Annotated in this window: 52 protein-coding genes, 1 pseudogene and 1 riboswitch (1 of these 54 running past the window's edge); of the genes and pseudogenes, 21 read left to right on the top strand and 32 right to left on the bottom strand. The window is 71.2% G+C overall.

The features are described 5' to 3' along the window. Window positions 1-323: 323 nt before the first annotated feature. Window positions 324-800, bottom strand: coding sequence for an SRPBCC domain-containing protein (locus ABN273_RS18890; RefSeq protein ID WP_349450216.1), 477 nt, complete (start codon window positions 798-800; stop codon window positions 324-326). Further along, complete coding sequence (locus ABN273_RS18885) at window positions 797-1,135, bottom strand: ArsR/SmtB family transcription factor (RefSeq protein WP_349450215.1); 339 nt, start codon at window positions 1,133-1,135, stop codon at window positions 797-799. Before ABN273_RS18885 ends, ABN273_RS18890 begins: the two co-directional genes overlap by 4 nt. Before the next feature lie 263 nt (window positions 1,136-1,398). On the opposite strand from ABN273_RS18885, the gene ABN273_RS18880 reads away from it, so the two are divergent. After that, entirely contained in the window at window positions 1,399-1,953 is a 555-nt protein-coding gene (locus tag ABN273_RS18880) for an AAA family ATPase (protein WP_349450214.1), read from the top strand. A 56-nt stretch (window positions 1,954-2,009) separates the two neighbouring features. Here the strand turns inward: ABN273_RS18880 and ABN273_RS18875 are convergent, their stop codons facing one another. The 3 genes from ABN273_RS18875 to ABN273_RS18865 all read right to left on the bottom strand — a co-directional run bounded on the left by ABN273_RS18875 (window position 2,010) and on the right by ABN273_RS18865 (window position 4,622). Continuing rightward, on the bottom strand, window positions 2,010-3,257 hold the full coding sequence (locus ABN273_RS18875) for an RNA polymerase sigma factor (protein WP_349450386.1): 1,248 nt from the start codon (window positions 3,255-3,257) through the stop codon (window positions 2,010-2,012). Window positions 3,258-3,355: 98 nt separating this feature from the next. Continuing rightward, the gene (locus ABN273_RS18870; RefSeq protein WP_349450213.1) at window positions 3,356-3,796 is read right to left on the bottom strand and encodes a YciI family protein; all 441 of its coding nucleotides are present in this window, start codon (window positions 3,794-3,796) and stop codon (window positions 3,356-3,358) included. A gap of 82 nt (window positions 3,797-3,878) precedes the next feature. Continuing rightward, window positions 3,879-4,622 carry a TetR/AcrR family transcriptional regulator gene (locus ABN273_RS18865; RefSeq protein WP_349450212.1) on the bottom strand — a complete coding sequence of 248 codons (744 nt, stop codon included), beginning with the start codon at window positions 4,620-4,622 and terminating at the stop codon, window positions 3,879-3,881. Window positions 4,623-4,744: 122 nt separating this feature from the next. On the opposite strand from ABN273_RS18865, the gene ABN273_RS18860 reads away from it, so the two are divergent. Both ABN273_RS18860 and ABN273_RS18855 read left to right on the top strand, forming a co-directional pair. Continuing rightward, complete coding sequence (locus ABN273_RS18860) at window positions 4,745-5,335, top strand: NADPH-dependent FMN reductase (RefSeq protein WP_349450211.1); 591 nt, start codon at window positions 4,745-4,747, stop codon at window positions 5,333-5,335. A gap of 5 nt (window positions 5,336-5,340) precedes the next feature. After that, a complete protein-coding gene (locus ABN273_RS18855) occupies window positions 5,341-6,813 on the top strand; it encodes an MDR family MFS transporter (protein WP_349450210.1) in 1,473 nt (490 codons plus the stop codon). On the opposite strand, the gene ABN273_RS18850 is transcribed toward ABN273_RS18855, so the two are convergent. Then, window positions 6,803-7,666, bottom strand: coding sequence for a LysR family transcriptional regulator (locus ABN273_RS18850; protein ID WP_349450209.1), 864 nt, complete (start codon window positions 7,664-7,666; stop codon window positions 6,803-6,805). The genes ABN273_RS18855 and ABN273_RS18850 overlap by 11 nt on opposite strands. Before the next feature lie 58 nt (window positions 7,667-7,724). On the opposite strand from ABN273_RS18850, the gene ABN273_RS18845 reads away from it, so the two are divergent. Further along, window positions 7,725-8,537 carry an alpha/beta fold hydrolase gene (locus ABN273_RS18845; RefSeq protein ID WP_349450208.1) on the top strand — a complete coding sequence of 271 codons (813 nt, stop codon included), beginning with the start codon at window positions 7,725-7,727 and terminating at the stop codon, window positions 8,535-8,537. An 11-nt stretch (window positions 8,538-8,548) separates the two neighbouring features. On the opposite strand, the gene ABN273_RS18840 is transcribed toward ABN273_RS18845, so the two are convergent. From ABN273_RS18840 to ABN273_RS18825, 4 genes are all read right to left on the bottom strand, one after another. Continuing rightward, window positions 8,549-9,244 (bottom strand): YoaK family protein, encoded by a 696-nt coding sequence (locus ABN273_RS18840; RefSeq protein ID WP_349450207.1) that lies wholly within the window; start codon window positions 9,242-9,244, stop codon window positions 8,549-8,551. A gap of 161 nt (window positions 9,245-9,405) precedes the next feature. After that, complete coding sequence (locus ABN273_RS18835) at window positions 9,406-10,077, bottom strand: CHAP domain-containing protein (protein WP_349450206.1); 672 nt, start codon at window positions 10,075-10,077, stop codon at window positions 9,406-9,408. A 12-nt stretch (window positions 10,078-10,089) separates the two neighbouring features. Continuing rightward, a riboswitch (cyclic di-AMP (ydaO/yuaA leader) is annotated at window positions 10,090-10,227 on the bottom strand. 114 nt (window positions 10,228-10,341) lie between these two features. Beyond that, window positions 10,342-11,295, bottom strand: a complete 954-nt coding sequence (locus ABN273_RS18830; RefSeq protein ID WP_349450205.1) for a Gfo/Idh/MocA family protein — start codon at window positions 11,293-11,295, stop codon at window positions 10,342-10,344. Between the two features lie 19 nt (window positions 11,296-11,314). Continuing rightward, window positions 11,315-12,136, bottom strand: coding sequence for an aldo/keto reductase (locus ABN273_RS18825; RefSeq protein WP_349450204.1), 822 nt, complete (start codon window positions 12,134-12,136; stop codon window positions 11,315-11,317). 98 nt (window positions 12,137-12,234) lie between these two features. On the opposite strand from ABN273_RS18825, the gene ABN273_RS18820 reads away from it, so the two are divergent. Next, window positions 12,235-13,179 carry a hypothetical protein gene (locus ABN273_RS18820; protein ID WP_349450203.1) on the top strand — a complete coding sequence of 315 codons (945 nt, stop codon included), beginning with the start codon at window positions 12,235-12,237 and terminating at the stop codon, window positions 13,177-13,179. A gap of 2 nt (window positions 13,180-13,181) precedes the next feature. Beyond that, a complete protein-coding gene (locus ABN273_RS18815; protein WP_349450385.1) occupies window positions 13,182-14,345 on the top strand; it encodes a DUF6716 putative glycosyltransferase in 1,164 nt (387 codons plus the stop codon). Window positions 14,346-14,470: 125 nt separating this feature from the next. Here the strand turns inward: ABN273_RS18815 and ABN273_RS18810 are convergent, their stop codons facing one another. The 5 genes from ABN273_RS18810 to ABN273_RS18790 all read right to left on the bottom strand — a co-directional run bounded on the left by ABN273_RS18810 (window position 14,471) and on the right by ABN273_RS18790 (window position 21,053). Next, the gene (locus ABN273_RS18810) at window positions 14,471-15,706 is read right to left on the bottom strand and encodes a polysialyltransferase family glycosyltransferase (RefSeq protein ID WP_349450202.1); all 1,236 of its coding nucleotides are present in this window, start codon (window positions 15,704-15,706) and stop codon (window positions 14,471-14,473) included. Then, window positions 15,703-16,689 (bottom strand): glycosyltransferase family 2 protein, encoded by a 987-nt coding sequence (locus ABN273_RS18805; protein WP_349450201.1) that lies wholly within the window; start codon window positions 16,687-16,689, stop codon window positions 15,703-15,705. The genes ABN273_RS18810 and ABN273_RS18805 overlap by 4 nt, the downstream gene beginning before the upstream one ends. 28 nt (window positions 16,690-16,717) lie before the next feature. Then, entirely contained in the window at window positions 16,718-18,826 is a 2,109-nt protein-coding gene (locus ABN273_RS18800) for an N-acetylneuraminate synthase family protein (protein WP_349450200.1), read from the bottom strand. 71 nt (window positions 18,827-18,897) lie between these two features. Then, window positions 18,898-19,563: a response regulator gene (locus ABN273_RS18795; RefSeq protein ID WP_349450199.1), complete on the bottom strand. Its 666-nt coding sequence runs from the start codon at window positions 19,561-19,563 to the stop codon at window positions 18,898-18,900. Then, window positions 19,560-21,053: an ATP-binding protein gene (locus tag ABN273_RS18790; protein ID WP_349450198.1), complete on the bottom strand. Its 1,494-nt coding sequence runs from the start codon at window positions 21,051-21,053 to the stop codon at window positions 19,560-19,562. Before ABN273_RS18790 ends, ABN273_RS18795 begins: the two co-directional genes overlap by 4 nt. Window positions 21,054-21,162: 109 nt before the next feature. Between ABN273_RS18790 and ABN273_RS18785 the strand changes: the two genes are divergently transcribed. After that, window positions 21,163-22,497 carry a cation:dicarboxylate symporter family transporter gene (locus ABN273_RS18785; RefSeq protein WP_349450197.1) on the top strand — a complete coding sequence of 445 codons (1,335 nt, stop codon included), beginning with the start codon at window positions 21,163-21,165 and terminating at the stop codon, window positions 22,495-22,497. On the opposite strand, the gene ABN273_RS18780 is transcribed toward ABN273_RS18785, so the two are convergent. The 3 genes from ABN273_RS18780 to ABN273_RS18770 form a co-directional block, all read right to left on the bottom strand. Beyond that, window positions 22,494-23,315 carry an SAM-dependent methyltransferase gene (locus ABN273_RS18780; protein ID WP_349450196.1) on the bottom strand — a complete coding sequence of 274 codons (822 nt, stop codon included), beginning with the start codon at window positions 23,313-23,315 and terminating at the stop codon, window positions 22,494-22,496. The genes ABN273_RS18785 and ABN273_RS18780 overlap by 4 nt on opposite strands. Window positions 23,316-23,361: 46 nt before the next feature. Next, on the bottom strand, window positions 23,362-24,705 hold the full coding sequence (locus ABN273_RS18775; RefSeq protein ID WP_349450195.1) for a sensor histidine kinase: 1,344 nt from the start codon (window positions 24,703-24,705) through the stop codon (window positions 23,362-23,364). Between the two features lie 67 nt (window positions 24,706-24,772). Further along, window positions 24,773-26,266 carry a glycoside hydrolase family 13 protein gene (locus ABN273_RS18770; RefSeq protein WP_349450194.1) on the bottom strand — a complete coding sequence of 498 codons (1,494 nt, stop codon included), beginning with the start codon at window positions 26,264-26,266 and terminating at the stop codon, window positions 24,773-24,775. Window positions 26,267-26,561: 295 nt separating this feature from the next. Between ABN273_RS18770 and ABN273_RS18765 the strand changes: the two genes are divergently transcribed. From ABN273_RS18765 to ABN273_RS18740, 6 genes are all read left to right on the top strand, one after another. Continuing rightward, on the top strand, window positions 26,562-27,842 hold the full coding sequence (locus ABN273_RS18765; RefSeq protein ID WP_349450193.1) for a sugar ABC transporter substrate-binding protein: 1,281 nt from the start codon (window positions 26,562-26,564) through the stop codon (window positions 27,840-27,842). Window position 27,843: 1 nt separating this feature from the next. Then, window positions 27,844-29,424, top strand: a complete 1,581-nt coding sequence (locus ABN273_RS18760; protein ID WP_349450192.1) for an ABC transporter permease subunit — start codon at window positions 27,844-27,846, stop codon at window positions 29,422-29,424. After that, window positions 29,421-30,260 (top strand): sugar ABC transporter permease, encoded by an 840-nt coding sequence (locus ABN273_RS18755; protein ID WP_349450191.1) that lies wholly within the window; start codon window positions 29,421-29,423, stop codon window positions 30,258-30,260. Before ABN273_RS18760 ends, ABN273_RS18755 begins: the two co-directional genes overlap by 4 nt. A 5-nt stretch (window positions 30,261-30,265) precedes the next feature. Beyond that, window positions 30,266-32,044 carry a glycoside hydrolase family 13 protein gene (locus tag ABN273_RS18750; protein ID WP_349450190.1) on the top strand — a complete coding sequence of 593 codons (1,779 nt, stop codon included), beginning with the start codon at window positions 30,266-30,268 and terminating at the stop codon, window positions 32,042-32,044. A gap of 90 nt (window positions 32,045-32,134) precedes the next feature. Beyond that, complete coding sequence (locus ABN273_RS18745; protein WP_349450189.1) at window positions 32,135-32,749, top strand: TetR/AcrR family transcriptional regulator; 615 nt, start codon at window positions 32,135-32,137, stop codon at window positions 32,747-32,749. 9 nt (window positions 32,750-32,758) lie between these two features. Beyond that, window positions 32,759-33,064, top strand: a complete 306-nt coding sequence (locus ABN273_RS18740; protein WP_349450188.1) for a hypothetical protein — start codon at window positions 32,759-32,761, stop codon at window positions 33,062-33,064. Between the two features lie 26 nt (window positions 33,065-33,090). On the opposite strand, the gene ABN273_RS18735 is transcribed toward ABN273_RS18740, so the two are convergent. Next, entirely contained in the window at window positions 33,091-34,248 is a 1,158-nt protein-coding gene (locus ABN273_RS18735) for a thiolase family protein (protein WP_349450187.1), read from the bottom strand. 74 nt (window positions 34,249-34,322) lie between these two features. Further along, window positions 34,323-34,886: a TetR/AcrR family transcriptional regulator gene (locus ABN273_RS18730; RefSeq protein ID WP_349450186.1), complete on the bottom strand. Its 564-nt coding sequence runs from the start codon at window positions 34,884-34,886 to the stop codon at window positions 34,323-34,325. 55 nt (window positions 34,887-34,941) lie between these two features. Here ABN273_RS18730 and ABN273_RS18725 point away from each other — a divergent pair, with 55 nt between their 5' ends. Next, window positions 34,942-38,040, top strand: coding sequence for a bifunctional cytochrome P450/NADPH--P450 reductase (locus ABN273_RS18725; protein ID WP_349450185.1), 3,099 nt, complete (start codon window positions 34,942-34,944; stop codon window positions 38,038-38,040). Between the two features lie 255 nt (window positions 38,041-38,295). Then, on the top strand, window positions 38,296-38,907 hold the full coding sequence (locus tag ABN273_RS18720; RefSeq protein WP_349450184.1) for an ACT domain-containing protein: 612 nt from the start codon (window positions 38,296-38,298) through the stop codon (window positions 38,905-38,907). A 3-nt stretch (window positions 38,908-38,910) separates the two neighbouring features. Here the strand turns inward: ABN273_RS18720 and ABN273_RS18715 are convergent, their stop codons facing one another. After that, window positions 38,911-39,267, bottom strand: coding sequence for an ArsR/SmtB family transcription factor (locus ABN273_RS18715; protein ID WP_349450183.1), 357 nt, complete (start codon window positions 39,265-39,267; stop codon window positions 38,911-38,913). Window positions 39,268-39,404: 137 nt separating this feature from the next. Here ABN273_RS18715 and ABN273_RS18710 point away from each other — a divergent pair, with 137 nt between their 5' ends. Beyond that, a complete protein-coding gene (locus ABN273_RS18710) occupies window positions 39,405-40,388 on the top strand; it encodes a cation diffusion facilitator family transporter (protein ID WP_349450182.1) in 984 nt (327 codons plus the stop codon). Window positions 40,389-40,422: 34 nt separating this feature from the next. On the opposite strand, the gene ABN273_RS18705 is transcribed toward ABN273_RS18710, so the two are convergent. Next, window positions 40,423-40,896: a bifunctional 4-hydroxy-2-oxoglutarate aldolase/2-dehydro-3-deoxy-phosphogluconate aldolase gene (locus tag ABN273_RS18705; RefSeq protein ID WP_349450181.1), complete on the bottom strand. Its 474-nt coding sequence runs from the start codon at window positions 40,894-40,896 to the stop codon at window positions 40,423-40,425. A 93-nt stretch (window positions 40,897-40,989) separates the two neighbouring features. Here ABN273_RS18705 and ABN273_RS18700 point away from each other — a divergent pair, with 93 nt between their 5' ends. Further along, a complete protein-coding gene (locus ABN273_RS18700; RefSeq protein WP_349450180.1) occupies window positions 40,990-42,201 on the top strand; it encodes an MFS transporter in 1,212 nt (403 codons plus the stop codon). Here ABN273_RS18700 and ABN273_RS18695 read toward each other — a convergent pair. Further along, window positions 42,185-43,060 (bottom strand): carbohydrate kinase family protein, encoded by an 876-nt coding sequence (locus ABN273_RS18695; RefSeq protein ID WP_349450179.1) that lies wholly within the window; start codon window positions 43,058-43,060, stop codon window positions 42,185-42,187. The genes ABN273_RS18700 and ABN273_RS18695 overlap by 17 nt on opposite strands. 35 nt (window positions 43,061-43,095) lie before the next feature. After that, a pseudogene (locus ABN273_RS18690) lies at window positions 43,096-44,123 on the bottom strand (LacI family DNA-binding transcriptional regulator). Window positions 44,124-44,502: 379 nt separating this feature from the next. Here ABN273_RS18690 and ABN273_RS18685 point away from each other — a divergent pair. Continuing rightward, window positions 44,503-45,789 (top strand): ABC transporter ATP-binding protein, encoded by a 1,287-nt coding sequence (locus tag ABN273_RS18685; RefSeq protein ID WP_349450178.1) that lies wholly within the window; start codon window positions 44,503-44,505, stop codon window positions 45,787-45,789. Between the two features lie 138 nt (window positions 45,790-45,927). Next, window positions 45,928-46,551 carry an FMN-dependent NADH-azoreductase gene (locus ABN273_RS18680; protein WP_349450177.1) on the top strand — a complete coding sequence of 208 codons (624 nt, stop codon included), beginning with the start codon at window positions 45,928-45,930 and terminating at the stop codon, window positions 46,549-46,551. Between the two features lie 132 nt (window positions 46,552-46,683). On the opposite strand, the gene ABN273_RS18675 is transcribed toward ABN273_RS18680, so the two are convergent. Both ABN273_RS18675 and ABN273_RS18670 read right to left on the bottom strand, forming a co-directional pair. Next, window positions 46,684-47,871 (bottom strand): hypothetical protein, encoded by a 1,188-nt coding sequence (locus ABN273_RS18675; protein WP_349450176.1) that lies wholly within the window; start codon window positions 47,869-47,871, stop codon window positions 46,684-46,686. Between the two features lie 425 nt (window positions 47,872-48,296). After that, a complete protein-coding gene (locus ABN273_RS18670; RefSeq protein ID WP_349450175.1) occupies window positions 48,297-49,547 on the bottom strand; it encodes an acyltransferase family protein in 1,251 nt (416 codons plus the stop codon). 151 nt (window positions 49,548-49,698) lie between these two features. On the opposite strand from ABN273_RS18670, the gene ABN273_RS18665 reads away from it, so the two are divergent. Continuing rightward, window positions 49,699-50,604, top strand: coding sequence for a D-isomer specific 2-hydroxyacid dehydrogenase family protein (locus tag ABN273_RS18665; protein ID WP_349450174.1), 906 nt, complete (start codon window positions 49,699-49,701; stop codon window positions 50,602-50,604). 12 nt (window positions 50,605-50,616) lie between these two features. On the opposite strand, the gene ABN273_RS18660 is transcribed toward ABN273_RS18665, so the two are convergent. The 5 genes from ABN273_RS18660 to ABN273_RS18640 form a co-directional block, all read right to left on the bottom strand. Beyond that, on the bottom strand, window positions 50,617-52,512 hold the full coding sequence (locus ABN273_RS18660; RefSeq protein ID WP_349450173.1) for a protein kinase domain-containing protein: 1,896 nt from the start codon (window positions 52,510-52,512) through the stop codon (window positions 50,617-50,619). 141 nt (window positions 52,513-52,653) lie between these two features. Further along, the gene (locus tag ABN273_RS18655) at window positions 52,654-53,796 is read right to left on the bottom strand and encodes a cytochrome P450 (protein ID WP_349450172.1); all 1,143 of its coding nucleotides are present in this window, start codon (window positions 53,794-53,796) and stop codon (window positions 52,654-52,656) included. A gap of 211 nt (window positions 53,797-54,007) precedes the next feature. Next, window positions 54,008-54,793: an IclR family transcriptional regulator gene (locus tag ABN273_RS18650; RefSeq protein WP_349450171.1), complete on the bottom strand. Its 786-nt coding sequence runs from the start codon at window positions 54,791-54,793 to the stop codon at window positions 54,008-54,010. Window positions 54,794-54,876: 83 nt separating this feature from the next. Next, the gene (locus ABN273_RS18645) at window positions 54,877-55,614 is read right to left on the bottom strand and encodes an XdhC family protein (RefSeq protein WP_349450170.1); all 738 of its coding nucleotides are present in this window, start codon (window positions 55,612-55,614) and stop codon (window positions 54,877-54,879) included. 67 nt (window positions 55,615-55,681) lie between these two features. Beyond that, on the bottom strand, window positions 55,682-55,846 hold the full coding sequence (locus ABN273_RS18640; RefSeq protein ID WP_502911061.1) for a hypothetical protein: 165 nt from the start codon (window positions 55,844-55,846) through the stop codon (window positions 55,682-55,684). A gap of 23 nt (window positions 55,847-55,869) precedes the next feature. On the opposite strand from ABN273_RS18640, the gene ABN273_RS18635 reads away from it, so the two are divergent. Further along, the gene (locus ABN273_RS18635; RefSeq protein ID WP_349450169.1) at window positions 55,870-56,328 is read left to right on the top strand and encodes a LysR substrate-binding domain-containing protein; all 459 of its coding nucleotides are present in this window, start codon (window positions 55,870-55,872) and stop codon (window positions 56,326-56,328) included. 3 nt (window positions 56,329-56,331) lie between these two features. On the opposite strand, the gene ABN273_RS18630 is transcribed toward ABN273_RS18635, so the two are convergent. Further along, window positions 56,332-56,337, bottom strand: partial view of a leucine-rich repeat domain-containing protein gene (locus ABN273_RS18630; protein ID WP_349450168.1) — the 3' end only. Its footprint extends 702 nt past the window's final position; only the last 6 of its 708 coding nucleotides appear in the window; its start codon lies off the right edge, out of view — the gene reads right to left on this strand; it ends in the stop codon at window positions 56,332-56,334.

Genomic DNA, 56,337 nt, shown 5'->3' with positions numbered 1-56,337 from the left:
GCCGAGCGTACCCGTGCGCTGTGCCGCCGGAAGCCGACGCCCGACACCGCGGTCATGACCGAGGTACCCCGGCCGACATGTCAAGCTGGACCGCATCGAGGAGGTCACCACCCGCTTCCCTCGGCGATGCTTTGCCCTCGGCCAGTTCGAGTCGCGGTCGACGCTTCACGCCGACCGGTGCCTCGTGAGCCAACCCTATCGACGCGCACTCGGGGCCGCTGCGCGCGTTCGTGATGAGGAACTCCGGCCATCCCCACCGCATCGTGCTGACCTGGGAACTCCAGGCCCATCTCCGCTGGTGACGAACTCCGTGAGAGCGATTTTCACTGCGCGGCCTGGCTCTCCGCGACACCGGCGAGTTGCTTGGTGACCGCGCCCCAGCCTGCGGAGAAGCCGAGCTCCTCGTGGCGGGCGCGGGCGGCCGGATTGCCGTGCCGGACGATGATCCGGTATTCCGTGCCGTCCGGATGATCGCTCAGCGTGATCTCGGCCGTCATGGGCACCGGCATGGGATCGGCGGGGCGCCAGGCGCTGTCGATCGCGTTCGTGAACACGATCCGCTCGAGCTCGTCGACGGCGAGGAAAGTCGCATCGACGTGCGGGACGAACTCCACCCCGTCCTCGCTCAGCCGCGTCACGAGTGCGCCGCCGGGCCGGACGTCCAGGCGGTCGACCCGGCACACGGTCGGAGCCGGGACCCACCACTTCTCCAAACGGGACGGATCGGTCCATGCGCTCCACACAGCGGCGCGGGGGGCGCGGATGACCCGCTCCAGGGCCAGGTCGAGATCGGGGTTCATGGTTGCTGCTCCTTCGGATCGGTGACGAGGCGTTCGAGCCGGTCGGTGCGCTCTTCCCAGATCCGGCGCTGCTCGGCGAGCCAGCCGTCGACGAGCGCGAGTCGGTCGCGGTTGAGCACGCAGGTGCGCACCCGGCCGCGCTTGGTCGTGCGGATCAGGCCGTTCGCCTCGAGCATCCGCACATGTTTCATGAAGGAGGGAAGGGTCATCGGGAACTCGCGGGCGAGATCGCCCACGCTCGCCGGGCCGCAGCCGAGGCGTCGGATGACGCCGCGCCGAGTCGGGTCGGCGAGGGCGACGAACACGCCGTCGAGCTCCGCCGAATACTGTGCCATGCGGCTAAGTATTGTTCGCCGGAACACTTAGCGCAAGGGCAAAGTATTGAGGCCGTCTCGAAGGTGCTCGGACATGGCAGTGGCGGGCCGAAGCGCGAGGCGGCCACGCCTCCCGGCCGGCATCGCGGAACGCCGGGCGAACCGTTCGTCCGCCAGAGGGATCCCCTCGGCACCCCCTTGGCGCCTCCAAACCATCGCTGACCAGGTCATCTGGGCAAGCCGGACTCGGTGGCGTCCAGATCCGAGACAGACAGGAGTGATTGATGAAGCGCTACATCCTGACCGGCGCCCCTGGAGCCGGGAAGACGGCGATCCTGCGCTGGCTGGAGTGTGACGGCTACACCGTCGTCGAGGAGGCGGCGACCGATGTCATCGCCCTCCAGCAGGCCCAGGGCGAGCCCGAGCCATGGACGAAGCCGTCCTTCGTGGAGGCGATCGTCGCCTTGCAGCGCCGGCGGGAGGAACAGGCCGCGGCCCTTCCCGGCGCTGTGCAGATCTACGATCGATCGCCTGTCTGCACCTACGCCCTGGCCACGTATCTCGGCCATGCCGTATCTCCGGCCCTGTCCCGCGAATTGGAACGCATCCGAGCCCGGCAGATCTACGAGAAGAAGGTCTTCTTCGTCCAGAACCTCGGGTTCGTCACGCCGACCGACGCGCGGCGGATCACCTTCGAGGAGTCGCTGCGCTTCGAGCGGGTCCATCGGGACGCCTACACCTCACTCGGCTACGAGTGTGTGGCGATCGCCCCCGGCACGCTGCCGGACCGGGTGGTGGCGGTCAAGAAGCAGCTCGAAGCCGCGCCGACCGGCTGGTGATTGATCGTCGTGCATGGCGCCGGTGTGAGCGCTCGATGCGGCGGCCCGGACCGGTTTCAGCAGGCGGCGGCGCGTTCCCCGAGGAGTTCGCGTTCGCGGGCGTTGCGGGTCATCGTGGCCGCCCGCTCGAACTCGGCGCGCGCCTCCTCCCGCCGGCCCAGCTTGAAGAGCAGGTCTCCGCGTACGCTCGGCAGCAGGTGGTAGTCCTTGAGCGCGGGCTCGTCCACGATCTGGTCCAGCAGCTGGAGCCCTACCGCGGGGCCGTAGGCCATGGCGAGGGCGACGGCCCGGTTGAGCTCCACGATGGGGGAGCGGGACAGCCTGGCCAGTGCCTCGTACAGGCTCGCGATGCGTTCCCAGTCGGTGTCCTCCGGGGCGAGGGCCCTGGCGTGGCAGGCGGCGATGGCGGCCTGGAGGGTGTACGGGCCGGGCTCGTCCCCCAGCTGCTCGGCCTGGTCGAGGGCGGCCAGGCCGCGCCGGATGAGCAGCCGGTCCCAGCGGGCCCTGTTCTGCTCCAGGAGGAGGATCGGCTCGCCTGACGGGCCCACGCGGGCGGCGGATCTGGATGCCTGGATCTCCATGAGCGCGACCAGGCCGTGGACCTCGGGCTCCTTGGGCATCAGGCCTGCCAGGACGCGGCCCAGCCTGAGGGCGTCCTCGCACAGGGCGGGGCGCATCCAGTCGTCCCCGGCGGTCGCCGAATAGCCTTCGTTGAAGATCAGGTAGATGACTTCGAGCACGGACGCCAGGCGGGCCGACAGCTCGAAGGTCTGGGGCACCTCGAAGGGGATCTTCTTGTCGGCCAGGGTCCGCTTGGCCCGGACGATCCGCTGCGCCACCGTCGGCTCCGAGACCAGGAACGCCCGCGCTATCTCGTCGGTGGTCAGGCCGCCGAGCACGCGCAGGGTCAGGGCCACCCGCGCCTCCATGGAGAGCGTGGGATGGCAGGCCGTGAACACCAGGCGCAGGAGATCGTCCTCGATCTCGTCGACCTCGGGGAGGTCCTCCTCCGTGTCGAGGCGGTGGCCGAGCTCGATCAGGTTTCGCTCGAGGCGTTCGTTCCTGCGGATCAGGTCGATGGCGCGGCGCTTCGCCACGGTCATCAGCCAGGCGCCCGGGTTGCGGGGCACGCCGGTCTCCGGCCACTGCTCCAGCGCGGCGACCAGCGCGTCCTGCGCCAGCTCCTCCGCCAGGCCGACGTCGCGCACGAACCGGGCGAGCCCGGCGATGAGCCGGGCCGCCTCGATCCGCCACACCGCCTCGATCGCCCGGTTAGCGGCCTGCGGGTTGGTGTCGGAAGCCATCACCGGCCCATGAGAGCAGCACGAGGCCACCGATGGCAACACCCGTCCCCGCTGCCGCCGCCGCGCGTCACCGGCCGCTGCCGACCGGCGGGGTCAGGTCAGGCGTCGGGCTGGTCGACGCCGAGGCGCTCGCGTAGCGCCAGCTCGCGTTCCCGCTCCTCCGCCGGCAGCGAGTCGTCCGGTACGTCCGAGGCGTCGAACACGCGCCACACGTCCAGCCCGATCCCTTCATGCCCCGGAGGCACCGGCACCCGCAGGGCCCACTCGATCGCCTCTTCCCGCGACTTCACCTGGATCAGCCAGAAGCCGGCGATGAGCTCCTTGGCCTCGGCGAACGGCCCGTCGATCACCGTGGCCTTGCCGCCGCTGTAGGCGATCTGCGCGCCCTGCGAGCTCGGGTAGAGCCCCTCGCCCGCCAGCAGCACCCCCGCCTTGGCCAGCGACTCGTTGTAGGCGTGCATGTTGTCCACGAGCTCCTGGCTGGGCAGCACCCCGGCCTCGGTCTCCGCGTTCGCCTTGCCCACGATCATGAACTTCATCGGTGTCGCTCCTCGTCGCTCGTATCGGGTCTCGTTGAACGCGTCGAACGGCGACGGGCGGGATCGACACGTACCGGAGAATTTATTCGGCGAAGAGCCGGGCCGCGATGCCGTCCAGAACGTACTCGAGGCCGGTCTCGAACTGCCAGCCCGGGTCGTCCTTGCGTCTGCCCTGGTAGATGTACTGCTCGAAGGCAGGGTAGCGGCCGGTGTCGAGCAGGTACGAGAGCTGCGGGGCCAGGCTGGTGAAGACCTGCTGTTCGCTGGACCAGCCCTGGCCGGCCATGAGCAGGCGCATCGCGATCTCCGCGCCGATGACGCCGTGCGTGTAGGAGTTGACGGTGTTGACGACGGCCATCGCGGTGTCGGGGTCCAGGTCCAGGCCCTCGACCGCGCGCAGCGAGCGTTCCGACACCGCCACCCGGTTGGGCGTGAGCGCGAGCATGGCGCTCGGCGGGAGCTGGGCGAGCCACAGGTGCCTCAGCATCAGCTCGCGCGTCTTGACGGCGATCTCTCTGAGCGTCTCGCGCCAGCCCGACGTGTCGCCGGGCAGCTCCAGCTCGCCGTAGACGTGGTCGACCATCAGCTCCACCAGCTCGTCCTTGCCCGACACGTACCGGTAGGCGGCCATCGGGGCGACGCCCAGCTCGGTGGCCAGCCGCCGCATGGTGATGGCGTCGAGCCCCTCCGCGTCCGCTACGGCGACCGCGGCGGTGGCGATGCGGTGCGGCGACAGGGTCTGGCGGGGGGCGGGCGCGGGGCGTTCGAGCCGGGCCCACAGCGGGGTCTCGTCCTTGCCCGCGCCGTCCTTGCGAGCGGCAGCCATGGACCGCCCTCCTCTCCACGATTCCGTGTACAGCGTATCAGGAGTAGACAACGTACACATCGATGTGTACGTTGTCTCGGCGTAGATACGTTGTACACATTCTTTCGAAGGAAGGCCCTGTCATGGACAGCCCTCTGCGCGTGGCCGTGCTGCTCGGCAGCACCAGGGACGGTCGCTTCGGCCCCGTCGTGGCGAACTGGTTCCGCGCTCACCTCGACCGGCGCGACGACATGACCGCCGATCTCATCGACCTGGTCGAGACGCCGCTGCCCACCGTGTTCCCCGTCCTGGGGCAGCCGCCGGCGGCGGAGGAGCACGTGGAGCTGCTGTCGGCCGTGTCGCCGAGGCTGGCGGCGGCCGACGCGTTCGTGATCGTGACGCCTGAGTACAACCGCAGCTTCCCCGCCTCGCTGAAGAACGCCATCGACTGGCACAACCGGGAGTGGAACGCCAAGCCGGTCGGGTTCGTGGCGTACGGCGGCTTCTCGGCCGGGCTGCGGGCCGTCGAGCAGCTCCGTCTGGTGATGGCCGAGCTGCACGCCGTCACCGTGCGCGACGCCGTCGGCCTGCAGGCGCCGTGGGCCCAGATCGGCCACGACGGCGCCGCCGCCAACCCCGGCGCCGACGCGGCCGCCAAGGCGATGCTCGACCAGCTCGCCTGGTGGGGGCACGCGCTGCGCGAGGCCAGGGCCGCGCGCCCGTACGGGGTGTGACGCACGTGAGGTTCCCCGTGTTCGGGCTGATGCTCGGCATGTTCCTGGCCATGCTGGACGGCCTCATCGTGGGCACCGCACTGCCCACGATCACCGGCGAGCTGGGCGGGCTGGACCGGCTGTCGTGGGTGGTGACCGCGTACCTGCTGGCCACGGCCGCCACCACTCCCATCTGGGGCAAACTGGGCGACCTGTACGGGCGCAAGAGCATGTTCATGGCCTCGATCGTGATCTTCCTGGCCGGATCCATGCTCGCCGGCCTGGCGCGGGACATCGATCAGCTCATCGCCTTCCGCGCCGTCCAGGGGCTGGGCGCGGGCGGGCTGATGGTCGGCGCCCTGTCGATCATCGGCGTGCTGGTGCCGCCCCGCGACAGCGGCAAGGTGCAGTCGATGGTCGGGGCCATGATGCCGGTCGCGTTCATCGGCGGGCCGCTGCTCGGCGGCCTGCTCACCGACCAGCTGAGCTGGCGGTGGACGTTCTACGTGAACGTGCCGGTCGGTGCCGTCGCCCTGCTGGTCGTGGGCTTCGGGGTCCGGCTGAGGAGCGAGCGGGTCAGGGCCAGGATCGACTACCTCGGCGCGATGCTGCTGACCGCCTGCATCGTGGCCCTGACGCTGCTGGCGAGCTGGGGCGGCACCGCGTACGCTTGGTCGTCGCCGCAGATCCTGGGCCTGGGCGGGGTCTCCGCCGTGGCACTGCTGGCGTTCGTGCGCGTCGAGCGGCGAGCCGAGGAGCCGGTCATCCCGCCCAGGCTGTTCCGTGACCGCAACTTCGCGCTCGCGCAGGTCCTCAGCTTCCTGGTCGGCGCGGTGATGATGGCTGTGATGTCCTACCTGCCGCAGTACATGCAGTACGTCCAGGGCGCCTCACCCACGGCCGGCGGGATGCTGCTGTTGCCGCTGATGTTCGGCATGCTCGGGGCGCAGCTTGTCACCGGCCGCCTCATCAGCCGCGACGGCCGGTACCGCAGATATCCGATCCTCGGCGGCGGCGTGCTCGTCGTCGGCGTTCTCGTGCTCACCTGGCTGGGGGTGGGCACGGGGACGGCGCCGGCCTCCGCGCTCACGCTGGTCGCGGGGGTGGGGATGGGACTGCTCACGCAGAGCTCCCTGCTGCTCACCCTGAACAGCGCCGAGCCGCGCGACATGGGCGCGGCCGGCGGGACCGTCACGCTGCTGCGGACCATCGGCGGATCGCTGGGGATCGCCCTGCTGGGCGCGATCTACGGCAGCCGGATGGAGGCCGGGCTGGCCGGCCGGCTCGGAGCCGGGACCGCCGAGCGGCTGGCCGGCGGCGGCGGGCTCACGCCCGAGCTGGTGTCCGCGATGCCGGACGCCGTACGGGACGCGGTGCGCGAGGCGGTCAGCGGCGGACTGCGGGGTGTGCTGGCAGGGGCCGCGGTCCTGGCGATGATCGCGTTCGCCGCCGCGTGGTTTGTCCGGGAGGTGCCCCTCCGTACGGAATCTACAACGTAAAGGCGGCCAGCTGGTCGAGAAAGGCCCGGGCCGCCGGGGCACAGTCGGCCGCCGACGGGACGGCCAGGGCCAAGGAGCGGGTCATCGCCGGTTCGAGCGGCCGCGTGACGACGGCGCCCAGGTCGGCGGGCAGGCCCAGGGTGGGGACGATGCTGACGCCCAGCCCCGCGGCCACCATCTCCAGGATGGCGGCGGGGCCGCCGGCCTCGAAGGCGATGTCGAGCCGGACCTGGGCAGCCATTGCCGCACCCATGATCAGGGGGCGGCAGCCGGCTGTGGTGAGGATGAACGGCCGGCCGCTCAGGTCGGCGAGGGCGATGGCCGGGCGGGCGGTCAGGGGGTGGCCGGCGGGCAGCACGGCGACCATGTCGTGGGTGCTGAGGTGGACGGTGTGCAGGCCGGGGGCGGGGAGGGTGACCACGCCCACCTCGGCGGCGCCGCGGTGCAGCCATTCGCGGATGTCGTCGTCCACCCCCTCGAACAGGCGGACCCGTACCTGCGGGTAGCGGTCGGTGAAGGCGCGCAGGAGCCTGGCGATGAGCGTGCCGGTGGCGCTGGGGAGGCTGGCCAGGCGCAGCTCGCCGGTGATCTGGCCGGCGGCGGCGGCCACGTCGGCGCGGATGAGGTCGAAGTGGCGCAGGGTCTCGCGGGCCCGGGCGAGTGCTGCCTGGCCGGCCTCGGTGAGGGCGATGCCGTCGCGGTGGCGGACGAACAGGGCGGCGCCGAGCTCGCGCTCCAGGGTGGCGATGGCGCGGCTGACGGCGGGCTGGGACATGCCAGTGTGGTCGGCGGCGGCGGTGAAGCCGCCGTGCTCGGCGACCGCGACGAGCACCCGGAGCTGCGCCAATGTCATACCGGCATACCTTAGTTGGTATTTGACCATGAGGGGGGCAGAACATCATGGTTATGGCATGTCCAAGCGAATGACGGTCGAGGTCGACGGCCGGATGGCCAGTTATCTGACGGCGGGCGAGCGGGGCCCGGTGGTGTTGCTGCTGCACGGCACGTATTGGAGCCGGGTCTGGGAACCGGTGATCGACGATCTGGCGGCGGCGGGGTTGCGGCCTGTGGCGGTCGATCTGCCGGGGCTGGGGCGTTCCGAGGGGGAGCTCACGGCGGAGACGGCGGCGGTGCCCGCGCTGGCGGCGTGGGCAGGGCGGTTCGCGGCCGCGGTGGGTGCGCGGGCGCCGCTGCTGGTGGCGGGGCACGACATCGGGGGCGCCGTCGCGCAGCACCTGCTGGTCGAGTCGGAGGTGGCGCGGCTGGCTCTGGTCAATTCGGTCACGTACGACTCGTGGCCGGTGCCCGGGGTGGCCCGTTACCGGGATCCCGCCGTGGTGGCGGCCACGACCGTGGAGGAGTTGCTGGCCGCGCGCCGCAAGGCCGTCACGATCGCGCTGGGCCGGCCCGCCGCCGAGGCGGAGCTGGCCGATTACCTGGATCCGTGGCGTGACCTGCGGGTGGGCCGGTCGTGGATGGCTCTGGCGGGCGCGGCCGACAGCCGCTACACCTTGGACCTCGTCCCCGCGCTGAAGGCGGATGAGACGCCGAAGCTGCTGGTGTGGGGTGAGGACGACACGTTCCAGGAGGTCCGGTACGCCGAGCGCTTCGTCGCGGAGATCCCGAACAGCACACTCGTGCGCATTCCCGGGGCGGGGCACATCCCGATGGAGAACGACCCGGCCGGGGTCGCGCGGGCTCTGGCGGACTTCTTCCTCTCCTGAACCCCGTCGGCTCAGCTCGTGCGGCGGGTGCGCCTGCGGGCCACGACGGCGACGACCGCGAGGAGGGTCAGGGCGGCGGCCAGCGGGAGTGCGGGGCCGACGTGCAGGTGGAGTGCGGCGCCGGTGAGGGCGCCGAGGAACATCGCCACGACGGACGCGGACCTGCGCAGGGCCGACCGGCCCGGGATGTCGGCGGCCAGGCCCGTGAGGGTGGTGGTGAGGACGTTGGTGACCAGGTCGGGGACCGCCAGCGCGCGTACGGACGCGTTCTGCAGGCCCATGCCGTACGCGAGCAGCCCGATGAGCGCCGCCCTGGCACCGGTGTGATGGTGTCCTGACACCAGGGCCACGGTGAGGGCGGCGGCGACCAGCAGGGCGTGTGCCGCGGTGGCGGCGGCGAACGCGCGCCGGGCGTCGCTCGTCCGCCTGGTCACCTGCCCGGCGGTCCAGGCGCCCGCCCCGAAGGCCGCGAGGGCCAGGGGGGAGGCCCATTTCGACAGCTCCTGGTCTCCGGCCAGGGCGAAGCCGAGGAAGACGATGTTGCCGGTCATGTTGGCCACGAAGACGCGGCCCAGGCCGAGGAAGCTGATGGCGTCCACGAGGCCGGTGACGAGGGCCAGGAGGATCAGCAGGGCGGGCAGGACGCCGTGCGGGTTCCCGCCGCGGGGGAACAGCCCGTCGGCCACCCACCGGAGCCCGCCCCTCACGGGCGTCCCGCGATCTCGGCTCCCGGGCGGGGGCTGGGTCTCATGGCCGGCTCCTTGGCGAGGTTCGCGCGTGGCTGCCCCAACCCCCTTCCCCTGGAGGATGGTGGGATGCGAAGAGCGCGCGCCCCCGGAGGGGACGCGCGCTCGTGTGGTGAAACGGGTCAGCCGGCGTACTCCGGGTAGCCGTAGCCGACGACCTGGGACTTCGGACGGACGCGCTCCTCGACCTTGCCGTTGCCGGTGTTGCCTTCGACGGTCGAGATGGTGCCGTCGCCGTTGTCCTTCTCGACGAACCCGACGTGGTTGATGTCGTCGAGGCTCTTGCTCCCGCTCCAGGAGAAGAACACGACGGCGCCGGGCTTGGCGGCATCGCCGAAGCGGTGGTTGGCCTGGAACCACTTGGCGTGGGCGACGGTCCAGGCGTCCCAGCCGACCTGCGGGCGGGCGCCGGTCTGCTCGCCGACCCAGGAGACGAACATCGCACACCAGGGCGCGTTGATGTAGTCGGCGCGCTTGCCGCCGTCACGGGCGATGGTCTCCGCGGCGCGCTGCGAGTTGGCGTACCACTTCTGGAACTTGGTGCCGCCGCCGTAGGCGTTCTCGGAGATGCCGACCTGGGACTTGGCGAGCTCCAGGACCTGGGAGGCGGTGACGTTGACCTTCGTCTCCCTGGACTTGGCGTGGTCGTCTTGCGTGGCCGCGGTGGCCGGCTGCTGCTCTGTGGCGGCGGCCGTGCCCATGTGGGCGCCGAGCCCGGAGGCCAGTACGGTCGCGCCGAGCACGGCTCGGGCGATGTTGGTCTTCGTGGCAGCGGTAAAGCGGAACTTGGCCATCGAGGCGGTTACTCCTTGCTTCCATGCCGCTTACCGGGTTAGCTGACGGGTTCGGGCGTGGAAGCTGCCCTACGGCACCGAAGTGCCGATTCACCCCAAAGGACGTGGGTCCCCGGTTCCGCCCGAAGGCGGATTCAGCGGTCACAGGACGGTCCTGTGATGTGTCGCGATGGTCGGACATTGCCGGACAAACCGGACGAATGCCTCAAGAATGCCTCAAATGTAATGCATAAGGCAAGAGGCTACAAATTTGTAACGACCCGGCTAGGCGAGTTGCCCCCGGGCCGCGGCCAGGAGCCCCATCATGGCAAGGGACTCATCAAGCGGCATGACCGAGCTTTCGGTCCTGCCTTCGGCCGTCGCGGCGCGGACTTCGCGGAGCTCTCCGGCGTATCCGTTGTCCGCCGGATCGAGCACATGCTCCTCCGGCTCCATGGAGGGCCCGGAGAGCAAAATCCGCCGCGGCGCCCAGAACGGTGCCTGGATGTCCGCCCGCATCTGAGTACCTACAACACAGGCATGGTTCGGGTAATTCCCGAGCAACGAGGTTTCTACGAGAGCCCGCCTGCCGCCGGGGTAGAGCAAGATCCCACCGGCCTCCGCGTCCACTCCGTTGGGCGCAAGGGAGCCGGTGATCCGCAGGTCGGAGGGCATGCCGAGGAGCAGCTGAGCCAGGCCGAACGGGTAGATCCCGAGGTCGAGCAGGGCCCCGCCGCCCAGCTCCGGCGCCCACAGCCGGTGGACCGGATCGTAAGGCTTGGCAAAGCCGAAGGAGGCTTGCACGGAGCGGATGTCGCCGAAGCGCTCGTCGGCCGCGATCTTCTGGATGAGGGGGTTGAAGCGCATCCACATCGCTTCCATGAGGAACACGCCTGCCTCACGGGCCAGCCGCACCATCTTCTCCGCGTCGTCCACGGTGGCGGCCAGCGGCTTCTCGCACAGCACGGCCTTGCCCGCGGCGATGGCGGCCTCGGCCACCTGCAGATGCTGGGCGTGCGGCGTCGCGACGTAGACGGCGTCCACGGCCGGATCGGCGCACATCTGCTCATAGGAGCCGTACGCCGACTCCGCGCCCAAAGTGGCGGCCAGCGCCTGCGCCCGTCCTAAGTCCCTGGACCCGACGGCGGCCACCCGCATTCCGGGCTCGGCCACGATGGCCGCTCCCACGGTCCGCGCTATACCGCCTGTCGCCGCGATGCCCCACGCAAAATCCCGCACGTGGGAGATCGTAGACGAATCACGTCATGTTGAACGTGTCGGGATCGGGGCCGAAGCGCCGGCCCCTGTTCAGCGCGCCGATGGCGGCCATGTCCTCGGGATCGAGGATGAAGTCGAACACGCCGATGTTCTCGGCGATCCGCGACGGGGTCACGGACTTGGGGATGACGACGTTGCCCAGCTGCAGGTGCCAGCGGAGCACGATCTGCGCGGGCGTCTTGCCGTACTTGCCGGACAGCACGGCCAGCGCCGGGTCGTCGAGCAGTCCCTGGCCCTGGCCCAGAGGGCTCCACGCCTCCGTGAGGATGCCGTTGGCCTCGTGGAAGGCGCGCATCTCGCGCTGCTGCAGGTACGGGTGGAGCTCGATCTGGTTGATCGACGGGACGATGTCGGTCTCGTTCATCAGCCGGGTCAGGGTGGCGATCGTGAAGTTGGAGGTGCCGATGGCCTTGGCCCGCCCGTCACGGTAGATCTTTTCCATCGCCTTCCACGCCTGCACGTACTTGTCCTGCTGCGGCACCGGCCAGTGGATGAGGAAAAGGTCGATGTAGTCGAGGCCGAGCCGGGCCAGGGACTCCTCGAAGGCCGCCTCGGCGCGTCCGTGGTCGGCGTTCCACAGCTTGGTGGTGACGAAGACCTTCCTGCGCGGCAGCTCCGATTCGCGCACGGCCTGGCCGACGCCCTCCTCGTTGTCGTACGCGGAGGCGGTGTCGACGTGCCGGTAGCCGGCCTTCAGCGCGGTCGTGACGGCCTGCGCGGCCTCTTCGGCGGGGACCTGCCAGACGCCGTAGCCGAGCTGCGGGATGTGCACGCCGTCGGTGTTGAGCAAGAGCGAGTTCATACCGTCCATTGTTCACGTCGCGTTTCTGGGGGCTTAAGGCGGCGGGGCTAGCTTGAAGCGGTCGTGAACGGGCCATCACCCGGCTGGGAGGAGCAGGAGTGGTCGAACAGGCGTCGGCCTGGGTGGAGTCCCCGCTCCAGATGCTGTGCGCCGTCGAGGCCCACTTCGCGGGGCTGCTGGGCCCCCGGACGGTCGTCGTGCCGCGCTCGGGCCTGCGGCCGCTGAAGGCCACGCGCCGGGAGCTGAGGTCTCTCGGGCTGCCCGACGGCCTGGAGCTGGCCGAGCCGCGCGAACGCATGCCCAGGCGCGTGCAGGCCGTCGGCGACGCCTTCTCCGGCAGGGTGCAGCTGCGCTGGCTGACCTCGCGTCCCGGCCGCATCGTGATCGTGGACGACGGCCTGGCCACCCTCCGGCTGCTCGAGCTGCTGGCCGCGGGGCCGTACCGGCCGCTGCTGCGGGCCAGGGCCCAGCCGACCGGGCTGCGCTCCGCGCTGGGCCTGGCGGCCGCGCTGCGGCTGCGCCTGAGCGACGTGTCGGTCTTCACCGCCCTGCCCGTCGACAAACCCCTGGAGGACGCGGTACGGCGGGCCGGAATCGATCTGGTACGCCACCAGTTCGCCTGGCTGCGGGCCCAGCCGCCCAGCGCCGAGGTGCCCGCGGAGCGCACGGTCGTCCTCGGCACCTCGCTGGTCAGGAACGGCCTGGTGCACCGCGACCACTACCTGCGCTGGCTGACGGACCTGGCCGCGCGCGAGCCGCTGGCGTACTACCCGCACCGCCGCGAGGACCCCGTTGACGTCGCGCTGATCCGGGAACGCCCGGGGATCACGGTCCACGACGGCGGCGCGCCCGCCGAGCTGACGCTGCGCGGCCTGGACGCCGGTCAGCGGGTGCTCAGCCTCCCCTCGACCGCGATCACCTCGCTGCGGGTGCTGCTCAGCCCGCGCGGTGTCGCCGTCGAGCCCGTGGAGGTCCCCGACGACTGGTGGACCAGCAGGGCGGCCCCCGCCCTTCGCTCGCATCTGACGGGAGTGTCCGGTTGAAAGTGTTGGCGGTCGCCGACTCCGACTCGTACCTGAAGTGGGCGGCCTGCCTGCTCGGCGACCTGCCCGGGGGAGGCACTGCGGACCTGGTCGTGGTGCGCACGCCGATCGCGCCGTCGCCCGAGCAGATCGCCGCCGCCGTGGGCGGCGGCGCCGAGTCGCCGCCGGTGCTGTCGGCCAGGTCCGTGCGGCGGCTGGCCGAGCGCACGCAGCCGGACGTGGTGCTGGTGGCCTGCACAGGGCCGGTCGTGGACGTGCTGGTGGCCGACGTGTTCGCGGGGCTGCGGCCGCGGCCGGTGTTCGTCAGCGGGCTGCCCGGCATCTCGGTGCCCGCGACGGAGAAGGCGTGGCTGTTCCGCAGCGGGTGTGACCTGTTCGTGGTGCACAGCGAGCGGGAGGTGGCCGAGTTCTCCGAGATCGCCGCCAGGCTCGGCGGGGGAGGGGCGGTGGGCCTGGCCAGGCTGCCGTTCCTGCGCTCGCAGGCGGTCGCCGGGGGCGGGAACCGGGTCGTGTTCGCCACCCAGGCCAAGGTGCCGCGTGAGCGGGAGGACCGGGAGCGCATCCTGCTGGGGCTGGCCGAGCTGGCCCGGCTCCGCCCCGAGCTGGACGTGGTCGTCAAGCTGCGCGCGCTGGAGGACGAGCGGCAGACGCACAACGAGCGCCACCACTACCAGCGGCTGTGGCGGGAGATGGGGGAGCCGGGGCGGCTCTCCTTCCAGGCGGGTTCGATGCACGACCAGCTCGCGCGGGCGGCCGGGTTCGTCACGGTGAGCTCGACGGCGGCGCTGGAGGCGATCGCGCTGGGCGTGCCGTCGCTGGTGCTGAGCGACTTCGGCGTGAGCGCCGAGATGATCAACCTGGTGTTCGAGGGCAGCGGGCTGCTGGGTACGCTCGACGACCTGGCCAAGGGCGACTTCCGGCCTGCCTCGGCCGAGTGGTGCGCGGCCAACTACTTCCAGCCGCCGGAGCGCAACGACTGGACTCGGCTGCTGGCCGGGCTGGTGGCGGGCGGGCCGCGGGTGCCGGCGACCTCGCTGCTGGACGGGCCGGAGCACACGGCGGCGCGGCGCCGGGCCCGGCTCCGGGTGGAGGTGCACCCCTCGATGCTGCGGGCGGGCTACCGCGCCAAGCGCAAGATGCGCCGCTACCTCAAGGCCCTCGGCTGACCCGACCCGGCGACGGTGGCCGCCGCCGCCGCGTAGGGTGCGGCCGCCGGCACCCCCTTCCGCGAAAGGACCGCACCCCGGACGGCGGGAGAGGGCTCTTGCGCCGTCCGGGGTGCGGTTGCGGGTCAGATCGCTGAGCGGATCTTCCTGCGCAGCCGGGTGAGCGCGGTCGGCCTGGTCACCAGGCCCAGCGTCTCCAGGCGCTTGCGCTTGAAGTAACGCGCGTCGAAGTCGATGCTCGCGGGCCGCAGCTCCGGGTACGTCTCGGCCTGCATGCAGTACCCCACGGCCCGCACCAGGGCGCGCAGGTCCACCGCGGGCGCCGGGGTGACGGCCCCGTCGGCCGACAGGCGGGGCAGCAGGGCGTCCACGATCGTGACCGGGATCCGGTTGCTGTTCTCGTAGGGAGCCAGCCGGTCGAGCACCAGGTCCGTGCCGTACGAGGCGACGGGCAGCCCGAAGTAGCGCTGCGCCGTCAGCAGACCCGTGGAGAAGCACCCCACGACGAGCTCCGGCCGCAGCGCGGCGAAGCACACCTCGGCGGGCACGCTCTCCGGGGCCACCGACAGCCGCACGCCGAGGGGTTCGGCGGCGGCCCGCAGGAGCTGGGCGTGCCGCCGCCCGGCGGCCGGGTGCGGTTTGAAGACGACGTCGGTGTAGCCGCGGGCGACCAGGGCAAGCAGCATGGTCTCGTGCAGCGCCGTCTCCTCCTCCGGCGTGACGATCTCCAGTGCCGACAGGTACTGGCCGAGGATCATCGCCTGCCCGTGCATCATGTCGGGCGCGGTGGCGGTGACCTGGTCCACGATCGACAGGAACCGCTCGTCTGGCAGGATCGACGGCGCGACGCCGTACTCGCTGAGCAGCAGCGGCGTCAGCCCCGGCACCAGGTCCAGGTGGAGCAGCCGCTCGATGCGGCGGAAGATCTCGGCGGGCATCGGGTCGCGGGTCGGGCCGTAGCTCATCAGCCCGTCGGAGTAGACGGTGATCGGGCAGTCGCGCACCAGCCCCGCGATCGTGCGGGCCGGGGGCACCGCGATCGACTCCAGCACCAGGTGCTCCACCCCGTCCAGCCCCCAGTGGGAGCGGATGAGCCGCTCCATCATGGGTACCTCGATGACGCGGGCCTTCCAGTCGGAGGGGTGCAGCGGCGCGATGAGCTCGTTCCACGAGTGGATCTCGTCGAAGCGGGAGCGCAGCACGGCGAAGCCGGGCGTCTTGTCGAGGGGCATGGCCACCTCGGGGATGGCCGCGTTGCTGGACACGACGAGGACGCGGCGGCCGCCGCCGAAGCGGCCGTCGTCGATGGCGGCGGCCAGCGACATCGCGCCGAACAGCGTCGAGGCGTAGAAGACCTTCACGACGTCTCCTCCCGGTCGCGGCGGACCCGGACGTGCGGGCTGGGCGGCAGGTCGGGCACCAGGGCCCGCAGCGTGGCCTCGCGTTCGGCGGACATCCGCGCGACCGAGTCGGACACCACGTCGGCGGGCAGCGCGCGCACCATGTGCGCGCCGCGCTCCTCGAAGCGGGCCCGCAGCGCCGGCGTGAACCGGTCGGCGATCTCCAGGTGGTGGGCGAGCAGCGCGCAGAAGTTCCGCACCGCCTTGGGCATGAACTCCGGCTCCAGGTCCTTGAAGACCAGGTCGAACGCGTCGAAGAAGTGCAGCTGGCGCTCGTCGCCCACCTGCGTCAGCGACCCGGACACCATGCGCCGGTAGAACACGCCGGCCAGCGACACCACCGCGAACGTGGCGGCCTCCCTGTGCAGGCGCCAGATCCACGGCCGGTCCTCGGCGGTGTGCAGGGAGCCGGGGAAGTGCAGCAGGTCGTGCAGGGAGCGCCGGTAGATCCCGGCCCAGGCGTACGGGTAGTCGACCATGGTCCGCACGCCCGCCGGCAGGATCGCGTCCCGTGGATTCAGCGCCGCGCCCCTTGGTGCGGACAGCGGGGCCCGGTGCACGACCCGCTTGCGGCCCTCGACCTGCACGTGGTCGGCGCGGACGAAGTCGCAGCCGAGCCCGTCGATCGCCTCGACGAGCCGCGCCAGGTAGCCGGGGGCGAGCCAGTCGTCGCCGTCCATGAACGCCACGTACCGGCCCGAGGCGGCCGACAGGCCCGTGTTGCGGGCGTCGGCCAGCCCCACGGGCGCGGGATTGCGCAGCACGGACAGCCCGGGCAGGTCGCGGGCGAAGTCCTCGACGATGGCCCCGGTGGCGTCCACGGAGCCGTCGTCCACGACGATGAACTCGAAGTCGTGCCGGGCGTTGCGGCAGAGCGAGGTGAGCGCGTCGGCGATGAAGCGCTCGCCGTCCCGTACCGGCACGACGACCGAGAGCGTGATCAAGGGTTGTTTCTCCAGAGTGGGAACGAGGTCAGACGGTCACCCGGCGCAGGCGGGCCTTGGGGGCCTCCTCGCCGGGGAAGACGCGCTTGACGCCGTCGCCCATGGCCTGCTCGATGATGCGGATGTCGCGTACGAGGTGCTCGAGGCCGGCCGGCTCCAGCGAGGCGGCGTGGTCGGAGCCCCACATGGTGCGGTCGAGCGTGATGTGCCGCTCCACGCAGACCGCGCCGAGCGTGACCGCGGCCAGCGAGATCTGCAGGCCGCGCTCGTGGCCGGAGTAGCCGACGGGCACGCCGTAGCGCTCCTTGAGCGTGGTGATCGTGCGCAGGTTCGCCTCTTCCGGCGGGAGCGGGTACGTGGACGTCGCGTGCATCATGATCAGCTTGTCGGTGCCGAGGATCTCGACGGCCTCGTCGATCTCCGACAGCGTGGACATGCCGGTGGACAGGATGATCGGCTTGCCGGCGGCGGCCAGGGCCCGCAGCAGCTCGTGGTCGGCGACGCTGGCGGAGGCCACCTTGTGGAGGAGGACGTCCATCTCCTCCAGGAACTCCACGGAGGGCACGTCCCACGGCGAGGCGAACCAGTGCAGGCCGCGCTCGTCGCAGTATTTCGCGATCTGCCGGTACTCGTCGAAGCCGAACTCGGTGCGCTCCTTGTACTCCAGGTACGTCATCTCGCCCCACGGCGTCTGCCTGATCTGGCGCTTCTGCTCCTCGGGCACGCAGATCGCGGGGGTGCGCTTCTGGAACTTGACCGCCTGGCAGCCGGCGTCGGCCGCCACGTCGATGAGGCGGCGGGCGATGTCGAGGTCGCCGTTGTGGTTGATGCCGATCTCGCCGATCACGTACACGGGCTCGCCGTTGCCGACCAGCACGTCGCCGATCGCGACGCGCTCATGGTCGCGGCCGCTTCCGGTCTCGTTGGCTCGTCCCTCGCTCTCTCCCCCGGAGCTCCTCCGCTCCGGGCCGAGCCTGGGCCGGCTGCGGGTCTCGACGGCGGGCGGTTCGGGCCGGGCGGCCACGACGCGGTCGCACAGCTCGCGCACGGCGCCGGACCCGCCGGGCCTGGTCAGCACGGTCCTGGCGGCGGCGCGCACGCGCGGGTGGGCGTCGGGGGTGGCGACGGGCCAGCCGACCTCGGCCATCGGGCCCAGGTCGTTGACGTCGTTGCCGACGTAGGCCACCCGGGCCGGGTCGAGGCCCTCGATGGTGAGCCAGTCGCGCAGCACCGTCCGCTTGTCGGCCAGGCCCTGCAGCACGGGCACGCCCAGCTTGCGGGCGCGGGCGGCCACCACCGGGTTGTGCTCGGTGGACATGACCAGCACCTTCACCCCGGACCGCTTCAGCAGCGAGACGCCCATCCCGTCCGAGCGGCTGACCAGCACCATCTCGCGGCCGTCGGAGTCGACGTAGGCGCGGTCGTCGGTGTGCACGCCGTCGAAGTCGGTGATGACGGCGTCCACGTCGATCGGCTCGGGCTGGTCGATGAACGGGGCGAGCGCGCGCACGAGCTCCAGGTCCTCCGGGTTGTCGATCTCGATGGCGTGCTGCTGCGGCACCGGCTGGACGGCGACCTCGCCGAAGAAGCGGTGGCCGTGCTCGCGCAGGCCGGCGGTCCGCATGACGTAGAAGGCGCCGTTCTCGCGGAACTCGGGCTCGCGGTCCTGCCGGCGCTGCCTGACGGCCGGGTCGTGGTTGATCCCGGCCCCGTTCGCGGTCCACAGGAACTCGTGCGTCGGCAGCCCCGACACCACCGAGTCGGCCTCCCCGTCCAGCACCTTGCGCACCGCCGCCGACAGGTCCTTCGGGTCGATGAACGCGCTGGTGCACTGCACCAGCACGACGACCTCAGGGTCCTCGCCGAGGGCGTCGAGCGCGTGCAGCACGGCCGACTCGCTGGAGGCGGTCGCGCCGCTCAGCTCTTCAGGCCGGTCCACGACGAGCGCCCCCGCCTTGCGGGCGGTGTCGGCGATCCCCTCGTGGTCGGTGCTCACGACGACCTGGTCCACGAGTTCGGCCCGCTGGGCGGCCCGTATCGCTCGGGCGACCAGCGGAACGCCCCCGACCAGGGCGAGGTTCTTCAGGGGTACGCCCGCCGAACCTCCGCGGGCGGGAACTACGGCCAGGACTCGCAAGGTGTCTCCTCAGTGCAATGGACTGCACCCAGAAGCTAAAGGCCCGGATTGAACGGCCAGCGTCACCGTCATTAACTTTCCATGGGGATCCGGTAGAGCAACTCTGGCCGGCCCACCCCGCCGTACTGCGGGATGCGGGCCGCCACACCCAGCTCCACCAGGTATTCCAGGTAGCGGCGGGCCGTCACGCGGGACACCCCGATCGCGTCGGCCACTGCCTGCGCCGCCATGCCCTCAGGGCTGGCCCGCAGCTTGGCCGCGACCGTGTCGAGCGTGTCGCGCCTCATGCCTTTGGGCAGCTCAGAGCCGCCCCGCAGGGTGCCGAGCACGCGGTCCACGTCGCTCTGCCCGACGGCGACGCCCGCCTCCTCCTTGAACCTGGCGTAACGCGTGAGCTTTTCGAAGAGTGTCGCGTAGGTGAACGGCTTGAGCAGGTACTGGGAGATGCCGAGCGATACCGCCGAGCGGACCATGGCCAGGTCGCGGGCCGAGGTGACGGCGATCACGTCGCACATGAGCCCGCCCGCGCGGATCGCCCGGCACACCTCCAGCCCGTGCATGTCGGGCAGGTACAGGTCGAGCAGGACGAGGTCCACCGGCCTGCCGCGCAGGAAGCGCAGCGCCTCGCCGCCGGTCCTGACCACCCCGGCCACCTCGAAACCCGGCACCCGATCGACGTAGATGCGGTTGGCCTCCGCCGTGATCTCCTCGTCCTCGACGACGAGCACGGAGATCATCGCGCACGCTCCGGCAGGGGTAGCCGCACGGTGAACACCGAGCCCTCCACGTCGATGGTGCCGCCCATACGCCGGACCGACTGCCCCACCAGGGCCAGCCCGAGCCCGTGCCCGTCGCCCTTGGTGGTCCAGCCCTTGTCGAAGGCGTGGGGGTCGGCCAGCCCGGGACCGTTGTCGGCCACTGTGATCAGGACGCCTTCCCGGTCGGCGCACAGGTGCACCTCCACCTGGGAGGCCGCGTCGATGGCGTTGTCGATCAGGTTGCCCACGATCGTGACCAGCTCGCGCGGGTCGAGAGCGAGGTCGTCCAGCTCGCTGTCCTGGCTGATCACCAGCTCGACGCCGCGTTCGGCCGCCTCGGCGCTCTTTCCCAGCAGCAGCGCGGCCAGGACCGGCTCGCGGACCGCGCCGACCACCCGGTCGGTGAGCTCCTGGGCGGCCCGAAGCTCCGCCGTGCCCAGTGCCACCGCCTGTTCGGTACGGCCCAGCTCCACCAGCGTGATGACCGTGTGCAGCCGGTTGGCGGCCTCGTGGGCGGCCGAGCGCAGCGAGTCGGCGAAGCCGCGCTCGGCGTCGAGCTGCCCGGTCAGCGCCTGCAGCTCGGTGTGGTCGCGCAGGGTCACCACGGTGCCGAGCCTGCTGGCGGCGCTGTTGACGGCCAGCACCCGGTCGCCGACCAGGTGGATGCGCTCCTCGTCGTCGGCCAGCACCTCGGCAAGCCCCAGCTCGCCCACGTGCCGGCCCTCGGCGTCGGCCGGCAGGTCGAGCAGCTGACGGGCGGCGTCGTTGCACAGCGTCAGCGTGCCGTCCTTGCCCACCAGCAGCAGGCCCTCCCTGACGGCGTGCAGGACCGCGTCGTGGTGGTCGTGGATGCGGCCGAGCTCCACCGGGCCCAGGCCGTGCGTCTGGCGGCGCAGCCGCGCGGTGACCAGCCAGGTGCCGGCCGCGCCCAGCGAGAGCGCCAGCGCGACGACGAGCCCGCCCCACAGGAGCTGGTCGCGCACCCTTGCGCTGATCTTCTCGACCGTGATGCCCGCGCTCACCAGCGCCCGCACCTGGCCGCCCGACATGACGGGGGTCACCACGCGCCTGGACTCACCGAGCGTGCCGGTGTAGGTCTCGTCGAACGTCTCGCCCGCCAGCGCCCGCTCGGTGTGGCCGCGGAAACGCTTGCCGATCTCGGCGGGGTTCGGGTGGGTGTAGCGGGTGCCGTCCGGTTTCATGATGGTGACGAAGTCGACGCCCGTCTGATGGCGTACCTGCTCGGCGTACGGCTGCAGCCGTGCGGACGGGTTCGGGTCGTCGAGGGCGGCCAGCACGTCGGGCGAGGCCGCCACGCTCACCGCGACCGCCCTGGCCTTGCTGCTCGCCTCGTCGGTGAGCAGGTCACGCGCCTGCACGAGCGCGAGCACCGCGAGGCCCGCCACCGTGACGGCGACCACGAGCAGCTGCAGGACCAACATCTGTCCCGCCAGGCTCAAGCGCCGCATCTTGACACCTCTCCCGTGAACGAAACTTACTCAATGGTGACCTACGTCACTGTGAGCGTCATACTCGACTACCTAGAAGGAAATTCCATCACCGCTGGAGAAACCCCCCATGCGTGATCGCACTCGGTACCTCTATCTGGCCGTCATCGGCGCCGTTCTGCTGGGCATCCTGGTCGGATTCGTCTGGCCGGACGTCGGCAAGGAACTCAAACCACTGGGCACCGCTTTCGTGGCGCTCATCAAGATGGTGATCGGGCCGATCATCTTCTGCACGATCGTGCTCGGCATCGGCTCGGTGCGCCAGGCGGCCAAGGTCGGCAAGGTCGGCGGTCTCGCGCTCGGCTACTTCATTGTCATGTCCACGGTAGCCCTGCTCATCGGCCTGGTGGTCGGCAACGTCATCGACCCCGGCTCGGGGCTGCACCTCAGCGACGCCGCCAAGCAGGCCGCGGAGGCGCAGGCGGCCAAGGGCGGCGAGGCCAGCACGGTCGACTTCCTGCTGGGTGTCATCCCCGAGACGCTGGTGTCGGCGCTCACCGAAGGCTCGGTCCTGCAGGCGCTGCTCGTCGCAATGCTGGCCGGGTTCGCGATCCAGGCCATGGGCGACAAGGGCACGCCGATCCTGCGCGGCATCGAGCACTTCCAGCGGCTGGTGTTCCGCATCCTCGCCATGGTCATGTGGGCCGCGCCCGTCGGCGCGTTCGGCGCGATCGCCGCCGTCGTGGGCGAGACCGGGATCGAGGCGCTCAAGAGCCTGGCGATCATCATGGTCGCCTTCTACGTGACCTGCGTGCTGTTCGTCGGCGTCGTGCTGGGCACGATCCTGTGGCTGGTCGCCCGGATCAACCTGTGGTCGCTGCTGAAGTACCTGGGCCGCGAGTTCCTGCTGATCCTGTCCACCTCGTCATCGGAGACGGCCCTGCCCCGGCTCATCGCGAAGATGGAGCACCTGGGGGTCAGCAAGACCGTGGCCGGCATCACCGTGCCGACCGGCTACTCCTTCAACCTCGACGGCACCGCCATCTACCTGACCATGGCCACGCTGTTCATCGCCGAGGCCACCGGGGGACCGCTGCAGTTCGGCGAGCAGCTCGCGCTGCTGCTGTTCATGATGGTCGCCTCCAAGGGCGCCGCGGGCGTCACCGGGGCCGGGCTGGCCACGCTGGCCGGCGGGCTGCAGGCGCACCGCCCGGCGCTGGTCGACGGGGTCGGCCTCATCGTGGGCATCGACCGCTTCATGTCCGAGGCCAGGGCGCTGACGAACTTCGCCGGCAACTCGGTCGCCACCGTGCTCGTCGCCCACTGGACCGGCGAGTTCGACCGGGAGCGCGCCGGCCGGGTGCTGTCGGGGCAGGCGCCGTTCGACGAGGCGACGCTGCTCGACGAGGGCGAAGAGCCGCCGGAGCAGGGCGAGTCGGGCGACAGGGAGCTGTCGAAGGTCTAGGGTTTGCGGGCGATGCCCGCGTAGCCCATGCGGGCCAGGTCCTCGTCCAGGAAGATCGGGCTTCCGGGCTCGATGTACGGCCACGGGAGATCCGGGGCTATGCCGTTGGCCAGGTAGCCCGGCGGGATGAACTCGAAGTCGCCGAAGAAGGCGGAGATCTCCTCGCCGGGCCGCGGCCTGAACGGCAGGTTGGCCCGCTCGTAGAACTGGCTCACCCGGTCCGTCAAGGACGAGTGGGAGTCGCTGCCCACGTGGGAGATGGCGAGATAGCTGCCCGGCGCCAGCGCGTCGCGGTAGGCGGCCACGCAGCCGTGCGGGTCGTCCTCGTCGGGGATCAGATGCAGCAGGAACATCATCAGCAGGGCCACCGGGCGGTCGAAGTCCAGCAGCGCGCGGACCTCCGGGTGGGCCAGGATCTCCGTCGGCCGGCGCACGTCGCCCAGGACCATGGCCACCCGCTCGGGATCGGCCAGCAGCGCCCTGCCGTGCGTGGCGACCACCGGGTCGCTGTCCACGTAGACCACGCGGGCCTCGGGGGCGTGCATGAGGGCGACCTCGTGCACGTTCTCCTGGGCCGGCAGGCCGGAGCCGAGGTCGAGGAACTGGGTGATGCCCTGTTCGCACAGGTAACGTACGAAACGACCAATGAGCGCGCGATTCTCCCTGGTGCCGTCGCGGGTCTCCGGGACCACGCTGAGCACCAGGTCGGCCAGTTCCCTGTCGGCCTGGAAGTTGTCTTTGCCGCCCAGGAAGTAGTCGTACATGCGCGCCGCGTTGGGGATGTGCGGGTCGACGCCCTGCGGCGCTTCTTCCGTCATGACCCCATGATCTATGACATGAGCACCGGAAATCTACGAGAATCGGTCAAACGGCCGGAAGTCTCACGACGAATCTGGCGCCGCCCTTGCACTCCTCGACGGTGATCTGTCCGCGGTGAGCCATCGCGACGTCCCGCGCGATGGCCAGGCCCAGCCCCGTGCCGCCGGCGTCGCGGCTGCGGGCGGCGTCCAGGCGGGTGAAGCGCTGGAAGATGCGCTCGCGGTCCGCCACGGCGATCTCCATGCCGTCGTTCTCGACCGCCAGCACCGCCGTATCGTTGCCTTCCTTGTACACCCGGACCCGGACCCGGGTCTCGGCGTGCCGCTGGGCGTTGTCCAGCAGGTTGGTGAGGACCCTGGCGAGCTGGAGCCGTACGCCCTCGACGACGACCCCCTCGTGCAGGTCCACGTGCACGGGCACCTTGTCGCAGCGCACGGCCAGCTCCTGGCGCACCAGCTCGGCGAGGTCGACGCACTCCTTGACCACGTCCACCCGGGAGCCGATCCTGGCCAGCAGCAGCAGGTCGGTGATGATCGCCTCCAGGCGGTCGGTGTCGCGCAGCGCGCTCTCCACCAGCGCCTCGATGTCGGTGTCCTCCGGATAGAGCTGGGCGCTCTCGAGCTGGGCGCGCAGCCCGGCGATCGGGGTGCGCAGCTCGTGCGAGGCGTCCGAGGCGAACTGGCGCTGCTGCTCGGCGGAGCGTTCCAACCGGGCGAGCGTGCCGTTGACGGACTTGGCGAGCTGGGCCACCTCGTCCTGTCCCGGTGGTTGCGTGACCCGGCGGCTCAGGTCGCCGGCGTGCACGGCGTCCAGTTCGGCCCGCATGGTCGCCACCGGTCGCAACGCCCTGCCCGTGACCAGCCAGGTGGCCCACGACGCCAGCGCGATCAGGATCCCGACCTGGGTGAACACGACCAGTTCCAGGGTACGGCTGATGAGCAGGTCGGGCGTGGCGCGCCCCGCGTAGACGACGGGGGAGTCGGCGAACATGCTGACCCTGACGGCCGTGAGGTGGAGGCACTCGGTCGGCAGGCAGTTCGTCATGTTGATCAGCCGGTTCTCGGCCGTGGGGCGTATGTCGCTGAGCGGCGGCAGATTCCTGGCCGCGTCGCTGCTGGCGAGGATCTGCCCGTTGGAGCCGACTACCTGGATCAGCGGCACCGACGGGTTGGGCACCGGGATGGAGGCCCCCATGGGCAGCGCGCCGCCGCGCATCTCGTACGCGATCCGCTCGGCCGAGTCCCTGGTGTCGCGGAACACACTGGCCGACATCAGCGATCTGGTCACGACCACCCCGCCCACGGCTGCCGGAATCAGCACGAGGGCGGCTACGGCCGTCGCGATGAGGGTGACGCGTCCACGAAGGGATCGGGCCCACCAGGGTGCCACCCTGGCAGGTTACCGAGCGTGATTACCGGCATATGCCGCGTCAATGGAAAGATTCCACCAATCCGTGTCAGTGCTGGACCCAAACGGTGGTGTCCGGAGGGATCGCCCCATCGTCGGTCAGCGGGCCGCTGGACAGCAGGATCTCGCCGCCCAGGTCGAGGCGGACCGGCTCCTCGCCCGTGTTGATCACCACGACCAGCCCCGGGTCGCGCTGGATGGCCAGCACGTCCTTGGGGGAGTCGAGCCAGGTCAGCGTGCCGCCGCCGAGCGCCGGGTGCTCCTTGCGCAGCCTCAGCGCGGCCCGGTAGAGGTTCAGGGTGGAGCCGGGGTCGTCCTCCTGGGCCTCGGCCGACAGCGGCCCCCAGGAGCCGGGGATCGGCAGCCACGGGTTCCGCCAGCCGAAGCCGTCGGAGACCGTCCACGGGATCGGCACCCGGCAGCCGTCGCGGCTCTCGCCGGTGCGCCGGAACGCCGGGTCCTGGCGCAGCTCGTCCGGCAGGTCGAGCACCTCGGGCAGCCCCAGCTCCTCGCCGTTGTAGAGGTAGGCCGAGCCGGGCAGGGCCAGCATGAGCAGCGTGGCCGCCCTGGCGCGGGCCAGGCTGCCGTGGCGGGTGACGTGGCGCGGCTTGTCGTGGTTGGACAGCACCCACGTGGTGGGCGCGCCGACCAGCTCGGCCTCCTTGAGCGACTTCTCGATGACCGTGCGGAACGACTTGGCGTGGAAGTCGGCCATCATGAACTCGAAGTTGAACGCCTGGTGCAGCTCGTCGGGCCCGATGTAGCGGGCCAGCCGCTCGGGCGAGGACACCCACGCCTCGGCCACCGCCATCCGGCCGCCGGGGTAGGAGTCGAGGATCGGCCGCCACTCGCGGTAGATCTCGTGCACGCCGTCCTGGTCGAAGTAGGGCAGCTGCTCGTCGCCGAGCATCTCGGCCTGGCGGCCCTCCTTCGGCCCCACGTCGGGCAGCCCCTCGGCCTTGATCATGCCGTGCGCCACGTCGATCCTGAAGCCGTCCACGCCCCGGTCGAGCCAGAAGCGCAGGATGTCGCGGAACTCGGCGCGCACGTCGGGGTTGTCCCAGTTGAGGTCCGGCTGCTCGGGGGCGAACAGGTGGAGATACCACTGCCCGTCCGCGGCCTGCGTCCAGGCGGGGCCGCCGAAGATCGACTCCCAGTCGTTGGGCTCGTCGCGGAAGATGTAGCGCTCGCGCAGCCCGGCCTTGAACCACGGGTGCTGGTCGGAGGAGTGGTTGGGCACCAGGTCCACGATGACCCTGATGCCCTTGTCGTGGGCGTCGGCGATGAGCGCGTCGAAGTCGGCGAGCGCGCCGAACATGGGGTCCACGTCCCGGTAGTCGGCCACGTCGTAGCCGCCGTCGGCCATGGGGGAGGTGTAGAAGGGGCTCAGCCAGATGGCGTCCACGCCCAGGTCGGCGAGGTAGCCGAGGCGCTCGCGCACGCCTGCGAGGTCTCCCATGCCGTCGCCGTCGGAGTCGGCGAAGCTGCGCGGGTAGACCTGGTACACGACGGCGTCACGCCACCAGTCGTCGTTGCCGAGCATGGCTGTCCCTTTGCGTGAGATGTCGATGATGTCCTGGTGAAGGATGTCGCGTTGGTTTGCGGAGGGTCAAGCGTAATTTGCGGAAAGTTGCAGAAGTCACCTTGGCCGTGATGACGGTGCCATGTCGCGCGTGCGCGTCTCCTGCCGCGACGGGTCCCGGTGAGGATCACGTAACGCTCTTTCGCAAGTTCTTCCAATTCTTGCAAAGAGCCGCTAACGTCCCGGAAACGTTCGGCTTCTTCTTGCGGTGGCGCTCGCGCGGCGCCGCCGTTCCTCCGTGACCTCAGGAGGTCTCATGCGCAAGCGGGCTCTGGGCGTGGCCACTCTCGCGGCCCTCGCGTTCGCCGTGACGGCGTGCGGCGGTTCCCAGTCTGCTTCCCAGTCGGCTTCTTCGGCGGCACCCGGTGCGTCCGCCTCCACCTCGGCGGCCAAGAGCGGCGGCACGCTCGTGATCTGGGCCGACGCCAACCGCGTCAAGCCGCTCAAGCCCTTCGCCGACCAGTTCGGCGCCGAGAACGGCGTCAGCGTCGAGGTGAAGGAGATCAGCAAGGACAACCAGCAGACCTTCCTCACCGCCTCCCAGCAGGGCAGCGGCCCCGACATCATGATCGGCGCGCACGACTGGATCGGCAACCTCGTGCAGAACGGCGCCATCGACCCGGTGACGCTGACCGACGAGCAGAAGGCGGCCTTCTCGGCCAAGGCGATCCAGGCCGTGACGTTCAACGGGCAGATCTACGGCGCCCCGTACGCGGTGGAGAACATCGCGCTGATCCGCAACACCAAGCTCGCCCCCGAGGCGCCCGCCACGATCGAGGACCTGGTCGCCAAGGGCAAGGAGCTCAAGGCGGCCGGCAAGGTCAAGGAGGTGCTCTGCCTCCCCGTCGGCCAGAAGGGCGACGCCTTCCACGTCTACCCGATCTTCGCCTCCGCCGGTGGCGCGCTGTTCGGCACCACCCCCACCGGCGACCCCGACGCCAAGCAGGTGCTGGTCGGCTCGCCCGGCTCGGCCAAGGCGTTCGGCAAGCTGAAGGACCTGGGCGAGAAGGGCGACGGCGCGCTGCGCACGTCGATCACGAACGAGAACTACATCGTGAACTTCGCCGGCGGCAAGTGCGCCTACCTGATCTCCGGCCCGTGGGCGATCAGCGAGGTCAAGAAGGGCGGCATCCCGTACGACATCACGGCCGTCCCGGCGGTCAAGGACGGCAAGCCCGCCACCCCGTTCGTCGGCGTGCAGACGTTCTTCGTGGCCTCCAAGGGCAAGAACAAGGCGCTGGCCCAGGAGTTCGTGGCCAACTACGTGACCAACAAGGACGTCGCCAAGGCGCTGTACGAGGCCGACCCGCGGCCCCCGGCGCTGACCGCCGCCCTCCAGGAGGTCCAGGCGAGCGACCCGGACGCGGTCAAGTTCATGGACGCGGGCAAGGACGGCATGCCGATGCCGGCCATCCCCGAGATGGCGGCGATCTGGGAGCCGTTCGGCATCGCCGAGAACGCCGTCGTCAAGGGCGGCGACGCGGCCAAGGCCGCCGCGGCGGCGCAGAAGGCCATCGACGGCTCGCTCAAGCACTGACATGACGCTCGATGTGCGCGAGGCCCCGAGAAAGGGCGGGGAGACCAGGACGTCTCCACGGCCCCGCCGGGAGATCACCACCGCGTTCGTGGTGAGCAGGATCGCGGTGCTCGCCGTGACCGCCGCGATCCTGCTCTACGCCGTGCCGCCGCTGGTCGCCGCCGGGTCGTGGGTCTCGCTCGCGCTGCTGTGCGCCGCCGCCGCGGCAGTCGCCTGCCTCTACCTGACCCGCCGCTTCATCCCGGCCAAGTACCTCATCCCCGGCACCGTCTTCCTCATCGCGTTCCAGGTGTTCCCCGTCGTCTACACGGTCACCACCGCGTTCACGAACTTCGGCGACGGGCACCGCGGCGACAAGGCCGCCGCCGTCACCGCCATCGAGACCGGCTCGGTGCGGCAGGCCCCCGGCTCGCCCGAGTACGCCCTGACCGCCGCGCTGCGCGGCGACGAACTGGTGTTCCTGCTGGTCGACCCGAAGACCAAGCAGGTGCGGGTGGGCGACGCGAACGGGCTGGCGCCGCTGGCGGGGGCCCAGGTCGGCGTCACCGGCAAGGTGCTGAGCGCGCCCGGGCTGACCGTGCTCAAGGCGCCCGAGGCCGCCGCCCGTGGCCAGGAGATCTCCGCGCTGGCCGTGCCGACCGGCGACGGCGTGATCAAGGCGAACGGGCTCAGCCGGGCCGTCGAGGGCAAGGCGGCGCTCGTCTACGACGCCGGCTGCGACTGCGTGCGCGGCAACGGCGACACCTGGCGGGCCGACGAGGGGCAGGGATACTTCGTCAACGCCAAGGGCGAGCACCTGGCCCAGGGCTGGCAGGTCGGCGTCGGGTTCGACAACTTCGCACGCGTGCTGACAAACCCCACTATTTCGGGGTATTTCGCCGGGGTGCTGGGCTGGAACCTGGTCTTCGCGCTGGCCTCCGTGCTCGGCACGTTCGCACTCGGCATGTCGGTGGCGCTGGCGCTGCACCATCCACGGATGCGCGGCACCCGGTTCTACCGGATCCTGCTGATCCTGCCGTACGCGATGCCCGCCTTCGCCATGCTGCTGGTGTGGCGCGACCTGTTCAACCGTGACTTCGGCCTGGTCAACCAGCTCCTCGGGGTCGACATCGACTGGCTGGGCGAGCCGGGCACCGCCCGGCTCGGCGTGATCCTGGTCAACCTCTGGCTCGGCTTCCCGTACATGTTCCTGGTCACCACCGGAGCGCTGCAGGCCATCCCGCGCGAGCTGACCGAGGCGGCGGCCATCGACGGGGCCACGCCGTGGAAGGCGTTCCGTCGGGTCACGCTGCCGCTGCTGCTGGTCGCGCTCACACCCCTGCTGATCTCGTCGTTCGCCTACAACTTCAACAACTTCAACGCGATCGCGCTCACCACCGACGGCGGGCCGTTCCCCGCGGACAACCCGCAGGTGGGCGCCACCGACCTGCTGATCACCTACACGTTCCGGCTGGCGTTCGGGGCGGGCGGCGCGCAGTTCGGCTTCGCGGCGGCGATCTCGGTGTTCATCTTCACGATCGTGGCCGTCATCTCGGCCGTGGCGTTCCGCCGCACCCGCAAGCAGGAGGAGGTCTACGCGTGAAGCTCGCCCTCAGGCATGCCTTCGTGCTGGTCGTGTGCGCGTTCGCGATCTTCCCGGTGCTGTTCGTGCTCTCGGCCGCGATCAACCCCATGGGCACGCTGGCCTCCACCGACCTGCTGCCCACCGGGGCCAGCCTGGCCAACTTCGCCAATCTGCTGAGCTCCGACAGCTACCCGTTCGCCCGATGGTTCGCCAACTCGGTGTTCATCGCGCTGGCGTCGTCGTTCGCGAGCCTGCTGCTGTCGATGTTCGCCGCGTACGCCTTCAGCCGCATGCGCTTCGCGGGCCGCCGGGTGGGGCTGCTGGCGCTGCTGCTCATCCAGATGTTCCCGCAGTTCCTGGCCATCGTGACGATCTTCATGATCTTCACCAGGGTGACCGAGCTGTATCCCGCCTTCGGGTTCAACACCGTGTGGGGCCTCATCCTGCTCTACCTCGGCGGCGCGCTCGGCGTGAACACCTGGCTGATGAAGGGCTTCCTCGACACCGTGCCGAAGGAGCTGGACGAGGCCGCCACCGTGGACGGCGCCACGCACGCGCAGATCTTCTGGCGGGTCATCATGCCGCTGGTCACGCCGATCCTCGCGGTCACGGCGCTGCTGGCGTTCATCGGCACGATGAGCGAGTTCCTCATGGCGAACGTGTTCCTGCGCGACCCCGACAGCAAGACCCTCGCCGTCGGCATGTACGGCATGATCGCCGGCGACCACCGCAACGCGAACTTCGGCATGTTCGCCGCGGGCACGTTGCTTACCGCCATTCCCACCGTGGGTGTGTTCCTCTGGTTGCAGAAGTACATCGTCTCCGGGCTCACCGCCGGGGCTGTCAAGGGATAGGTTCATTGCGCTTCATCGGGGAGCCGCATCACGACGGCTCAGCTCTGTACGTCTCCGACCAGGAACCCGCCGTGGGCTCGCGGGTGACGCTGTGGCTGCGGGCGCCGCTGGCCGCCGGGATCACGGGCGTGCACGTACGCACCGTGCACGACGGCGAGCCCCGCTACGCCGAGGCGGCGCCGGACCCGTCGCGGCGGGACGTGGGCGGATACGGCGGCACGGACGTCTGGTGGCGGGCCGAGATCGCGGCGGTCAACCCCGTCACCCCCTACCGATTCCTGCTCCACCGGCAGAGCGGCCAGGCGTGGCTGACGGCGGCCGGGCTCGTCACGCACGACGTGACCGACGCGAGCGACTTCCGCCTCGTGTGCCACCAGCCGCCGCCCTCGTGGATGTCGGACGCGATCGTCTACCAGATCTTCCCCGACCGCTTCGACCGCTCCGGGCTCATGCCCGAGCCGCCCGACTGGGCGCTGCCGCGGGACTGGGACCGCGACCCGGTCATCCCCGGCGGCCCCGGCACCTCCGAGCAGTTCTACGGCGGCGACCTCGACGGCATCGTCCGGCGGCTCGACCACGTCCAGAGCCTCGGCGCCGACACCGTCTACCTGACGCCGATCTTCCCCGCCCGCTCCAACCACCGCTACAACGCCGCCACGTTCGAGCACGTCGACCCGCTGCTCGGCGGCGACGAGGCGCTGCACCGGCTGTCCCGCGCGCTGCACGCGCGCGGCATGCGGCTGCTCGGCGACATCACCACCAACCACTGCGGCGACACGCACGAATGGTTCACCGCGGCCGTGTCCGACGTGAACGCGGTCGAACGCGAGATGTTCTACTTCGACCCCGACACCGGCGACTACGAGTCCTGGTGGGGCGTCAAGACGCTGCCCAAGCTCAACTGGGGCAGCGAGCTGGTCCGCGCCAGCATGCGCGCGGTGCTGAAGAAGTGGCTGGGGCCGCTCGACGGCTGGCGCGTGGACGTGGCCAACATGACCGGCAGGCGCGGCGCCGACGACCACAACCACGAGGTCGCCGCCATGCTGCGGGCCGAGGTCGGCCCCGAGGCCGCGTTCATCGCCGAGCACAACCACGACGCCTCGCCCGACCTCGACCGCGACGGCTGGCACGGCACCATGAACTACGGCGGCTTCACCCGTCCCGTCTGGACCTGGCTGCGCGGGCCCGAGCTGGACCTGGAGCACTTCCTCGGCGTGCCGGGCGGCGTGCCCTCGCGCGACGGGACGGCCACGCTGGCCACGTTCAGGTCGTTCGCGTCCCACATGTCGTGGCGTTCGCTCGTGCACTCCTGGCAGCTGCTCGACTCGCATGACTCGCCCCGCATCCGCACCGTCACCGGCTCGCGCGAGCGCCACCTGCTCGCGCTCGGGCTGCAGGCTACGCTGCCGGGCACGCCGATGGTTTTCGCGGGCAGCGAGTTCGGCCTGAGCGGCGTGAACGGTGAGCACTCCCGCACCCCGATGCCCTGGAACCGGCCCGCGGACCAGGACCTGCCGACGCTGGCGGCCTACCGGGAGCTGCTCGGGCTGCGCCGCGCCGAGCCCGCGCTGCGCCACGGCGGGCTGCGCTGGCTGCACGCCGACGCGGACTGCCTGGTCTTCGTGCGCGAGACGTACGAGGAGTCGATCCTGGTGTGCGTGCGGCGGGCGCCGGGCGATCCGCTCCGCCTCGGTGTTCAGGCGTCCGGCGTGTACAACGCCGAGGACGGCGACGTGCTGCCCGGAGACGGACCGTCGATCCGTGTCTGGCGCCTCACCCGTTGATCGGCCTACGGTCGGCGGCCGGAAGCAGGCGCCTACCAGCACTGATGTGCGCTCTCGTGTAAATATATAGTCAGTGTAAGCTTCGTGGCCATGGAGGAGTCACGCCGCGAGCGCAAGAAACGACAGACCAGGCAGTTGCTCGTCAGCACGGCGCTCCGGCTGTTTGCGCAGCAGGGATACGACCAGACGACCGTCGCGCAGATCGCTGCCGCTGCCGACGTCGCCACCAAGACGTTCTTCAACTACTTCCCCACCAAGGAAGACGTGCTGTTCGCCCAGGCCGAGCAGTACATGGAGCTGTCGGCCGACGTGGTCGCCGCGCGGGAGCCGACGGACGGCCTCGCCGAGGTGCTGCTCAAGGCGTACGAGCAGGTCATCGCCCACTATCTGACCGTGGGCCCGATGGCCGGCGACCGCGAGCTGACGAAGGTCTACGAGCAGGTCCTCATGACCGTGCCCGCCGTTCAGGCCAGGGCCCTGCACCTGCTGTTCGACCTGCAGCGCGAGCTGGCCAGGCAGCTGCTGAAGGCCTTTCCCGACAAGCTCGACCCGATCAGCGCCGCGGTGGTGGCCGGGGTCTTCATGGGCGCCGTCCAGTCCGCGGGCAACGCCGCGCGCGAGCTCGGCCAGTCGTCGGATGAGGAGATCACGGAGTCGATGCGCCGCGGCGTCGAGATCGCCATGCGGGGGCTGCGCTCGTTCTAGAGTGGGCGGGTGCTTCCAGATCTTCGCCAGCCGCTGGTGAGGCAGCTCGCCGAGTCCGACGCGCCCCGCCGCTACTGGCACATGGCCGACGACGACGGGCGCGCCTGGCTCTTCGAGAGCGTCGAGGGCGACGCCCACGAGCAGTGGGCGGTGCGGCAGGTGCTGGTGGGCGCCGACCGGGCCGCCCGCCGCTACTGGTGGCGTCACCTGCAGGACGAGCACGGCTTCCTCGCCGACCAGCCGCTGGAGATCTGGGAGCTGACCGAGATCACGGAGCCGGCGTTCGAGGCCGTCTGGGAGGCGAGCGCCGGCTGAGCCCGGTTCCTGGCGGCTGGTTGTCGTTACAGGCGTTCGAGGATCATGGCGTTGGCCAGGCCGCCGGCCTCGCACATGGTCTGCAGGGCGTAGCGGGCGCCGCGCTCGCGCATCGCGTGCACCAGCGTCGTGGCGATGCGGGCGCCGCTCGCGCCCAGCGGGTGGCCGAGCGCGATGGCGCCGCCCTTGACGTTGACCTTGGCCGGGTCGGCGCCGGTCTCCTGCAGCCAGGCCAGCACGACGCTCGCGAACGCCTCGTTGACCTCGAACAGGTCGATGTCGGCGAGATTCAGCCCCGCGCGGCGCAGCACCTTCTCCGTGGCGGGGATGACGGCCGTGAGCATGAGGATCGGGTCCGCGCCCGCGACGGCGAAGCTGTGCAGGCGGGCCAGGGGGCGCAGGCCCAGCCGGGCCGCCGTCTCCGAGCTCGTGATCAGCACGGCCGCCGCCCCGTCGTTGATCGGGCTGGTGTTGCCCGCGGTGACCGACCAGTCGATCTGCGGGAACCGCTCGGCGTAGCCCGGGTCGGCGAAGGCGGGCTTGAGGCCGGCCAGGATCTCCGGCGTCGTGCCGGGGCGTACCGACTCGTCCCGCTCGAGCCCGGCGAGGGGCGCGAGCTCGTCGGCGAAGGAGGCCGCGGCGGCCTTGCGGTGCGAGTCCGCGGAGAACACGTCCTGCTGCTCGCGGCTGAGCGACCACTTGGCGGCGATCAGCTCGGCGCTGATGCCCTGCGGCACCAGGCCCTCGGGGAAGCGCGCGGCCATCGCGGGGCCGAACGGGTCGGCGCCGGGAGGCACGTTCGACCACATCGGCACGCGGCTCATCGACTCCACGCCGCACGCCACCACCAGGTCGTACGCGCCCGCCATGACCCCCTGCGCGGCGAAATGCACGGCCTGCTGGGACGAGCCGCACTGCCGGTCCACGGTGACCGCGGGCACCGACTCCGGGAAGCCGGCCGCCAGCCAGGCGTTGCGCGTGGTGTTCATGGCCTGCTCGCCCACCTGGTCGACGCAGCCGCCGATCACGTCGTCCACCAGCGACGGATCCACCCCGCTGCGCTCGATCAGCGCGCGCAGGGTGTGGGCCAGCAGGTCCACCGGGTGGATCGCGGTCAGGCCGCCGCCCGCCTTGCCCTTGCCGATCGGAGTGCGTACGGCCTGCACGATGACCGCGTCACGCATCGCGCCCTCCTTGTGGGTTGGAAAACTGAACCCACTCTAGCGCGAGCGGGTTGGGTTTTCCAACGCACCTCTGATCAGCTGGAGAAGCTCGCGATGCCGTTGATGATCAGGTGGACGGCCGTGTCGAAGTTGTGGCTGATCTCTTCGGGGTCGTCCGACATGTGGCCCTGGGTCTCGGCCACGATGAAGCCCGCGACGAACGCGTTCAGGATCTCGCTCGTCCGCCGCAGCTCCGGCTCCGGGACCCCCGCCAGCCGCAGGATGCGATAGAGCGTCTGCCAGATCGCCATCTGGTGGTCGGCGACGAGCTGGGGGTGGGTGTGCACATATCCCCACAAGGCCGGATGTTCCCGGGCGTGCCGGTGGTACGCCAGCGCCAGCGCCTTGAGCTGGTCCTGCCAGGGGGCGCCGTCGTCCGGCGGCACGAGCATTCGCTTGGCCGCGATGGCGCAGACCAGCTTGAGCAGCGCCTCCTTGTTCTCCACGTGGTGGTAGAGCGACATGGGGTTGACGTCCAGCTCGGTCGCCAGCTTGCGCATGGACAGCCCCTCCACCCCGCCCTCGTCTATCAGGCGTGCCGCCGTGGAGCCGATCTCTTCGAGGGTCAGGGGAGTCCCCCTGCGTGCGCTCACCGCCATACACCGTATGGTAGCGTCAGCCATACGGTGTATGGCTACTCGAAAGGGAGCAATCATGGCGCAGATCCCCGCACCCCAGGGCCTGCCCATTCTGGGCAACACGCTGCAGATTCCCTCTCACTCGCCGGTGGAGCACTTCGTCCAGGTCGCCTCCCGGTACGAAGAGGGCATCTTCCGGCTGGAGGTCACAGGTCGCACGATCGTGCTGGTGTACGACCCCGATCTGGTCGCGGAGGCGTGCGATGAGAGCCGGTTCGTCAAGCGCATCAGGCCGCCGCTGTCGATCGTGCGTGACTTCGGCGGCGACGGGCTGTTCACGGCCGACCACGACGAGCCGGTGTGGGGGCACGCTCATCGCATCCTGATGCCGGCCTTCAGCCAGCGCTCGATGAAGGCGTACTACCCGCAGATGCTCGAGATCGCCGAGCAGCTCGTCGAGTCCTGGGCAGGCCGCCAGGGGGAGGACCTGCCCGTCGCCGACGACATGACCAGGCTCACCCTGGACACGATCTCGCTCACCGGGTTCGGTTACCGGTTCCACTCGTTCGACTCGCCAGAGCTGCACCCGTTCCTGCAGGCCATGGGTGGCGCGCTGACCGCGGCCATGCTGCGCAACCAGCAGCTGCCGTTCGTCACCAAGCTCAGGCGCGGGCAGGACGAGGCGTACCGGCGCGACATCGCCACCATGCAGCAGCTCGTCGACGACGTGATCAGGCAGCGCCGTGCCGAGGGCGTCGCCGGCTCGAAGGACCTGCTGGGCCTGATGCTGGAGGCGTCCGACCCGCAGACCGGCGCCCGCCTGTCCGACGAGAACATCCGCAACCAGGTCCTCACCTTCCTCATCGCCGGCCACGAGACCACCAGCGGGCTGCTCTCGTTCGCCCTGTACAACCTGCTGCGCGAGCCGCACACCCTGGCGCGCGCCTACGACGAGGTGGACCGGCTGCTGCCGGGCGACGAGCCGCCCACGTACGAGACGATCATGAAGCTCGACGTCATCCCCCGCATCCTGGAGGAGACGCTGCGCATCTGGTCGCCGATCCCGGCGTTCGGCGTGGTAGCGGTCGAGGACACCACGATCGGCGACTACCCCATCGCCAAGGGCCAGGGCGTCACCATGCTGCTGCCGACGCTGCACCGCAACCCCAAGGCCTGGGAGCGGCCCGACGAGTTCGACATCGACCGCTGGCTGCCGGAGAACAAGAAGAACCACCACCCCGGGGCGTACAAGCCGTTCGGCAACGGCGAGCGCGCCTGCATCGGCCGCCAGTTCGCGCTCACCGAGGCCAGGCTGGCGCTGGCGATGGTCCTGCGGCGGTTCGCGATCTCCGACCCGAACGTCTACCGCATGAAGATCAAGCAGACGCTCACGCTCAAGCCCGACGGGTTCACGCTCAGGGTCCGCGAGCGGCGCGCGCACGAGCGGGCCGTGGTCGTGGCCCAGGAGGTCGAGGAGAGCGAGCAGCAGGAGATCGCCGTGACCGGCGTCCCGCTCACCGTCGCGTACGGCTCCAACCTCGGCACCAGCTCCGACATCGCCGAGCGCCTGGCCGAGCGGGCCGGCCGCGCGGGCTTCGCCACCACGCTGACCACGCTCGACGACATGACGCCGCCGAGCGAGGGCCTGCTGATCGTGGTCGCCTCCTCCTACAACGGCAAGGCCCCCGACAACGCCCAGCACTTCGACGCGCTCGAGACGCTGCCCGACCTGTCCGGGGTCCGGCTGGCCGTGCTGGGCTGCGGGAACACGCAGTGGCCCACGTACCAGGAGTTCCCGAAGCGCGCGTACGAGAAGCTGACGGCCGCGGGAGCGGCGCCGCTGATCGAGCGCGGCGAGGCCGACGCGGACGGCGACTTCGACGGCGACGTGTCCGCGTGGACCGCGAAGCTGTGGGCGGCGCTGGCCGAGGAGTACAGCGCCTCCGCGGAGAGCGCCGGGCCGCGCTACGAGATGGAGGTCTTGAGCGAGGCCGAGGTCAGGCCCGCGGTCGTCTCCTCGCGTGCCTTCCCGCTCACCGTCGTCTCCAACGAGGAGCTGACCGGAGACCCCACCGGGCTCTGGGACTTCTCGATCGAGGCGCCGCGTCCCGGCGTGCGCTCGATCGTGGCCAGGCTGCCCGAGGGCGTCACGTACTCGGCGGGCGACCACGTGGCCGTCTTCGCCAAGAACGACCCCGAGCTGGTGGAGTGGGCGCTGCGCTGCCTGCGCGTCCCCCGGGAGCAGGTGGTACGGCTGCGCGCCGCCGGATCCACCCACCTGCCCGTGGACACGCCGGTCACGGCGGGCCTGCTGCTGACCGAGTTCGCCGAGCTGCAGGACGTGGCCACCAGGGCCGACATCGAGGCGCTTGCCGCCCACACCGAATGCCCGTGGACCCGCGGCCAGCTCGCCGAGCTGACCGCCGCCTACGCCGACGAGATCCTCGCCAAGCGCGTCTCCCCGCTGGCGCTGCTCGAGCGCTTCCCGGCGATCTCGCTGCCGCTGCCGGTGTTCCTGGAGATGGCCGGGCCCATCAAGCCGCGCTACTACTCGGTCTCCTCCTCGCCGCTGGCGGACCCGTCGCTCGTGCGCATCACCGTCGGCCTGGTGGAGGGGCCCGCGTGGTCGGGCACCGGCACGTACCAGGGCATGTGCTCCGCCTACCTCGCCGGCCTGAAGGAGGGCGAGGTGTTCTACGGCTACGTCCGCGTGCCCGCGCCGCCGTTCCGGCTGCCGGACGACCCGGCCACGCCGGTCATCCTCGTCGGCCCCGGCACCGGCTTCGCCCCGCTGCGCGGCTTCCTCGAGGAGCGCGCCCTGACGGGCGCCTCCGGCCGGGCCGCGATCTTCACCGGGTGCCGCCACCCTCAGCACGACGAGCTGTACGCCGGCGACCTCGCCCGCTGGGGCGTGTCTGCGCACGTCGCGTACTCCGCCGTGCCGGGGCACCCGTACCGGTACGTCCAGGACGCCATCGCCGCGCACGCCGGCGAGGTGTGGGAGCTGCTCTCGCAGGGCGCGCACGTGTACGTGTGCGGCGACGGGCTGCGGATGGCTCCGGCGGTGCGGCAGGCGCTGCTGGATGTCTACCGGGAGCGGACGGGGCAGGACGGCGCCGAGTGGCTGGCCGAGCTGGAGGCGGTCGGACGCTACCAGCAGGACGTGTTCGCCTGACCGCCCAGAGCGCGCCCGCCGCACGGCACCGGCTTCCCGCCGGCGCTGGGTGGCGGGCGGCTGGGCGGCATGGGACGGCGGCGTGTGCCGGGGCAGGGGCGTACTATGACCTGCGGAAACTTGCGCCAGCCCTTTATCGACAATCCGGACTTAACCCTGCATGCTGGGATATAACCGCAGCATGTGCGACATATCCGTGGAATATTCTCGAAACCTTTCCACGGCACTGTGGGAGCCTCTGGAAAGGGGGCGGCAATGCTGCTGCGACTGAGGGCGTCGCTGCCAGACCGGCCGGGCGGCCTTGGACAGGTCGCCCGGGCTTTGGGCGCGCTTGGGGCGGACATCCTGCAAGTCATCGTGCTCGAACGCGAGAGCGGTCGGGCCGTGGACGACTTCACCGTCTCGTGGCCGGGGCCGGTGACCACGTCCGAGGCCCGCGAGCGGCTGTCCGCCGTGCCGGGCATACGGGTGGAGGGCGTCTGGGCGACCAAGGAGGTGCCGGGCTCGGCACTGGACTACGACCTGCTCATGCACGTCGTGTCCGAGCCCGCACGGGGCTTCGCCACGCTGGTGGACGCGCTGCCGGGGTTGTGCGGTGCGGAGTGGTCGGTGGCGCTGGCCGACGGGGCCGTGCGACACGCCTCGCTGGCCGCTCCCAAGAAGTTCGAACTGGACCTGCCGGAGCCGCCGCCGCGTGCCGCCGCCATGGACGCCAACGAACTGCGGTTGATGCTCCTGCCTGTGGTGGCCCAGGGCCTGCATCTGGTGGTCGCCAGGGCGGACGGGCCGGTGTTCCACCGCGCCGAGCTGGAACGTGCCGCCCGCATCGTGGACGTGGTCGCCAAGCTGGCCGCCCGGGCCCGCTGACGTTCAGTCGTGGCGGGGCAGGCCCGAGACCTCGTGGCCGGCATGGGACAGGGCCTCGGCGATGAGGGCCCGTACGTGGGAGTCGCGCGCCCGGTAGAGCACGCGACGCCCGTCCCTGCGCGTGTCCACCAGGCCCGCCAGCCTGAGCTTGGCCAGGTGCTGCGACACGGACGGTCGCGGCACGCCGATGGCCTGGGCAAGGGAGTTCACATCCTGCTCGCCGGATGACAGCAACCACATCAGCCTCAGCCGGGTGCCGTCGCTGAGCATGCGAAAGGCGTCCACAGCGGCGTTCACCTGGGCGGGAGTGGGTTGCTCCTGCGACTGGTTGGCACCTGAGACGTTGCCGCGTGCGTACATGACTACATATCATGGTCAAAACGGACCAATCGCGCAAGCGAAGGGATGCCATGGCTGACCAGCGGGACCTTCGAGGGCACGGACACGGGCACGGACACGGGCATGGGCATTCCGGGGCGGCGGGGAGATTCGCGCGCATGGTGCGCGAGGTCGTGTCCCACGGCCTGTTCAGGACGCATAGCCACGACAGCGCCGACAAGACCGACGCCGCCCTTGAGTCCAGCAGCCGCGGCATGCGCGTGCTGGCCATCTCGTTCGCCGTCCTGATGACCACCGCCGCCGTCCAGGCGGTGATCGTCATGGCCTCCGGTTCGGTCGCGCTGCTCGGCGACACCCTGCACAACCTCGCGGACGCCCTCACCGCCGTCCCGCTGGCGATCGCGTTCTCCCTCGGCCGCCGCGCCGCCACCCGCCGCTTCACCTACGGGTACGGCAGGGCGGAGGACCTCGCGGGCATCGTCATCGTCCTCCTGATCGCCGCCTCGGCGGCCCTGGCCGGGTACGAGGCCGTCATGCGGCTGCTGAACCCCCAGGACATCAGGGCCGTCGGCTGGGTGGCGGGGGCGGCCCTGGCCGGGTTCGCGGGCAACGAATGGGTGGCCCGGTACCGGATCAAGGTGGGCAGGGAGATCGGCTCGGCCGCCCTGGTGGCGGACGGCCTGCACGCCAGGACCGACGGCTTCACCTCGCTGGCCGTACTCCTGGGCGCGGGCGGTGCGGCGCTCGGCTTCCCGCTTGCCGACCCGATCGTGGGACTGCTGATCACGTTCGCCATCTGTTTCGTGCTGCGCGACGCGGCCCGCGAGATCTACCACCGGCTCATGGACGCCGTGGACCCCGCCCTCGTGGACACCGCCGAACGCATCCTGGGCACGGTGGACGGGGTGCAGCGGGTCGGCTCCGTACGCCTGCGCTGGATCGGTCACGCCCTGCACGCCGAGGTGGAGATCCTCGTGGACCACGGCATGTCGGTGGTGGACGCGCACGCGGTGGCGGTGGAGGCCGAACACCGGCTCATCCACGACCTCCCGCGTCTGAAGGCCGCCACCGTCCACACCGACCCGCACGGCCCGGCAGGCGCCGACCACCACGCCAGCCTGTCTTCCCACCGCACCATCTGAACCTGCCCCGTGCCCCACGCACACGTGGGCCAGCCTACCGCGCCGCGACCTCGGCGAGCTTGGCCAGGAGGGCGGTGACGCGGTCACCCGCCGCCTTCGCGCCCCCGGAGGTCAGCGCAGAGCCCATCCCGCAGGCCACGGCGCCCGCCGCGATCCATTCCTGCGCGTTGTCGATGGTCACGCCCCCGGTGGGGATCGCGGGCGCCTGGGGCAGCGCCTGCCGCACGTCCCGCAGCCACGACGGTGACACGCCGGAGGCCGGGAAGATCTTCACCGCGTCCGCACCCTCCTCCAGAGCCCGGACGATCTCGGTCGGGGTCGCCACGCCGGGGAAGACGGGCACGCCGTAGCGGTGGCCGGTGCGGATCACGTCGGGGTGCAGGCTCGGCGAGACCAGGAACCGCGCCCCGGCCTCCACGGCGGCGCGGGCCGCGGCGGCGTCCAGCACGGTGCCCGCGCCCACCAGCGCCTCAGGCCGCCGCGCCAGGCCGGCGCCCGTGACTTCCACGCCTCCGACTCTAGAACCGCCACCCGTCTCCCTTGACCGCGAGCCGACCGTGAGGAACGCTGAAGCGGGAGACGTTGCCGGGGGCTATTACGCGTGAGGCGTCCATTCATCACCTTGCTTGCCGCCAACGCCCTTTCCGTCACCGGAAACGTGCTGTCCATGCTCGCCGTCCCGTGGTTCGTCCTGGAGAGCACGGGAAGCGCCGGGTTGACGGGGCTGGCCGCCTTCGCCACGACCTTCCCGATCGTCATCTCCGCGGCGTTCGGCGGCACGCTGGTGGACTGGCTGGGGTTCCGCTGGGCGAGCGTGCTGTCCGACCTGACGAGCGGCCTCGTCGTGCTCGCCATCCCCGCGCTGTCGCTGACGACCGGGCTCTCCTACCCGCTCCTGCTGCTGCTGTTGTTCGTACGCTGGCTGGTGGCCACTCCGGGGGAGACCGCGCGCAAGGCCATGCTGCCCGACCTGTCGGCGCTCGGGCGGGTGCGCATCAGCCGCGCGACGGCCGCGTACGACGGCGTCAACCGCGGCGCGACGATGGTGGGCGCCCCGCTCGCCGGAATCCTCATCCTCTGGGCGGGTCCCAGCACGCTGCTCATCGTCGACGGCGTCACCTTCCTGCTTTCCGCGCTGCTCATCTCCGGCGGAGTCCCGCACATCGACGTGGGAGAGCGCGAATCCGGCGGCTACCTGCGCGACCTGCGCGACGGGCTGACCTTCCTCTGGCGCGACCGGCTGCAGTTGAGCGCCACCGCGATGATCGTGGTCGTCAACATGCTGGACACGGGCGTGACCCAGGTGCTGCTGGCGCTGTACGCCCGCGACGTGGCAGGCGACCCCCGCGCGTTCGGCCTGCTCACCGGCGGGCTCGGGGCGGGCGCGGTGGCCGGGACCATCGTCTACGGCGCGGCCGGCGGACGATTACCCATGCGGCTGACCTACGGATGGTGCTTCCTCATCGCCGGCGTCCCGCGCGTATTGGTGCTGGCCCTCGGCGCCCCGTTTCCCGTGGCGCTCGGCGTTGCCGCCCTCTCCGGATTCGCGGCCGGCGCGATCAACCCCATTCTCGGCGTGATCCAGTTCGAGCGCATCCCCGCCCGCCTGAGAGCGCGGGCGCTCAGCGCCATGACGGCCGCCGCCTACGCGGCCATGCCGCTCGGCGGGCTGCTGGCCGGCTCGCTCACCGAACTGACCGGTCTCACGGCAACCCTGTACGCGTTCACCAGCGTCTACCTGATCGCGTCGATCCCGCCGTTCGTATGCCGGGCCTGGCGCGAACTGGACCGGTCGTCTACCGCGAAAACCTAGCCAGCAGCGGGGACTCGCTGATCGGGGACTCGTGGGTGCCGGCGACGGTGCAGGCGTGCGCCCCCGCGATCGACCCCAGCCGTACGCACTCCTCCAGCGACCGGCCCCGCACCGTGCCGTACAGGAAGCCGGAGACGAACGCGTCGCCCGCGCCGTTGCTGTCGGCCACCGCGCCGGGCAGCGGCACGGCCGGGAACGCGCGCGGCTCGCGGTCGCGCGTCAGGACGAGGCAGCCGTCGGCCCCGCGCGTGCACACGACCGTGTGGGCCCGGCCGCGCGCGAGGATGTCACGCATCGTCGTCAACGGGTCCTTGAGCGCGGTCGCCGACAGGAACACCAGGTCGGACCGGTGGGCGAAGTCCTTGTGGTAGTCGTTGACGCCGTCCCAGTCGTGCAGGTCGGTGGAGACGGGGATGCCGTCGAGGTCCGGGTAGACGTGGCGGCAGAAGTCCATGATCGAGACGTGGACGTGCCGGGCGCGCACGTTCGCGTACAGCTCGCGCGGCAGGCGCTCGCCGGGCGTGACCTTCGGGTCGTGGAGCGAGGTGCGGCGGCCGTCGGGGCCGACGAGCAGCACGCTGCGCCGGGTGCCCGCCGCGGCCGGCCCCCAGGAGCAGTCGATCTCGCGCAGCGCGTGGCGGACGAGCGCGCCCTGCGGGTCGTCACCGATCAGGTCGGCGAAGGCGACGCCCAGCCCGAGGGCGTGGCAGCCCAGCGCCACGCCGGCGCCGGTGTTGCCGATCCGGTCGACGACCGGCGGCACGTGGTAGGTGTCCTGGTACGGCAGCGGCAGCTCAGGCACGTACACCGTCGTGTCGATCCCGGCGCCGCCGAGGACCAGAACGTCGCGCGTGTGCATGGCCCCACTCCGTGAGGCGGGTCCGGTCGCTCCGCTCACCGGTTGACCAGGGGGCCGGAGCCGGTGGAGCCGCGGACGACCAGCTCCGGCTGGAAGATCAGCTCGACGTGCTTGGCCGGGGCGCCGTTCACCTCTTCGAGCAGCGTCTGCACGGCCGCCGAGGCCATGGCGCCGATCGGCTTGCGCACGGTGGTCAGCGGCGGGTCGGTGAACGCGATCAGCGGCGAGTCGTCGAACCCGACCACGGACACATCTCCCGGCACGGACAGCCCCCCTTCTCCCTGCAGGCGCGGATCGCGCCCAACGCCATCAGATCGCTCGCGCACACGATGCCGGTGCAGCCGCGGGTCAGCAGCTGCGCGGCGGCCGCCTGCCCGCCCTCGACGGAGAACAGGGAGTGGGCGATCAGCTCGTCGACGTCGGTCGCGCCGAGCAGCTGCGCCATGGCCTGCTTGTAGCCCTCGATCCTCCTGATCACCGGCACGAACCTGCGCGGCCCCAGCGCGAGCCCGATCCGCTCGTGGCCGAGGTCGACCAGGTGCTGCACGGACAGCCGGGCCGCCAGGCGGTCGTCGGAGGAGATGAAGGGCGCGTCGATCTTCTCGCTGTAGCCGTCGACCAGCACGATCGGCAGGCCGCGATCGGTCAGCCGGGTGTAGCGGTCCATGCGCGCGGTCGTGTCGGCGTGCAGCCCCGAGACGAACACGATGCCGCTCACGCCGCGATCGACCAGCAACTCGGTGAACTCGTCCTCCGGCGCGCCGCCGGGCAGCTGGGTGCAGAGCACCGGCGTGTAGCCGTGCTGGGTCAGCGCCTTCTCGATGGCCTGCGCGAACGCGGGGAAGATCGGGTTGTCCAGCTCCGGCGTCACCAGGCCGACCAGCCCGTTGCTGCGCTGCCGCAGCCGGGGCGGGCGCTCGTAGCCCATGAGGTCGAGCGCGGCCATCACCGCCTGGCGAGTGGCGACCGACACGCCTGGCTTGCCGTTGAGCACCCGGCTGACCGTGGCCTCACTCACCCCGGCCTGGGCGGCGATGTCGGCTAGGCGAGCGTGACCGTTCATGCCACACACTTTACTTTCAACCACGCCGCTGAATCCCCTGCTCCAGGGACATCCGAGGCTGTCAGGAGCTCCCCGTCCACGCCGAAGTCCACGGGTGTCTCCGTGAGGTACGCCTGGTAGATCGCGGTGTCCCGCCACCTTGCCGTCATAGTCTCCCCCTGAAGGTCTCGACTATGAAATCCCTTGCCGCAAGTTTACGCAAGCCCTTACATGCCTCTCCCGATACGGAAATTTCGGCTTTCGGTGTCCCAAAACGCTCGTCCGAAACTCCTAGGAAGGAGATTCTTTATGTCAAGGGTGGACATGTAGCGTTAAGGCGCGATGTACTACCTCTTCAATCAGCCTCGTCACAGGTGACACGCGCGCAAGGTGTAGGCCCATGAGCTCGGTCGTTCTCGACAAAGTGACCAAGGTGTATCCGGGCGACTACCTCGCAGTCGACCGGCTGAGCCTTCGGGCGGAGGCCGGCGAGTTCCTCGTCCTCCTCGGTCCATCCGGATGTGGCAAGTCCACGTTGCTCCGCATGATCGCGGGCTTGGAGGAGATCACCGAGGGCGACCTCTGGCTTGACGGGCAATTGGCCAACCACCTGGCTCCGCGCGATCGCGACGTCGCCATGGTGTTCCAGAACGGCGCGCTCTATCCGCACAGGACCGTACGGGGGAACATCGCCTTCCCGCTGGAGATCGCCAAGTCGGACCCGGCGATGGTGCGCGAGCGCGTGACCGAGCTGTCGAAGGCCCTGCACATCGACGAGACGCTGGACCGCCGCCCCGGCACGCTCTCCGGCGGCCAGCGGCAGCGCGTGGCGATGGGCCGGGCGATCGTCCGGCAGCCCAAGTTGTTCCTCATGGACGAGCCGCTGTCGAACCTCGACGCCGGCATGCGCACCGAGCTCCGCATGGAGATCTCGGCGCTGGTCAGGTCGCTCGGCGTGACCACGATCTACGTGACGCACGACCAGGTGGAGGCCCTGACGCTGGCCGACAGGATCGCCATACTGAACCGCGGGGTCCTCCAGGACGTCGGCACGCCGGCCCAGATTTACAACGATCCAGCTACCGCCTTCGTGGCGGCGTTCCTCAACTCCCAGCAGTTGAACCTGCTGGCGGCCGGCGTCAGGACGCCGCAGAACCAGTACGTCATGCTCGACTTCGGCCCGCACCGCCTCACGCTGCCGTGGAGCGATCCGAGGGCGTACGCGATCTCGCAGCACACGGGCGGGCAGGTGCTCGTCGGCCTGCGTCCCGACGGGCTGGCCCCGGTGCCGGAGTCGTATGAGGGGCCGTCCTTCTACGGGCGGGTGCGGGCGCTGGAGTACCACGGGCACGAGTGGCTGGCCTACATCGAGTGCGGGATGCCCGCCGTCCCGGTGCCCGAGCCGCCGGACCCGCGCCAGCGGATCAACGGCGAGAAGAACGGCTCGGGGAAGCTGTCGAGGCTGGTGCGGCGGATCTTCTCGGCCCCGAACCAGGAGGAGCCCCAGGAGCAGGAGAGGGTGGGCCAGCACCCGAACAGCGGCATCCACCGCCGCTCCGACCTGATCGTCCGCCTGGGCAACCGCCCCGTCTGGCGCGCCGGCGACGCGGCCAAGGTGGGCGTTGACCTCTCCCGCGTGATGATCTTCACCCTGGACGGCGCTCGTATCGACCCGCCCCGCCGCTAGTTTCGCCCGCTTTCCCTGCCACCCCGGGACCGTGCGCGTCCGCTGATCGTCCCGCGCCTTCGCATGTTGACTAAACGGACCATGGTCCGTATTGTCAGGACCAGTAAACGGACCGAAGTCCGGAAGGGGCTTGAATCCATGAGCAGACTGCTGCACATTTCCGCCTCCCCTCGGGGTGGCGAGTCGATCTCGCTGGGGATCGCGCAGACCTTCGTCGAGGAGTATCTGGGCGCTCATCCCGGCGCGACGGTCGACCACTTCGACCTGTGGGACGGGACGCTGCCCGAGTTCGGGCCCGCCGCCGCGGCGGCGAAGATGACCGTGTTCGGGGGCGGCACTCCCGAGGGCGAGCAGGCCGAGGCGTGGGCGGCGGCCGTGCGCACGTTCGAGCGCTTCGACTCCTACGACCGCTACCTCTTCAGCGTGCCGATGTGGAACGCGGGCGTGCCGTACAAGCTGAAGCAGTTCGTCGACGTCGTCAGCCAGCCTGCGATGATCTTCGACGTGCACCCGGAGACCGGCTACCGCCCCTTGCTGGCCGGCAAGCGCGCCGCCGTCGTCTACACCAGCGCGGTCTGGGGGCAGGGGCTGGGGCCGGAGTTCGGGAGCGACTTCCAGTCGACGTTCTTCAACGGCTGGCTACGCTGGACCGGCATCGCCGACATCCAGGAGATCCGCCACCACCCGACGCTCACGGGCTCCTATGAGGACGAGCGCAAGCAGGCCGACGAACGCGCGCGCCAGATCGCCAGGACCTTCTAGCGGATTGACCTTGCCAGGGCTGACGACTTCGGCCACGCGCACGACGTCGGACGCGAAGAGCGCGACGGGGCCTTTGCGCATCGCCTCGGCTGTCGATCAACTCGATGCCTGCCGCGACAGTCGTCTGCGACCTCAGGAAGTGCAGGTCCAGCGGGGCCCGTCGGGGGTGTCCTCCACCGTGATGCCGCCCGACAGCATCGCCGCGCGCAGCGCGTCCGCCACGTCGTACCGCCCCTCCTCGCGCAGCCGTGACCGGAGCGCCAGCAGGGGCTCCACCAGGGAGTGCAGGCCGAGGGAGCGGAGGCCGGCGGCGGAGGCGAGCTCGCCGAGGCGGGCGATCAGCAGCCGCATCAGCTCCCTGGCCTGCTCGACCCCGCCGGAGTCCTCCTCGGTGTCGGCGGCCCATTTGACGATCTCGGCCTCGAGGTCGAGGACGGTCTGGGCCGCCGCCACCATGTCGGGCCTGCCCACGGCGGCCTTGAACAGCTCCTCGCACGTGTGGATGGCCTCCTCCAGCGTGACCTGCGCCGGGGCGGGCTCCGCCGGAGGCGGTGGGACCGCGGCCGTGCCCGTGCGGCCCTCGGCCAAGCGGCGGAGCTCGGCGAGGTCGGTGTGGGCGCCGGTGGGCAGGACCGTCTGGGAGCCGGGGCGGCGGACGGTGAGGCCGCCCCGGCCTGCCACCCGCACGGACTCGCTCTCCAGGTCGATCACCAGCGCCGTGTGCTCGTCGAGGCCGAGGACGGCGGTGCCGGGCGGCAGCTCGCGTTCCATCCGCGACAGCCGGCGTTCGCCGAGGTAGCAGTAGCGGGTGTCGTGGGTGCCGCCCTCGGCGTTGTCGAAGTGGGGGATCAGCACGACCTGCAGGCCCAGCGGCTCCAGCAAGTCGATGCCCGCGCGCCAGTGGGGATCCGCGCCCACCTTGTAGATCTCGTAGACCGGCACGGTGGCCAGGCCCGCCGTGCAGGCGGCCGCCGAGGCCAGCACCGTCACGCCCGTGCGCGCGCGGATCCGGGCACGCAGGTCACCGGCGACACCCGAGCCGGTCCACCGGTCGAGCGCGTAGGTGGGGCTGCCCGGGCCGGAGAAGACCCAGTCGGCGCCCGTGATCCCGGTCGCCACCTCGACGTCCAGGCCGACGCTGTGCGCGAAATAGCGGCGGGCGCGGGCGGAGATGTCGGCGGCGTTCTCCTGGAAGGCGTAGGGGGTGTCGAGCAGCACGGCCCGCGCTCCCGCGCGCAGCGTGCGCGCCGTCGCGCGGTGGACCTCGACCATGGTCGGGCTCGTCTCGCCCGAGCCCATCAGCACCAGCAAACCGGGCATCGTTGTCGGCCTCTCTCTCGCACGCCATCGACTACAGCCGGGCCCGCCGTCGTGTTCAAGAGCGGGGACATAATGCGTGTGGGACGTACTTGCACATGGCTGGCAGTAAGTTGTGGATGGTGACGGGAAGACACGTGGTCTCGGTTGAGACGCTCATGCTACGGGTGGGCACCGACAATCGCTGGTCCTACCGGCATGCCATCACCCAGCCCGCGCGCGGGGAAAGCCCCGACGCGGCCGCGCGCCGGCTCGGCGGGGTCGAGTCGGGAGATCCCGGCACCGTCGTGCACTCCACGAGCTGGCGGCACGAGCCGGACGGCGGGATCGTACTGACCTATGCGGTCTGCCCGGATCCGGCGCCGTGGTTGCCCGCGGTCGAGGTGCCCGTGCTGGAGATCGCCAGGGGCGAGGCGCCCGCGACGCCGTCACCCGGCCGTGTCGCCCTGGCCAACGTGGTCGCCCACGCGGTCAGGCACCTCGCGTTCCTGATGGCCGAGGACCCCGTCGTGGCGAGCGCCCTGTCCGGGCGTCCGGAGATCGCCCGCGCGCTGGAGCCGGCGGGCGCTCCGGCGTGACAGGCGGCGGCCCAGCGTCTGCATGGGCCTCTCGACGTACCTGAAGGACAGTGCGCTGACCGCCAGCACCACGGCCACGGCGAGCGCCGCCATCATGAGCTGGTACGGCAGCTCCGCCCGCCGCAGGTCACCGGTGATCTCCACGAAGTACTTCAGCAGCGGATGATGCACCAGGTAGAGCGAGTAGCTGATCAGGCCGAGCCAGGTGAGCACCCTGGGCAGCCGCCGCTCGCGCAGCGCCATCCCCGCCGCGAAGGTGGCGCCGGCGAGCGCGATCGTCGTCAGCCACACGTCCGCCTGCACCCACCACCACCCGCCCTCGACGGCCCACAAGGGCGCGACCGCCACCAGGGCCGCCGTGACCGCAACCGGCCACAGCCGCCCGCCGCCCCGCTCCCACCGGTGAATGGCCGTGCCCGCGAACATCACCGCCAGCACCGCCGCCCCGAGCCACGGCACCCGGCTGCTCAGCAGCAGCAACACCAGCGCCATCAGGCCGAGTACGCAGGCCGAGGCCGTCCGGAGGCGTCCCCACACGACACACGCCAGCCCGGCCACGAACACCACGGCGGAGACGTAGGCCGGCCACCCGCCCACCAGCACCGCCCCTGACACCACGAGGCCGACGGTCACGGCGGCCGCCGCGAACAGCATCGACAGCAGCCCGCTGCGGCCGTGCCCCCCGACCAGGAACAGCGCCGTGACCAGGAGATAGAACACCATCTCGTACGACAGCGTCCACATCGTGTCGGCCACGCCGCCCACGCTCACGACGTCGAGCAGCATCGTCGCGTGCGCCGCCACCGCGCTGCCGTCCCTCGGCACCTCCTCGCGCAGCGGCACCCACCAGGCCAGGGCCAGCACGACGACGACCACGCTGAGGTAGAGCGGGTAGAGGCGGAAGAACCGGCTGATCCAGAACAGGCGCACGTCGCCGTGGCGCTCCAGCGAGCTGGGGATGATATAGCCGCTGACCAGGAAGAACACCAGGATGCCGTAGACACCGAGGCTGAACCAGTACGGCCTGAGCTGGGGGAGGAACCATGGCAGGAGATGCTCGGCCACCACGGCCGTCGCGCCGATCCCCCGCAGCGCGTCCAACCACGCCAGTCTGGAAGAACTGGGCAATGCGGCGTTAGCGGACACTCGGGACAACATACCCACGCACCCTGAAGAGATGCTGGCACCCGGAAACGCCGTGCGTATACGCCCTGGATACGCTGGTGGCCCCGTGGCGAGAAGGAGGCCAAGCATGACCGTCGCCGTCCACGTCGGACCTGAGCCGGTGCCCGTGCTCATCGACGCCGTACGCCGGGCAGGAGGCGAGGTCGTGCCGCTGGAGGAGGCCGAGGCGATCGTCTACTACGGCAGCGGCGGCCCCGAGGAGCTGCGGTCGATGCTCCACGACGGCATCCGCTGGGTGCAGCTGCCGAGCGCCGGCATCGAGCGGTTCGCCGAGGCCGGGGTCATCTCCGAATACCCGGTCTTCACCGCCGCCACCGGCTCCTACGGCCCGCCGGTGGCCGAGCACGCGCTGGCCCTGATGCTGGCGGCCGCGCGCGGCCTGCACCGCGCCGCCAGGGCCACGAGCTGGGAGGGCGACGGGTCCAGGGAGTTCGCGGGCTCGACGGTCGCGATCGTCGGTTTCGGCGGCATCGGGCGGTCGCTCATCCGGATGGTGGAGCCGTTCGGCTGCCGGGTCCTTGCGGTCACCGACAGGGGTGAGGCGCCCGGCGCCGACCTCGTGCTCCCGCGCGCGCGCTACCGCGAGGTGCTGCCCCAGGCCGATTACGTGGTCGTCGCGGCGCCCGCCACGCCGGAGACGAGAGGGATGTTCGGCAAGCGCGAGTTCGACCTGATGCGCAAGGACGCCTGGCTGGTGAACGTCGCCAGAGGCAGCCTCGTCGTCACCGACGATCTGGTGGAGGCGCTGCGCGCGGGCCGCATCGGCGGCGCGGCCCTCGACGTGACGGACCCCGAGCCACTGCCCGACGGCCACCCGCTGTGGGGCCTGGACAACGCGCTCATCACGCCGCACTGCGCGAACCCGCGCACCTCCTACTGGCGTGGCCTGGCCGAGCGCGTCACCGCCAACGTGCGGCGCTTCCGCGACGGCGCCCCGCTGGAGGGCGTGGTCTCACCGTCCCAGGGCTTCTGAGTCCCGGCTGGGTCAGCCCAGGTTGAGCCGGGCTCCGTTGCTCAGCCCCGAGTCGTGCACCTCGAGCCCGGCCGGGTCGAGGCCCTTCGGCAGCTCGAACACCAGCGCGCCGGTGAACGACTGACCGGCCTCGATCCGGATCGGCGTGATCTCCTTGCCGTCCTTGTCGAGCAGCTTGGTGCCGCCGTGCAGCCCGTCGTTCTCGTCGATCAGCTTCTGCTGGCCCGGGTAGAGCACCCTGGCCTCCCGCCCGATGTTGCTGACCTGAACCCCGACCTGGCACGTGCGCTTGGCCGCCGACCTCGCCGGCTTGGGGCATTTCGTGCTCGTCACGGCGAAGCGCAGCTTGCCGTCCTGCACCGGCCCGTCCTCACCGACCGCGGCGGAGCGGAACACCGATGCCAGCAGGACGATCAGCGCCACCAGCAGCACGACCGCGATGATCAGGGCGGTCACGCAGCCCGTCAGCACGCCCCGCTTGAGCTTGCGCGGCGGGTTGCCCGTCAGAGGCCCCTGGCCGGTGGCCGAGTGGTGAGGCCGCGGCCCGGGCCCGGTCAGATCCGGATGCGGCACTCGCGGTGCCTGGGGCCCCCGGCCGGTGCCCGGCACGGGGCCGGTCCGCTCCGGATGGAGAACCGGGGGCACGGGCCCGGTCCGCTCGGCGGGCGGCGGCTGCTGCGGCGCGCGGCCCATTCCGGGCGTGGGACCGGTGCGTTCTGCGGGCGGCGGTTGCTGCGGCCCGCGACTCGTTCCGGGCGTGGGACCCGTGCGCTCGGCTGGCGGAACCGGGCCCGCTCCAGGTGTGGGGCCGGTGCGCTCCGCGGGCGGCGGAGGCTGCGGGCTGCGCGCGGGCGCCTCAGGGTGCGGGCCGCGGCCCTGATGGGACGGACCTTGGGACGGGCTGCGGGACGGGCGCGGGCGGCCGGCGCTCGGCACCGCGCCCGTGCGGTCGGGCGGCATGCGGTGCGGCGGCTGCGGCATCAGCGGGAAGTCCGACGGGTTCCACGCGTTGGTCAGGTGCTTGGAGGCGGCCAGCTGCGCCGCGGGCTCGTCGGCCGCTCCCACCAGCTCCAGCAGCAGCTGCCTGGCCGCGGGCCGGCGCGCCGGGTCGGGGTGGATGGCCGCGGCCACCAGCCGGTCCAGCGGCGCGGGCAGCCCCCGAAGGTCGGGCGGCGCCGTACGGGCCCGGGCCGCCATCACGTACGCGTCCCCTTCGCCGAACGGATGCCCGCCCAGCCCCGCGTAGGCGATGAGCGACCCCCAGGCGAACACGTCGCCCGCCGGGCTCGTGCGCCCCTCGAAGACCTGCTCAGGAGCGATCCATCCGGGCGTGCCCATCACCATGCCCGCGTTCGTGTGCCGGGAGTCCACGTGCGTGGAGCGCGCCAGCCCGAAGTCGATCACCCGGGGCCCGGCCAGCGTCAGCATCACGTTGGCCGGCTTGAGATCGCGGTGCACCAGCCCGGCCGCGTGGATCGCGGTCAGCGCGGCCGCCACGCCGACGGCCGCCGAGTGCAGCACGGACGGCGAGAGGGCGCCGTGCTCGATCAGGTGGTCCTCGAGCGAGATGCCGTCGATGTACTCGGTGACGAGGTAGAGGACGCCGCGGTCCTCGCCGTGGTCGAGCACGCGCGCCGTGCAGAACGAGGCCACCTTGCGCGCGTTGGACACCTCTTCGTGGAACCGCGCCCGGTAGACCGGGTCGGCCGTGAAGTCGCGCCGGATCGCCTTGAGCGCCACCCGCGACCCGTCGGCCGCCTTGGCGAGATAGACCACACCCATGCCACCGGAGCCGAGACGGCTGATCAGCTCATAGGGGCCGATCGCCGGCGGATCTTCCGGCTTCAGCGGAGTGCCTGCGGAGCGCCCCAACGTCGCCGTCCTCTCGCCGTCGTCATCCCGTCTCAACCCGAACCGTTCCTCCGCCCGGCACGCCTTTTGTACCCAAGACTCTAACGGAGGACGGGGCCGCCCGTTGGCCACTGGTTCTGAGCAGGCATGCGCCCTGGCGAGGGAAGGCGGCGGCGGCGTCCAGCGACCGAGCCCGGCTCACGGAGTGAGGCGACGCGTGCGCAGCGGGCGCATCGTCACGCGCAGGCGGGAGACGTTGAGCGCGTACGGGAGCGGCCGGTGGGGTGACAGCAGCCGGCCGACCGGCTTGGGCCGGGCCGCGCGGACGATGCCGGCGAGGAAGGCCGTGCCGACCGCGAGCGTCAGGTGCACGCCGTCGCAGCCCGGCCGCGCCCACCACTCGTTCGCCGCGGTGCCGTCCAGCCAGATCTCGGGCGCGAACGTGTTCGCGTACGGCAGACGCGGGCTGCGCTGGTGCGCCGCGATCGGCACGAGGACGGTGGTGCCCGCGGGCAGGGTGGTGCCGTACCAGTCGGTCGGCGTCGTCGTGACCCGGGAGACCGTCGGCACCGGCGGCCACAGGCGCAGCCCCTCGCGCAGGCAGGCCCGCAGGTAGTCGGGGTCGGTGCGGGCCGACTTGCGCTGGGCGGGGTGGGCGGCGAGCAGCGCCAGCGTCTGCATCAGCCCGGTGGAGATCACCCCGAACCCCATCAGCCAGAACGCCGCCTGCATGAGCCCGCGCGACTCGGCCTCGCCGGCGTTCTCCGCGATCAGGCCGGCCAGGCTGCCCTGCTCGGCGCGGCGCAGGTGGTCGAGGATGCGGGCGTCGTACCGGCCTGAGAGGATCTCCTGGCGCCGCCTGGCACGCCACCTGCCGGCCGAGGTGAGGCCCGCCAGCAGCCTGGTGAGCTCCTCGTCGTCGGCCGCGCCGTCGCCGTAGACGCAGCGCCTGGCCACGCGCTGCCACCGGGCGTCGAGCCGGGCGTGGTCCACCACGCCGGAGGTCAGCTGCCTGGCCTCCTCCCTGGCGATCTCGACGAACGCCGGGCGCAGCACGTCCGTCGGCAGGCCGAAGAGGCGCTGTTCGACGCCCTGCGCGTACTCGCCCCCCTCTGACAGCACGCGCAGGGCGTCGCGCTTGGACATGATCAGCAGCGCCGGGCCGCGCAGGCCGCGCACCAGGACCGGGCGGCCGCCGTACCTCGCCTCGAGCCCGGCCAGGAGCGCGCGGGGGCGCAGCAGGTCGCGCCCGGGCAGCGCGTGCGGCGCGCCGGGCGGGACGACGGTGGCAGCCAGGCGCAGGCTCTCCAGCAGGGTGGCCCTGGGGAGGCCCCTAGGCACGCGCGACCTCCCACGTTCCGACCGGCGCCCGCGTGTCCGGGGCCTTGCGGGTCCGGACCTTCCGGACCGCGGGCGCCTCCTGGGTGGCCGGAGCGGGAGGGAAGTTCATATGCCGATGTGAACGCCGGGGTCGCCGCGCCGCAATGAGCGGTCTCGGCCAACGGAACACTTCCGGTCGCGCGCGGGCGAGGTGTTCCGGTGATCGGAACGCCTACGCGCTCAGGAGCGCGGCCGAGATGGCCTGGGCGGCGCCGCGCACGGAGATGCCGAGCCTGGCCAGCGGCGCCGCGCCCGCCGGGGCGGCCACACCCAGCGACATGCAGACCTGGCCGCCGGGGCCGAACACCGGCGCGGCCACGCACGACACGCCCTCGGTGAACTCCTCCTGCGAGTAGGCCACGCCGTGCCTGCGGACCTGGGCCAGCTCGCGCTCGAGCCCGGTGAGCGTGGTGATCGTGCGGCGCGTCATCCGCTCGAACGAGCCGCGCGCGAGCAGTTCCCGGCGCAGCACCGGGTCGAAGGCCAGCAGCGCCTTGCCTGTCGCGGTGCAGTGGAGCGGCGCGCGGTCCATGCCGTCGGAGCGGGAGTCGACCCGGTTGTGGCCGTAGAGGCGCTCGACGTAGCGGGCCTCAAGGCCGGAGGGCACGGCCAGGTTCACCGTCTGCCTGGTGGTCTCGTACAGGTAGAGCAGGTAGGGCAGCACCACCTGGCGGGTGCCCGGCACCCGCAGGCGGGTGATGCCGGCCATCGTCTCCAGCAGCTCGCCGGGCAGGTAGCCGTTGCCCACCCGCCTGGCCAGCTCGCGCGAGCACAACACGCCCAGCAGGCGGTGCGCGGTCGACTTGGGCAGGCCCGTGGCGCGGCACAGCTGCGACAGGCTGACCGGGTGGGCGGCGGTGCTGAGCGCGAGCAGGATGTCGATGCCTCGCTCGAGGCTGCCGGGCTGAGCCACGGGGCGGTCGTCCGTCATTACTTGGCTGGCCGTTTCCGTCGGCATTCATGTCCCTTTCGCTCTCCGAGTAGCGGAAGGGGCTTCCCGGGGGCTGCGGTTTTCCTGTGCTGTACCCGGCAGCCGCCCGTTCAACGCAGTCTGATGATCTCCGCGTAGACGGAAACCGCCACCTCACCGGGCGTTCTGGCCCCTATGTCCAGACCCGCCGGAACGCGCACCCGCTCGCCTCCCTCCACGCGCGCCAGCACCGCCGCGCCCCGCTCACGGCTGGCGATCAGCCCGATGTACGGGACGCCCTTGGCCAGCGCGTCACGCAGCACCGGCTCCTCACCGACGCCGTGCGAGGCCACCAGGACTGCCGCGGCGTCGGGGGCAATCTGTACGGCGCCGGCGGCGCGCTCCGGACCCGCCTCGACCTGGTAGCCGAGCGCCCTGCCGACCGAGGCGAAGGCCCTGGCGATGGGGCTGTCGCCGTGCACGTGGACGAGCACGGGAGGCAGCACGGCCTCCAGGAAGATCTCCAGGGTGCCGCCGGACAGGCACGGCTGGCCCACCGCTATCAGGCCCTCCTCCTCGTGCGGCGCGCCCGCCTCTGGCGTGATCCGCAGCAGGGCCGCCCGTCCCGTGCGCAACAGCCGCAGGCTCTGGGCCCGCACGGTGTCGGTGGCGCAGACCCCGCCGACGAACCCCTCGATCGTCCCGTCGGGCAGCACCACCGCGCGGTCGCCCGCCTTCGCGCTGGTCGGGCGTTGCACCCGCACGACCGTGGCCAGCACGTACGGCTCCCGCCCCGAGCGCAGCCGCTCCACCCTCGTCTCCAGGTCGGGCGCCGGCCGCCGCCGGGGCATGCCGATGAACTCGTTCATGCGTCCTCCTTCGCCGGACGCATGAACGAGACTCGGCTGTGTCTGATCATTCGCTCGCTGCGCTCACTCATGGGATGGCCAGGTCGGTGCGGAACGGGCCGCCGTTGATGACCCGCCAGACGCTGGCCGGAGTGAGCGGCATGTCGGCGTGGCGCACCCCGTACGGCTCGAGGGCGTCCACCACGGCGTTGACCACCGCCGCGGGGGAGCCGACGGTGGCCGACTCGCCCACGCCCTTGGCCCCGATCGGGCCTGGTGAGCCGCCCGGTCCTGCGCTGCCGCCTCCTCGTGGTCGGCTCGCCCCGCGGCCGCCGCGACCACTGGCTGGTCGGCCCCTCCGCCACGGATCCCCTGAGCGACACGAGCCGGTTGCTGCGGCTGTTACGGGTCCAGGAGTCGCAGGTGCGGGTCTTCGCCAATCAGACGGCCGCGTGGAAGGCCGCCGCCGAGGGCTCGGGCGTCGCGCCCGCCACGGCCCACCTGGTGGCCTCCCAGCTACGCAGGGGCGAACTGGTGGCCATCGAGACCGCCGCCACCCCGCTGGCCGCGTACTGGTACGCCACGACCCTGGAACCGGCGAACCGGTCGGTGGCGGCGGGCACGTTCCTGGACTTCCTCACGACCCCGGCCGCCACCCAGGTCATGCGCACCCCGGACGACGGCATCCCGCGCAGCCGCTTCCGCCCGCCGATCCATTTGTCGATCTGGAGCTGAGATCTACCG

This window comes from Nonomuraea sp. B19D2, from assembly GCF_040137845.1.
Taxonomy (GTDB): Bacteria; Actinomycetota; Actinomycetes; order Streptosporangiales; family Streptosporangiaceae; genus Nonomuraea.
This window is presented reverse-complemented; position numbering and strand designations above follow the sequence as displayed.

Coding starts and splice junctions, on each gene's coding strand:
- ABN273_RS18890 (WP_349450216.1), bottom strand. CDS start 800: ATGAACCCCGATCTCGACCTGGCCCTGGAGCGGGTCATCCGCGCCCCC.
- ABN273_RS18885 (WP_349450215.1), bottom strand. CDS start 1,135: ATGGCACAGTATTCGGCGGAGCTCGACGGCGTGTTCGTCGCCCTCGCC.
- ABN273_RS18880 (WP_349450214.1), top strand. CDS start 1,399: ATGAAGCGCTACATCCTGACCGGCGCCCCTGGAGCCGGGAAGACGGCG.
- ABN273_RS18875 (WP_349450386.1), bottom strand. CDS start 3,257: ATGGCTTCCGACACCAACCCGCAGGCCGCTAACCGGGCGATCGAGGCG.
- ABN273_RS18870 (WP_349450213.1), bottom strand. CDS start 3,796: ATGAAGTTCATGATCGTGGGCAAGGCGAACGCGGAGACCGAGGCCGGG.
- ABN273_RS18865 (WP_349450212.1), bottom strand. CDS start 4,622: ATGGCTGCCGCTCGCAAGGACGGCGCGGGCAAGGACGAGACCCCGCTG.
- ABN273_RS18860 (WP_349450211.1), top strand. CDS start 4,745: ATGGACAGCCCTCTGCGCGTGGCCGTGCTGCTCGGCAGCACCAGGGAC.
- ABN273_RS18850 (WP_349450209.1), bottom strand. CDS start 7,666: ATGACATTGGCGCAGCTCCGGGTGCTCGTCGCGGTCGCCGAGCACGGC.
- ABN273_RS18845 (WP_349450208.1), top strand. CDS start 7,725: ATGTCCAAGCGAATGACGGTCGAGGTCGACGGCCGGATGGCCAGTTAT.
- ABN273_RS18835 (WP_349450206.1), bottom strand. CDS start 10,077: ATGGCCAAGTTCCGCTTTACCGCTGCCACGAAGACCAACATCGCCCGA.
- ABN273_RS18825 (WP_349450204.1), bottom strand. CDS start 12,136: ATGAACTCGCTCTTGCTCAACACCGACGGCGTGCACATCCCGCAGCTC.
- ABN273_RS18795 (WP_349450199.1), bottom strand. CDS start 19,563: ATGATCTCCGTGCTCGTCGTCGAGGACGAGGAGATCACGGCGGAGGCC.
- ABN273_RS18790 (WP_349450198.1), bottom strand. CDS start 21,053: ATGCGGCGCTTGAGCCTGGCGGGACAGATGTTGGTCCTGCAGCTGCTC.
- ABN273_RS18785 (WP_349450197.1), top strand. CDS start 21,163: ATGCGTGATCGCACTCGGTACCTCTATCTGGCCGTCATCGGCGCCGTT.
- ABN273_RS18780 (WP_349450196.1), bottom strand. CDS start 23,315: ATGACGGAAGAAGCGCCGCAGGGCGTCGACCCGCACATCCCCAACGCG.
- ABN273_RS18770 (WP_349450194.1), bottom strand. CDS start 26,266: ATGCTCGGCAACGACGACTGGTGGCGTGACGCCGTCGTGTACCAGGTC.
- ABN273_RS18765 (WP_349450193.1), top strand. CDS start 26,562: ATGCGCAAGCGGGCTCTGGGCGTGGCCACTCTCGCGGCCCTCGCGTTC.
- ABN273_RS18760 (WP_349450192.1), top strand. CDS start 27,844: ATGACGCTCGATGTGCGCGAGGCCCCGAGAAAGGGCGGGGAGACCAGG.
- ABN273_RS18745 (WP_349450189.1), top strand. CDS start 32,135: ATGGAGGAGTCACGCCGCGAGCGCAAGAAACGACAGACCAGGCAGTTG.
- ABN273_RS18735 (WP_349450187.1), bottom strand. CDS start 34,248: ATGCGTGACGCGGTCATCGTGCAGGCCGTACGCACTCCGATCGGCAAG.
- ABN273_RS18730 (WP_349450186.1), bottom strand. CDS start 34,886: ATGGCGGTGAGCGCACGCAGGGGGACTCCCCTGACCCTCGAAGAGATC.
- ABN273_RS18725 (WP_349450185.1), top strand. CDS start 34,942: ATGGCGCAGATCCCCGCACCCCAGGGCCTGCCCATTCTGGGCAACACG.
- ABN273_RS18720 (WP_349450184.1), top strand. CDS start 38,296: ATGCTGCTGCGACTGAGGGCGTCGCTGCCAGACCGGCCGGGCGGCCTT.
- ABN273_RS18715 (WP_349450183.1), bottom strand. CDS start 39,267: ATGTACGCACGCGGCAACGTCTCAGGTGCCAACCAGTCGCAGGAGCAA.
- ABN273_RS18710 (WP_349450182.1), top strand. CDS start 39,405: ATGGTGCGCGAGGTCGTGTCCCACGGCCTGTTCAGGACGCATAGCCAC.
- ABN273_RS18695 (WP_349450179.1), bottom strand. CDS start 43,060: ATGCACACGCGCGACGTTCTGGTCCTCGGCGGCGCCGGGATCGACACG.
- ABN273_RS18685 (WP_349450178.1), top strand. CDS start 44,503: ATGAGCTCGGTCGTTCTCGACAAAGTGACCAAGGTGTATCCGGGCGAC.
- ABN273_RS18680 (WP_349450177.1), top strand. CDS start 45,928: ATGAGCAGACTGCTGCACATTTCCGCCTCCCCTCGGGGTGGCGAGTCG.
- ABN273_RS18675 (WP_349450176.1), bottom strand. CDS start 47,871: ATGCCCGGTTTGCTGGTGCTGATGGGCTCGGGCGAGACGAGCCCGACC.
- ABN273_RS18665 (WP_349450174.1), top strand. CDS start 49,699: ATGACCGTCGCCGTCCACGTCGGACCTGAGCCGGTGCCCGTGCTCATC.
- ABN273_RS18650 (WP_349450171.1), bottom strand. CDS start 54,793: ATGCCGACGGAAACGGCCAGCCAAGTAATGACGGACGACCGCCCCGTG.
- ABN273_RS18645 (WP_349450170.1), bottom strand. CDS start 55,614: ATGAACGAGTTCATCGGCATGCCCCGGCGGCGGCCGGCGCCCGACCTG.